This is a genomic window from Candidatus Rickettsiella isopodorum, assembly GCF_001881495.1.
Classification (GTDB): domain Bacteria; phylum Pseudomonadota; class Gammaproteobacteria; order Diplorickettsiales; family Diplorickettsiaceae; genus Aquirickettsiella; species Aquirickettsiella isopodorum.
On record NZ_LUKY01000032.1, the window covers coordinates 1 to 57,671 of the forward strand.

57 protein-coding genes (1 of these 57 running past the window's edge) are annotated in these 57,671 nt (G+C 38.4%); 47 read left to right on the forward strand and 10 right to left on the reverse strand.

From position 1 onward, the window contains the following. The first annotated feature begins 336 nt into the window (after positions 1 to 336). Positions 337 to 1,434 (forward strand): D-alanine--D-alanine ligase family protein, encoded by a 1,098-nt coding sequence (locus A1D18_RS02185; protein WP_071662191.1) that lies wholly within the window; start codon positions 337 to 339, stop codon positions 1,432 to 1,434. A gap of 28 nt (positions 1,435 to 1,462) precedes the next feature. Here the strand turns inward: A1D18_RS02185 and A1D18_RS02190 are convergent, their stop codons facing one another. Together A1D18_RS02190 and A1D18_RS02195 are read right to left on the reverse strand one after the other, a co-directional pair. Then, complete coding sequence (locus tag A1D18_RS02190; protein WP_071662192.1) at positions 1,463 to 2,203, reverse strand: hypothetical protein; 741 nt, start codon at positions 2,201 to 2,203, stop codon at positions 1,463 to 1,465. Positions 2,204 to 2,308: 105 nt separating this feature from the next. After that, positions 2,309 to 2,941: a hypothetical protein gene (locus A1D18_RS02195; RefSeq protein WP_071662193.1), complete on the reverse strand. Its 633-nt coding sequence runs from the start codon at positions 2,939 to 2,941 to the stop codon at positions 2,309 to 2,311. Between the two features lie 253 nt (positions 2,942 to 3,194). On the opposite strand from A1D18_RS02195, the gene A1D18_RS02200 reads away from it, so the two are divergent. From A1D18_RS02200 to lysS, 18 genes are all read left to right on the forward strand, one after another. After that, on the forward strand, positions 3,195 to 3,551 hold the full coding sequence (locus A1D18_RS02200; RefSeq protein ID WP_071662194.1) for an NADH-quinone oxidoreductase subunit A: 357 nt from the start codon (positions 3,195 to 3,197) through the stop codon (positions 3,549 to 3,551). Beyond that, complete coding sequence (locus A1D18_RS02205; RefSeq protein WP_071662195.1) at positions 3,542 to 4,024, forward strand: NuoB/complex I 20 kDa subunit family protein; 483 nt, start codon at positions 3,542 to 3,544, stop codon at positions 4,022 to 4,024. Before A1D18_RS02200 ends, A1D18_RS02205 begins: the two co-directional genes overlap by 10 nt. 2 nt (positions 4,025 to 4,026) lie before the next feature. Further along, a complete protein-coding gene (locus tag A1D18_RS02210) occupies positions 4,027 to 4,719 on the forward strand; it encodes an NADH-quinone oxidoreductase subunit C (RefSeq protein WP_071662196.1) in 693 nt (230 codons plus the stop codon). A gap of 7 nt (positions 4,720 to 4,726) precedes the next feature. Next, positions 4,727 to 5,980 (forward strand): NADH-quinone oxidoreductase subunit D, encoded by a 1,254-nt coding sequence (locus tag A1D18_RS02215; protein ID WP_071662197.1) that lies wholly within the window; start codon positions 4,727 to 4,729, stop codon positions 5,978 to 5,980. After that, positions 5,977 to 6,486 (forward strand): NADH-quinone oxidoreductase subunit NuoE family protein, encoded by a 510-nt coding sequence (locus A1D18_RS02220; RefSeq protein ID WP_071662198.1) that lies wholly within the window; start codon positions 5,977 to 5,979, stop codon positions 6,484 to 6,486. Before A1D18_RS02215 ends, A1D18_RS02220 begins: the two co-directional genes overlap by 4 nt. Further along, positions 6,476 to 7,759, forward strand: coding sequence for an NADH-quinone oxidoreductase subunit NuoF (gene nuoF / locus A1D18_RS02225; RefSeq protein WP_071662199.1), 1,284 nt, complete (start codon positions 6,476 to 6,478; stop codon positions 7,757 to 7,759). Before A1D18_RS02220 ends, nuoF begins: the two co-directional genes overlap by 11 nt. A 144-nt stretch (positions 7,760 to 7,903) precedes the next feature. Continuing rightward, positions 7,904 to 10,285, forward strand: a complete 2,382-nt coding sequence (nuoG, locus tag A1D18_RS02230) for an NADH-quinone oxidoreductase subunit NuoG (protein WP_071662200.1) — start codon at positions 7,904 to 7,906, stop codon at positions 10,283 to 10,285. Continuing rightward, positions 10,275 to 11,303 carry an NADH-quinone oxidoreductase subunit NuoH gene (gene nuoH / locus A1D18_RS02235; RefSeq protein WP_071662201.1) on the forward strand — a complete coding sequence of 343 codons (1,029 nt, stop codon included), beginning with the start codon at positions 10,275 to 10,277 and terminating at the stop codon, positions 11,301 to 11,303. Before nuoG ends, nuoH begins: the two co-directional genes overlap by 11 nt. Next, positions 11,300 to 11,797, forward strand: a complete 498-nt coding sequence (nuoI, locus tag A1D18_RS02240; RefSeq protein ID WP_071662202.1) for an NADH-quinone oxidoreductase subunit NuoI — start codon at positions 11,300 to 11,302, stop codon at positions 11,795 to 11,797. The genes nuoH and nuoI overlap by 4 nt, the downstream gene beginning before the upstream one ends. 66 nt (positions 11,798 to 11,863) lie before the next feature. Further along, a complete protein-coding gene (locus tag A1D18_RS02245; protein ID WP_143750425.1) occupies positions 11,864 to 12,460 on the forward strand; it encodes an NADH-quinone oxidoreductase subunit J in 597 nt (198 codons plus the stop codon). Next, complete coding sequence (nuoK, locus tag A1D18_RS02250) at positions 12,457 to 12,762, forward strand: NADH-quinone oxidoreductase subunit NuoK (RefSeq protein WP_071662204.1); 306 nt, start codon at positions 12,457 to 12,459, stop codon at positions 12,760 to 12,762. Before A1D18_RS02245 ends, nuoK begins: the two co-directional genes overlap by 4 nt. A 6-nt stretch (positions 12,763 to 12,768) precedes the next feature. Beyond that, positions 12,769 to 14,679, forward strand: a complete 1,911-nt coding sequence (gene nuoL / locus A1D18_RS02255) for an NADH-quinone oxidoreductase subunit L (RefSeq protein WP_071662205.1) — start codon at positions 12,769 to 12,771, stop codon at positions 14,677 to 14,679. An 18-nt stretch (positions 14,680 to 14,697) separates the two neighbouring features. Beyond that, positions 14,698 to 16,251: a complex I subunit 4 family protein gene (locus A1D18_RS02260; RefSeq protein ID WP_071662206.1), complete on the forward strand. Its 1,554-nt coding sequence runs from the start codon at positions 14,698 to 14,700 to the stop codon at positions 16,249 to 16,251. Further along, on the forward strand, positions 16,248 to 17,708 hold the full coding sequence (gene nuoN, locus A1D18_RS02265) for an NADH-quinone oxidoreductase subunit NuoN (RefSeq protein ID WP_084028701.1): 1,461 nt from the start codon (positions 16,248 to 16,250) through the stop codon (positions 17,706 to 17,708). Before A1D18_RS02260 ends, nuoN begins: the two co-directional genes overlap by 4 nt. 15 nt (positions 17,709 to 17,723) lie before the next feature. Further along, a complete protein-coding gene (locus A1D18_RS02270) occupies positions 17,724 to 18,296 on the forward strand; it encodes a BON domain-containing protein (RefSeq protein ID WP_071662207.1) in 573 nt (190 codons plus the stop codon). Positions 18,297 to 18,394: 98 nt separating this feature from the next. Then, positions 18,395 to 19,576 carry a DesA family fatty acid desaturase gene (locus A1D18_RS02275; RefSeq protein WP_071662508.1) on the forward strand — a complete coding sequence of 394 codons (1,182 nt, stop codon included), beginning with the start codon at positions 18,395 to 18,397 and terminating at the stop codon, positions 19,574 to 19,576. 53 nt (positions 19,577 to 19,629) lie between these two features. Continuing rightward, positions 19,630 to 20,728 (forward strand): peptide chain release factor 2 gene (prfB, locus tag A1D18_RS02280; RefSeq protein WP_216095016.1). Its coding sequence is split into 2 segments (ribosomal slippage): positions 19,630 to 19,704 and positions 19,706 to 20,728, totalling 1,098 coding nucleotides; the frame shifts between segments, so codons are not numbered across the junction. 108 nt (positions 20,729 to 20,836) lie between these two features. Then, entirely contained in the window at positions 20,837 to 22,351 is a 1,515-nt protein-coding gene (gene lysS / locus A1D18_RS02285) for a lysine--tRNA ligase (RefSeq protein ID WP_071662209.1), read from the forward strand. Positions 22,352 to 22,420: 69 nt separating this feature from the next. Here the strand turns inward: lysS and rpmG are convergent, their stop codons facing one another. The 5 genes from rpmG to A1D18_RS02310 form a co-directional block, all read right to left on the reverse strand. After that, entirely contained in the window at positions 22,421 to 22,573 is a 153-nt protein-coding gene (gene rpmG, locus A1D18_RS02290; RefSeq protein WP_071662210.1) for a 50S ribosomal protein L33, read from the reverse strand. 18 nt (positions 22,574 to 22,591) lie between these two features. Then, entirely contained in the window at positions 22,592 to 22,828 is a 237-nt protein-coding gene (rpmB, locus tag A1D18_RS02295; protein ID WP_071662211.1) for a 50S ribosomal protein L28, read from the reverse strand. A 77-nt stretch (positions 22,829 to 22,905) separates the two neighbouring features. Beyond that, positions 22,906 to 23,580: a RadC family protein gene (gene radC, locus A1D18_RS02300; protein WP_071662212.1), complete on the reverse strand. Its 675-nt coding sequence runs from the start codon at positions 23,578 to 23,580 to the stop codon at positions 22,906 to 22,908. A 224-nt stretch (positions 23,581 to 23,804) separates the two neighbouring features. After that, a complete protein-coding gene (locus A1D18_RS02305; protein WP_071662213.1) occupies positions 23,805 to 24,269 on the reverse strand; it encodes an EVE domain-containing protein in 465 nt (154 codons plus the stop codon). 38 nt (positions 24,270 to 24,307) lie between these two features. After that, positions 24,308 to 26,014, reverse strand: coding sequence for a proline--tRNA ligase (locus A1D18_RS02310; protein WP_071662214.1), 1,707 nt, complete (start codon positions 26,012 to 26,014; stop codon positions 24,308 to 24,310). A gap of 357 nt (positions 26,015 to 26,371) precedes the next feature. Between A1D18_RS02310 and A1D18_RS02315 the strand changes: the two genes are divergently transcribed. The 6 genes from A1D18_RS02315 to ruvA all read left to right on the forward strand — a co-directional run bounded on the left by A1D18_RS02315 (position 26,372) and on the right by ruvA (position 31,460). Beyond that, on the forward strand, positions 26,372 to 26,725 hold the full coding sequence (locus A1D18_RS02315) for an FmdB family zinc ribbon protein (RefSeq protein ID WP_071662215.1): 354 nt from the start codon (positions 26,372 to 26,374) through the stop codon (positions 26,723 to 26,725). A 15-nt stretch (positions 26,726 to 26,740) separates the two neighbouring features. Beyond that, positions 26,741 to 28,513, forward strand: a complete 1,773-nt coding sequence (gene aspS / locus A1D18_RS02320) for an aspartate--tRNA ligase (protein ID WP_071662216.1) — start codon at positions 26,741 to 26,743, stop codon at positions 28,511 to 28,513. A gap of 140 nt (positions 28,514 to 28,653) precedes the next feature. Then, positions 28,654 to 29,478, forward strand: coding sequence for a hypothetical protein (locus A1D18_RS02325; protein ID WP_071662217.1), 825 nt, complete (start codon positions 28,654 to 28,656; stop codon positions 29,476 to 29,478). A 121-nt stretch (positions 29,479 to 29,599) separates the two neighbouring features. Further along, entirely contained in the window at positions 29,600 to 30,316 is a 717-nt protein-coding gene (locus A1D18_RS02330; RefSeq protein ID WP_071662218.1) for a YebC/PmpR family DNA-binding transcriptional regulator, read from the forward strand. Then, the gene (gene ruvC / locus A1D18_RS02335; RefSeq protein ID WP_071662219.1) at positions 30,316 to 30,864 is read left to right on the forward strand and encodes a crossover junction endodeoxyribonuclease RuvC; all 549 of its coding nucleotides are present in this window, start codon (positions 30,316 to 30,318) and stop codon (positions 30,862 to 30,864) included. The genes A1D18_RS02330 and ruvC overlap by 1 nt, the downstream gene beginning before the upstream one ends. Next, positions 30,861 to 31,460 (forward strand): Holliday junction branch migration protein RuvA, encoded by a 600-nt coding sequence (gene ruvA, locus A1D18_RS02340; protein WP_071662220.1) that lies wholly within the window; start codon positions 30,861 to 30,863, stop codon positions 31,458 to 31,460. The genes ruvC and ruvA overlap by 4 nt, the downstream gene beginning before the upstream one ends. 106 nt (positions 31,461 to 31,566) lie before the next feature. On the opposite strand, the gene A1D18_RS02345 is transcribed toward ruvA, so the two are convergent. Then, entirely contained in the window at positions 31,567 to 32,277 is a 711-nt protein-coding gene (locus A1D18_RS02345) for a hypothetical protein (protein ID WP_071662221.1), read from the reverse strand. Between the two features lie 229 nt (positions 32,278 to 32,506). Between A1D18_RS02345 and ruvB the strand changes: the two genes are divergently transcribed. From ruvB to tolA, 4 genes are all read left to right on the forward strand, one after another. Then, positions 32,507 to 33,562 carry a Holliday junction branch migration DNA helicase RuvB gene (ruvB, locus tag A1D18_RS02350; protein ID WP_071662222.1) on the forward strand — a complete coding sequence of 352 codons (1,056 nt, stop codon included), beginning with the start codon at positions 32,507 to 32,509 and terminating at the stop codon, positions 33,560 to 33,562. Between the two features lie 104 nt (positions 33,563 to 33,666). Next, positions 33,667 to 34,368: a protein TolQ gene (gene tolQ, locus A1D18_RS02355; RefSeq protein WP_071662223.1), complete on the forward strand. Its 702-nt coding sequence runs from the start codon at positions 33,667 to 33,669 to the stop codon at positions 34,366 to 34,368. After that, positions 34,358 to 34,819, forward strand: a complete 462-nt coding sequence (gene tolR, locus A1D18_RS02360; protein WP_071662224.1) for a protein TolR — start codon at positions 34,358 to 34,360, stop codon at positions 34,817 to 34,819. The genes tolQ and tolR overlap by 11 nt, the downstream gene beginning before the upstream one ends. Positions 34,820 to 34,908: 89 nt before the next feature. Further along, a complete protein-coding gene (gene tolA, locus A1D18_RS02365; RefSeq protein WP_071662225.1) occupies positions 34,909 to 35,754 on the forward strand; it encodes a cell envelope integrity protein TolA in 846 nt (281 codons plus the stop codon). Positions 35,755 to 35,959: 205 nt separating this feature from the next. On the opposite strand, the gene A1D18_RS02370 is transcribed toward tolA, so the two are convergent. Beyond that, complete coding sequence (locus A1D18_RS02370; protein ID WP_071662226.1) at positions 35,960 to 36,901, reverse strand: hypothetical protein; 942 nt, start codon at positions 36,899 to 36,901, stop codon at positions 35,960 to 35,962. A 412-nt stretch (positions 36,902 to 37,313) separates the two neighbouring features. Between A1D18_RS02370 and A1D18_RS02375 the strand changes: the two genes are divergently transcribed. The 14 genes from A1D18_RS02375 (at position 37,314) to A1D18_RS02440 (ending at position 52,020) form a co-directional block, all read left to right on the forward strand. Then, positions 37,314 to 38,597, forward strand: a complete 1,284-nt coding sequence (locus A1D18_RS02375) for an MFS transporter (protein ID WP_071662227.1) — start codon at positions 37,314 to 37,316, stop codon at positions 38,595 to 38,597. Positions 38,598 to 38,718: 121 nt separating this feature from the next. Then, complete coding sequence (locus tag A1D18_RS02380) at positions 38,719 to 39,270, forward strand: cytochrome b (protein WP_084028703.1); 552 nt, start codon at positions 38,719 to 38,721, stop codon at positions 39,268 to 39,270. Further along, a complete protein-coding gene (gene tolB / locus A1D18_RS02385) occupies positions 39,267 to 40,616 on the forward strand; it encodes a Tol-Pal system beta propeller repeat protein TolB (protein WP_071662229.1) in 1,350 nt (449 codons plus the stop codon). The genes A1D18_RS02380 and tolB overlap by 4 nt, the downstream gene beginning before the upstream one ends. Positions 40,617 to 40,634: 18 nt before the next feature. Beyond that, complete coding sequence (gene pal / locus A1D18_RS02390) at positions 40,635 to 41,180, forward strand: peptidoglycan-associated lipoprotein Pal (RefSeq protein WP_245756769.1); 546 nt, start codon at positions 40,635 to 40,637, stop codon at positions 41,178 to 41,180. A gap of 105 nt (positions 41,181 to 41,285) precedes the next feature. Next, positions 41,286 to 42,278: a tol-pal system protein YbgF gene (gene ybgF / locus A1D18_RS02395; protein ID WP_071662230.1), complete on the forward strand. Its 993-nt coding sequence runs from the start codon at positions 41,286 to 41,288 to the stop codon at positions 42,276 to 42,278. A gap of 122 nt (positions 42,279 to 42,400) precedes the next feature. Next, positions 42,401 to 43,183 (forward strand): tRNA pseudouridine(38-40) synthase TruA, encoded by a 783-nt coding sequence (gene truA, locus A1D18_RS02400; RefSeq protein ID WP_071662231.1) that lies wholly within the window; start codon positions 42,401 to 42,403, stop codon positions 43,181 to 43,183. A gap of 123 nt (positions 43,184 to 43,306) precedes the next feature. Continuing rightward, positions 43,307 to 44,419 carry a glycosyltransferase gene (locus A1D18_RS02405; RefSeq protein WP_071662232.1) on the forward strand — a complete coding sequence of 371 codons (1,113 nt, stop codon included), beginning with the start codon at positions 43,307 to 43,309 and terminating at the stop codon, positions 44,417 to 44,419. A 173-nt stretch (positions 44,420 to 44,592) separates the two neighbouring features. Beyond that, positions 44,593 to 45,690 (forward strand): spermidine/putrescine ABC transporter ATP-binding protein PotA, encoded by a 1,098-nt coding sequence (gene potA / locus A1D18_RS02410; protein ID WP_071662233.1) that lies wholly within the window; start codon positions 44,593 to 44,595, stop codon positions 45,688 to 45,690. Next, entirely contained in the window at positions 45,680 to 46,546 is an 867-nt protein-coding gene (potB, locus tag A1D18_RS02415) for a spermidine/putrescine ABC transporter permease PotB (RefSeq protein ID WP_071662234.1), read from the forward strand. Before potA ends, potB begins: the two co-directional genes overlap by 11 nt. Beyond that, positions 46,524 to 47,297, forward strand: coding sequence for a spermidine/putrescine ABC transporter permease PotC (gene potC, locus A1D18_RS02420; RefSeq protein ID WP_071662235.1), 774 nt, complete (start codon positions 46,524 to 46,526; stop codon positions 47,295 to 47,297). Before potB ends, potC begins: the two co-directional genes overlap by 23 nt. Positions 47,298 to 47,299: 2 nt before the next feature. Continuing rightward, the gene (locus A1D18_RS02425) at positions 47,300 to 48,334 is read left to right on the forward strand and encodes an ABC transporter substrate-binding protein (RefSeq protein WP_071662236.1); all 1,035 of its coding nucleotides are present in this window, start codon (positions 47,300 to 47,302) and stop codon (positions 48,332 to 48,334) included. Between the two features lie 138 nt (positions 48,335 to 48,472). After that, positions 48,473 to 49,366, forward strand: coding sequence for an acetyl-CoA carboxylase, carboxyltransferase subunit beta (gene accD, locus A1D18_RS02430; RefSeq protein ID WP_071662237.1), 894 nt, complete (start codon positions 48,473 to 48,475; stop codon positions 49,364 to 49,366). Continuing rightward, positions 49,353 to 50,633: a bifunctional tetrahydrofolate synthase/dihydrofolate synthase gene (gene folC / locus A1D18_RS02435; RefSeq protein ID WP_071662238.1), complete on the forward strand. Its 1,281-nt coding sequence runs from the start codon at positions 49,353 to 49,355 to the stop codon at positions 50,631 to 50,633. The genes accD and folC overlap by 14 nt, the downstream gene beginning before the upstream one ends. 28 nt (positions 50,634 to 50,661) lie before the next feature. Then, the gene (locus tag A1D18_RS02440; protein WP_071662239.1) at positions 50,662 to 52,020 is read left to right on the forward strand and encodes an NCS2 family permease; all 1,359 of its coding nucleotides are present in this window, start codon (positions 50,662 to 50,664) and stop codon (positions 52,018 to 52,020) included. A gap of 142 nt (positions 52,021 to 52,162) precedes the next feature. On the opposite strand, the gene A1D18_RS02445 is transcribed toward A1D18_RS02440, so the two are convergent. Continuing rightward, positions 52,163 to 53,401 carry an HBL/NHE enterotoxin family protein gene (locus A1D18_RS02445; protein WP_071662240.1) on the reverse strand — a complete coding sequence of 413 codons (1,239 nt, stop codon included), beginning with the start codon at positions 53,399 to 53,401 and terminating at the stop codon, positions 52,163 to 52,165. 295 nt (positions 53,402 to 53,696) lie between these two features. Here A1D18_RS02445 and A1D18_RS02450 point away from each other — a divergent pair, with 295 nt between their 5' ends. From A1D18_RS02450 to A1D18_RS02465, 4 genes are all read left to right on the forward strand, one after another. Further along, on the forward strand, positions 53,697 to 54,464 hold the full coding sequence (locus tag A1D18_RS02450; protein WP_071662241.1) for a hypothetical protein: 768 nt from the start codon (positions 53,697 to 53,699) through the stop codon (positions 54,462 to 54,464). Positions 54,465 to 54,703: 239 nt separating this feature from the next. Further along, a complete protein-coding gene (locus A1D18_RS02455) occupies positions 54,704 to 57,064 on the forward strand; it encodes a multicopper oxidase domain-containing protein (RefSeq protein WP_071662242.1) in 2,361 nt (786 codons plus the stop codon). 43 nt (positions 57,065 to 57,107) lie between these two features. After that, positions 57,108 to 57,539, forward strand: coding sequence for a heavy metal-responsive transcriptional regulator (locus tag A1D18_RS02460; RefSeq protein WP_071662243.1), 432 nt, complete (start codon positions 57,108 to 57,110; stop codon positions 57,537 to 57,539). Positions 57,540 to 57,666: 127 nt separating this feature from the next. Then, positions 57,667 to 57,671 carry the 5' portion of an SPOR domain-containing protein gene (locus A1D18_RS02465; protein WP_071662244.1) on the forward strand. The gene runs 463 nt beyond the window's last position, so the window shows 5 of its 468 coding nt (coding positions 1–5); its start codon is at positions 57,667 to 57,669; its stop codon lies beyond the right edge, outside the window.

Below are 57,671 nucleotides of genomic sequence, written 5' to 3' on the forward strand. Positions count from 1 at the left end.
TCTGCGCCAATGATACTTTGGGGTTCCCCCATGGGAAAGTAGGGCATCGCCAGGCTACTGTACAACTAAAAACCCGCTAATCGCGGGTTTTTTCTTTATAAGCACCGGCTTTTGCTTTATTTCTTTGTTGAATGCTTGTTTCCGGTACTCATCTGTATAGGAATTAATTTTTTATTTGCTATCAATATTTTTACTCCTAAAGAATCAAAAATTGATTTCATTTTCTGATCTCTATGTGCTACTGCTTTTTTAGAATTTGTCTTATTACTTGTGGATAGCTTTAATTAAGATTTGTTAGGCTCTATAATGAACTTTTATTCTTGCGCTTGAGTTTTTATGTCCTTAAAAGAAAATTCAAAGATTAAAGTAGCAGTTCTGTATGGTGGTCGATCCGCTGAACATGAAGTTTCACTGTTATCTGCTGCATCAGTGATTAAACATTTAGATAAAAATAAATTTACCGTTATCCCTATCGGTATCGATAAACAAGGACGGGGTTATATCAATGAGTATCAGCATCTGTATCTTAATGATGGAATTGTGTTAAAGACTAAAAAGGCTGAGCACTTGCATAGTTTATCAGAACTAACCCAGCGCAAAAAAAATCTTCCTGATGTCGTTTTCCCAGTATTACACGGGACTTTTGGTGAAGATGGTACGATACAGGGTTTATTAGAAATATTAGGTTTGGCTTATGTCGGTGCAGATGTATTAGGCTCGGCTATTGGTATGGACAAAGATGTAGCTAAACGCTTAGCCCATGCCGCCGAAATTCCGGTTGTGCCCTTTTTAAGCTTTAATTCGGGTCTTTGGTCAGTTAAAAAAGAACAGCTAATTCAAAACATTGAGCAAAAAATACCGTATCCGCTGTTTGTTAAACCAGCGAATTCAGGTTCAAGTTTGGGTGTGAGTAAAGTAAAAAAACCAGATGATCTCGCAGCCGCCATCGAATTAGCTTTCACTTATAGTACTAAAGTATTGCTTGAGCAAGCATTTGAAATCCGTGAAATTGAAATGGCGGTATTAGAAAATCTGCAATGGGGGGCTGAACCATTAGTGAGCCGTGTCGGTGAGATTATACCGAGCCACGAATTTTATTCTTATGAAGCCAAATATTTGGACCCTAAAGGTGCAGAATTGATCATTCCGGCCACATTGCAAGAAGGTCAATGGCAACAATTAAAGCATTTAGCGATAAAAATTTTTAACTGCTTAGATTGCTCAGGGATGGCTCGAATTGATTTCTTTATTGAAAAACAATCGCAAAAAATCTATTTTAATGAGCTTAATACTATCCCGGGATTTACACAGATCAGCATGTATCCCAAATTATGGGAGGCATCGGGCCTTTCCTATCAACAACTATTGACACAGTTAATCGAATTAGCTTTGGCACGCCATCAACGTCTTTCGTTGCTGAAAAGATCGATTTAATGTTAATTTTAATACAAATAGTTTTAATTTAAGCAGCATAAGATTCTAATTTTATTTTTTGAAAAAACTCTGGTATTTGTTGTTGCAGCAGTGCATCGATCTTTAATGCACGTGGTTGATAAGTCCAAGGTCGGCGCGGATAGATTCTATCATTAACCCAATGTACTGACCAATCACTAGTGGTGTTAATGCATGCCGCAGCGAAATTTCTTAAGTGATATTTTTCTTCTATCTCTAAGCATCCTGCTAGAAAAATATCGATATAAGATTCGACTAGAGGATAGCGTGCGGATGGTGGAGCCAGTAATTCAGGTTTGAGTTCATAGATCCAAAATTGTCCTTGTGGTAATTTTTTTCCAGTTAACAAGTGAATATTGCTCGGCGCAACCAGGACGCGACAGTAGTATTTTTCTCGTGCATCGTAATGTTTGATTGATCTAGGAGAGCGTAAATTGAAGATTGTGCCATTAAAGTGTGCGGTTTTACTTTTAATGACGCCTAGATAAGTGGTACTAAAGCCATCCGATAAACCTTTAGAGAACCAACCCCGTTGATAGTGTGCTATCCAAACCGGTTTATTTTCGCCACTATGCCGATCGGTTGCATTTTTTGAGGCGGCTTCTATTAGTGAACCATAGGCAATAATGTATTGTGGGCGATGAGAATTGACTAAAGGATGGCAGGCACAATCATTCTCTGCAAACACCGCGCGATTGAATAAGAGGATTACAATAAAGATAAAAGCTTGCTTGACAATCCATTTATGCATATCAATTGCTCATAGGAAATTTTAAATAGAGAAGCTTAAGTTTATTTTAAGCACGGATAGATTGTAAAGTTTATAAGTGCATTATGATTAGCGAATTGAATTTTTTTATAGTGTATTGAAAAGTAAATGCCTAAAATTGTTACGAGGGAGATTGTTTTCAAAATTATTGAAAGAATTTTGAGGTGTATTATGTTTAAACTCATTGTTTTTTGGAGATTTTCGAGCAGGAAACAGACATAGAGCAGAGGTAGGGCTAGAAATTTTTTCTGTTGTGTTCGTTAGGGTTGGCTTAAAATTTTCTGAGTATAATTTTTCTGTATAATTTGAGCAGTGTTTTTTGAGTGTGTTCCAATCGATTTCTTGTTGGTGCCCATGCATTTGGTTTAACAAAGTAAAAACGTTAACCGAAAATAATACTAATGAAATTATGCAAATTAAAGTAATACTGAGTGTATTTACCGGTAGGATAGCCAGTGCAATAAATGAAACAATCACACTCACAAAGAGACTTAATAATAAAAAGAGGCGGATACGTTCACTGGCTAAAAAAGCATTATCACATTCTTTGAGATAATTATTAAGGTTATGAACTAATTGTATAGATTCGGGGGATGCCGAGTTTTCAGCATTGAGGTGGAGAAGGGTAGTTAAAGTTTCTTTGACTAAGTCAATATCGCACCCTAATAAGAAGGGTTGAGTAGAAAGTGGCAGCCAATAATATTCCATTTCAATGTACATTTTATTTTCCTTAAATTTCCCAACCTTAATATTTTTTCATCCTAGCATTTATTAAATTCTAGCTCAATCATAAAGAATATTCAGGAAATTTTTTTGAAATAAATCGATTTCTATGGCACTCATAGTGAACTGCTGGGTTAACCCAGCTTCTATTAGATGAATATAAATTAAGTACATGATGCATTAAGTATAGAATTTTGCCCAGCGAAGGTTGTATACTAGCAACAAAATTGCTCAGGGTAACGAAAAAACGATGTTACAGAATTATTTTCCCATACTGATTTTTATTGCTTTTGGCTTGTTTATTGGTGTGGCAGCTTTATCAATCGGGCATTTAACGGGTTTACAACGTCCTGATCAGGCGAAGTTGTCTTCGTATGAATGTGGGTTTCCAGGTATTAGCGATGCACGATTACCTTTTGACATCCGTTATTATCTCGTCGCTATTTTATTCATTATTTTTGACCTAGAGACTGCCTTTTTATTTCCTTGGGCCGTTTCTTTACGTCACATTGGTCTACCCGGTTTAATAGCAATGGGAATCTTTTTGAGTCTATTATTGATAGGTTTTATATATGAGTGGAAAAAAGGGGCCTTACAATGGGAATAGAACCATTATTACAACAACAAGGTTTTGTCACCACATCATTAGATAAGCTACTGGGCTGGGCGCGTAGTGGATCCTTATGGCCGATGTCATTTGGCTTGGCGTGTTGTGCAGTAGAAATGATGCATTCGGCTGCAGCGCGTTATGACCTAGATAGATTTGGTATCGTATTTCGTCCGAGTCCTCGGCAGTCCGATGTCATGATCGTTGCAGGAACCTTATGCAATAAAATGGCTCCCGCTTTACGCAAGGTTTACGATCAAATGGCCGAACCGCGATGGGTTATATCAATGGGATCCTGTGCAAACGGCGGAGGTTATTATCATTATTCCTACTCCGTAGTCCGTGGATGCGATAGAATTGTACCCGTGGACGTGTATGTTCCGGGTTGTCCACCGACAGCAGAAGCATTGGTGTATGGCGTTATACAATTACAAAATAAAATAAAAAAAACTCACTTTATTGAGCGTACTTAAGTATGTCAGACGCTGTGCTACCACTCCAAAAAATAAACCAACGTTTTGATTCTGTTATTCAGGAAATAACTGTCGCGTGTGGCGAAATCAGTTTAGAGATTTCTGCTGAAAAGTTACATGAGGTTTGTTTAGCACTACGTGATGAAGCGGATTTTAAATTTGAATTACTCGTGGATGTTTGTGTGGTGGACTATGCTGAGTATGGCATCAGTGAATGGACGACCGAACGATCAACTTTAACCGGTTTTGAACGGGGTGTAGATACCACCGGTGATCTACATCCGGTGGCTTGGACTAAGTCACGTTTTGCAGTGGTCTACCATTTCTTATCACTCACGCATAATCAGCGTTTACGTTTGCGTGTTTTTGCTAATGGTGAACCACCACAAGTGCCATCGATTATTAAATTATGGCCAGCAGCTAATTGGTATGAACGAGAAGCGTTTGATCTGTACGGGGTTTTTTTTAATGGCCATCCTGATTTGCGACGTTTGTTAACCGATTATGGTTTTGTCGGTCACCCTTTTCGTAAAGATTTTCCGTTATCGGGACATGTCGAGGTACGTTATGACGCAAGCGAGGGTCGAGTTATTTACCAGCCGGTCACGGTGGTGCCACGGACCTTAGTACCAAAAACCATTCGTAAAACAACAAATGAAGATACTTTAACCTGTTTTCATAAAAAACCAGAGTGAGTGTTACATGCCTGAAATACGTAATTACACTTTAAATTTTGGTCCGCAGCATCCTGCGGCGCACGGTGTGTTGCGTTTAATCTTAGAATTAGACGGTGAAGTCATCCAATCGGCCGATGCGCATATTGGTTTGTTACATCGCGCGACAGAAAAGCTAGCTGAATCTAAACCTTACAACCAAAGTATTGGTTACATGGATCGCTTGGACTATGTTTCCATGATGTGTAATGAACACGCGTATGTTTTGGCGATCGAAAAATTATTGGGTGTGACGCCTCCGAAACGCGCCCAATATATTCGCGTCATGTTTGACGAAATGACGCGACTCTTGAACCATTTATTATGGTTAGGTGCGCATGCCTTAGATCTAGGTGCAGTGACGGTCTTTTTATATTGCTTTCGGGAGCGCGAAGATTTAATCGACTGCTATGAAGCGGTGTCAGGTTCGCGTATGCACGCCACCTATTATAGACCGGGTGGTGTGTATCGTGACTTACCGGATAAAATGCCGCAATATAAACCTTCACAATGGCATAATGAGAAAGAAACGCGCGAGATGAATGCCAATCGACAGGGAAGCCTATTAGACTTTATTGAAAGTTTTATTACTCGATTTCCTAAACGGATAGACGATTATGAAACCTTACTCACCGACAATCGTATTTGGAAACAACGAACCGTCGGTATTGGCGTATTATCGGCAGAACGCGCTTTACAATTAGGATGCACCGGTCCTATTTTACGTGCCTCGGGCGTTGCTTGGGATCTGCGTAAGAAACAACCGTATGAAGTGTATGATGAATTAGATTTTGATATCCCAATAGGTAGATTTGGCGATTGTTATGATCGTTATTTGGTACGAATCGAAGAAATGCGCCAATCAAATGCTTTAATTAAGCAATGTGTGAGTTGGTTACGGGCTAATCCTGGTCCAGTTACATTGATCGAGCATAAAGTAGTGCCACCGACGCGTTTGCAGATGAAAGAAGATATGGAATCACTGATCCATCATTTTAAGCTTTTTAGTGAAGGTTACTGCGTGCCACCGGGTGAAGCTTATGCCGCGATAGAGCATCCTAAAGGAGAGTTTGGAATTTATATGGTATCGGATGGCGCTAATAAACCTTATCGGGTTAAAATACGCGCAGCGGGGTTTCCACATTTGGCGGCTTTAAATGAATTGGTTTCCGGACATATGATTGCTGATTTAGTCGCTATACTGTCCAGTCTTGATATCGTATTTGGTGAAATCGATCGATGAAGCAAGTGACGAATAACAAAAGCGAAATATTGCCCGATGATTTAAAAATCGCTATTGAAAAATGGGCCAAGAAATATCCGCCTGATCGTAGACAATCGGCGGTGTTACCGGCGTTGACTCTAGCGCAGGATTATAATGGAGGGTATTTATCTCAAGACTTAATTGATGCCGTGGCCGATTATTTAGAGATGTCACGCGTGACAGCCTATGAAGTGGCTACGTTTTATACGCTTTATGAACTTAAACCGATAGGTCGGCATAAAATTGGGGTATGTACTAACGTTTCTTGTATGCTGAGCGGTTGCGACAAGATTGTTAAACATTTGCAAAATCGTTTGCAAATTAATCTCGGCGAAACAACCGCTGACGAAAAATTTACTTTACGTGAAGTCGAATGCTTAGGTGCTTGTGCAAACGCCCCGGTAGTGCATATCGGACATCGTTATTATGAAGATTTAACACCTGAAAAAATAGATAAAATCTTGGATAACTTAGATGGCGAATGATATTTGTTTCCGTACCTTACATTTTGACGAGCCATGGAGTCTCGCTAATTATCGGCGCGTGGGTGGCTATCAAGTCTGGGAAAAGATCCTAAAAGAAAAAACGCCTGCGGAAAAAATTATTGCTGAATTGAAACTTTCTTATTTACGCGGTCGTGGGGGAGCAGGGTTTCCGACGGGCTTAAAATGGAGCTTTATTACGCGGGGCGCTCCGGGTCAAAAATACATATTATGTAATTCGGATGAAGGAGAACCTGGAACCTGCAAAGATCGCGATATTTTACGTTTTAATCCGCATCAAGTAATTGAAGGGATGGCTATTGCCGCTTATGTGATGGGCGCTAGTGTGGGTTATAACTACATACGTGGCGAATACTATGAGCCCTTTGAGCGCTGTGAAACAGCGATAGCAGAAGCGTATGAAGCCGGTTTATTAGGTACTAATATTTTAGATTCCGGATTTGATTTTCAACTGTATAACCATTTAGGCGCCGGTGCTTATATTTGCGGTGAAGAAACCGCTTTAATGGAGTCTCTAGAAGGAAAAAAAGGATTTCCGCGATTTAAGCCACCTTTCCCAGCGAATTATGGTTTATATGGGCGTCCGACTACCATTAATAATACGGAAACTTTAGCTTCCGTTCCGGTGATATTACAAAAAGGGGGGCAATGGTTTTTAGAATTAGGGAAACCTAACAACGGTGGTTGTAAATTATTCAGTGTGACGGGTCATGTCAATAAACCGGGTAATTACGAAGTGCCTTTAGGTATTCCATTTAAAGAACTATTAGCACTGGCAGGGGGTATGAAAGACGGGAGAAACTTAAAAGCAGTGATTCCAGGCGGATCGTCTATGCCGGTATTAACCGCAGAGGCGATATGGAATACAACGATGGATTATGATTCGATTGCTAAAGCCGGTTCGATGTTAGGTTCTGGCGGGGTGATCGTCATGGACGAAACGACTTGCATGGTGAAAATTTTAACGCGTATTGCACATTTTTATAAAGAAGAATCCTGTGGTCAATGTACTCCCTGTCGTGAAGGAACCGGTTGGGTGTGGCGTGTATTACGCCGAATAGAACACGGCCTAGGACGACTGAGTGATCTGGATTTATTAGAGAGTGTGGCAGGAAAGATTATGGGGCATACCATTTGTGCCTTAGGTGATGCGGCGGCGATGCCAGTACAAAGTTTTATTAAACACTTTCGTCATGATTTTATTGAACATATTGAAAATAAGCGGTGTCCAGTCGGTGATACTCATGAATGTTAGTTTTTTATTCGTTAGGAGTGCTCTGGGTCCTGTTACTGGGAAACACTTTTTTTGTTGGCTTATGCCACAAAAGAAAGTGGTTTCCCGTGCCACCCAGTGCGCTTGTTACGTGAAAGCTAACAGGCAAGCAAGTGGTGGGGTGATATGATAGATATTGAAATAGATGGTCGTACACTATACGTCGAACAAAATGCCACCATTATAGAAGCGGCTGATAAAGCAGGTATTTATATTCCGCGTTTTTGCTACCATAAAAAACTTTCCATCGTTGCTAATTGTCGTATGTGTTTGGTCGAGGTTGAAAAATCCGGAAAACCATTGCCGGCTTGCGCTACTCCAGTAACAGCCGGTATGAAAGTTTTTACTACATCAGCAAAAACTAAAGAAGCACAACGTTCGGTGATGGAATTTTTATTGATTAATCATCCCTTAGATTGCCCTATTTGTGATCAAGGCGGCGAATGTGAATTACAAGATCTTTCCTTAGGTTATGGTTCCTCACTGTCACGGTTTACTGAAGGTAAACGTTCAGTCAAAGATGATAATCTTGGGCCCTTGATTTCAACTGAAATGACACGCTGTATCCAATGTACCCGTTGTGTACGTTTTGGTCAGGAAATTGCTGGAATTAAAGAATTAGGGACACTGAATCGTGGCGAAGATTTGCAAATCAGCACGTATATCGAACATAGTTTGGAATCGGAATTATCGGGGAATATAATTGATCTTTGTCCTGTGGGGGCATTGACGTCAAAACCCTTTCGATTTACTGCACGTGCTTGGGAATTACAACAATCCGCTTCAATAGCACCGCATGATTGCTTAGGCTCTAATATTTATTTGCATACCCGTCGTGGACAGGTGATGCGGGCAGTGCCATGTGAAAATGAAGCCATCAATGAAACGTGGATATCGGATCGCGATCGATATAGTTATCTGGGTATTCATAGTAAAGAACGATGGACAAAACCGCATATTAAAGAAAATGGACAATGGTTTATTGTCGATTGGGAAACTGCATTAGCAAAAGTGGTGACTGAGTTTAAAAAAATTCTGAAAAAACAAGGCCCTCACGTTATCGGAGGTTTAATTTCACCTTCTAGTACGACAGAAGAATTTTATTTTTTCCAAAAATTATTGCGTAGCTTAGGGTCATCGCATATTGATCATCGTTTGCATCAAACCGATGTGTCTGATCAAATGCAGGCAACGCTTTGCCCGCCAGGGATCACGCTATCTGAATTCGAGAAGGCTAATTTTGTTTGGTTGGTGGGTTCTAATATTCGGCGTGAACAACCGATAGCTGCACATCGTTTACGCAAAGCAAATCTAGCTGGAACAAAAATTGCCAGTCTCCATTGTGTGGATATCAGTGTTCCTTTTACATTGCATGAAAATCTGTGCGTGAGTCCTGATGCATTGATACCGACTTTATTAGGTATTGCGAAAGACTTGGCAGATGAAAAATCGATCGCAGCGTTTCCAGCGATTACGTCCAGTCTCGTGCAAAGTGATTTAGCTGAACAATTAAAAGCGTCAAAAAATTCCGTGATCGTTTTAGGTGCTTTAGCGCATAATCATCCGCAAGCGAGTTTAATTAGAACATTAACGCAGTTTATTGCTGCCCAAACGGGTGCACGCTGTGTGACTTTTACCGAAGGTGCGAATAGTGCTGGGGCTTGGTTAACCGGTGCGGTACCACATCGTTTGCCAGGGGGTGTTTCCGTTGCTGAACCTGGTTTATCCGCCGCTGAGATGATCAATGCCGATTTACGCGCATTTATTTTATTGAATATCGAACCCACTTTAGATTGTGCTAATCCGCAACGTGTCAGTCAGGCATTAAAGCAAGCCGATTTTGTCTTGGCTTTATCACCTTTTAAAGCGAAATCGTTGTTAGATCATGCGCATGTCATTTTACCGATGGCAACATTTGCTGAGATTGAAGGCAGCTTTATCAATATGGCGGGTTGTTGGCAAACCTTTTCAGCAGCAATGCCACCGCTAGGTCTAGCACGTTCTGCATGGGAAATTCTGCAAACTTTAGGCAAGAGTTTGGAGTTAGCCCACTTTAGTCGATCCGATCATGCCTTTATTCGTGAAGAATTGGAACCCACATTACTGGAATATCTTGGATTAGCGTCTATGGCCGCTAAACTTGATAATAAACAAAAACTAATTATCGACTTAAGTCGCAACACAGAAAAAAATTCAAATGCGAAACGTATTTTGCGTATTAGTGAATGGCCTATTTATGGTATTGATAGTTTGGTACGTCGATCAATCGCATTACAGGCTTCAGCAACGAATGCTCCCGTTACTGTTGCGATGAACTCCGCATTAGCCAGTGAATTAAATTTTACTTCGGGTCAATTAATTCGTATCGAACAAGGATTAGGGCAGGCTTTATTACCTTTGTCGATACAAGCAGGACTACCTGATCATTGTGTTTATATTGCTGCGGGTTGTGAAGAAACCGCCGCTTTGGGCGAGTCATTTGGCGAGGTTAAACTCTATGCTGAATGATTTAGTGTTATTAATTTGGATCTTGATTAAGATCATTGTCATTACCATCCCTTTACTGTTTACCGTAGCGTATTTAACCTTTATTGAACGTAAGGGCATCGGTTATATGCAAACTCGGATAGGACCGAATCGGGTGGGACCTTTAGGTTTTCTACAACCGATTGCCGATGTCGTTAAACTCATTACCAAAGAAATTATTGTTCCTACAGCATCAAATCGTTATTTATTTATTTTAGCCCCAATTATTACGATCGCACCGGCGTTAGCCGCTTGGGCCGTTATCCCATTTAGCGAAGGGTTGGCATTAACGCAAATTAATGCGGGTGTACTTTATTTGTTTGCGATTACATCTTTGGGTGTGTATGGCATTTTAATAGCAGGTTGGGCGACGAATTCTAAATATGCTTTGCTAGGTTCGTTACGGGCAGCGGCGCAGACTATTTCGTATGAAATTGCTATGGGCTTTTCATTTGTCGGTGTTTTATTAGCGGCGGGTAGCATGAATCTACATGATATTGTGTTGCGTCAGCAGGGAGGTATTTGGCATTGGTATTGGTTACCGCTATTACCACTTTTCGTATGCTATTGGATTTCCGGAATTGCTGAAACCAATCGTGCCCCTTTTGATTTGGCAGAAGGAGAATCTGAAATCGTTGCTGGTTTTCATGTTGAATATTCAGGTGTGAGTTTTGCTTTATTCTTTCTCGCTGAATATATGAATATGATTTTGATTTCAGCGATTGCTAGCTTATTGTTCTTAGGCGGCTGGTTATCACCTTTTCAAGGCATCCCCTTTTTAGATAAGGCATTGATTTGGGTTCCTGGTATCATTTGGTTTTTTATCAAAATGGCTAGTTTTTTAGGTCTTTTTATTTGGTCGCGAGCGACTTTTCCACGTTATCGCTACGACCAATTAATGCGTTTAGGTTGGAAAGTGTTAATTCCAGTGACTTTACTTTGGATATCAATCGTGGCATTAGCGGTACAATTTAAATGGGGCCCTTGGTTTAACGCATGAACTTGTTAAGAAAAATAGTACAGCTTATTAAAACCTTTACGCTTTGGGAACTTTTTAAGGGACTGAGCTTGACCGGCCGACATTTTTTTAAGAAAAAAGTGACGATCCAATTTCCCGAAGAAGAAACGCCACGTTCAGTCCGCTTTCGCGGTTTACATGCTTTACGTCGTTATCCCAATGGTGAGGAGCGCTGTATTGCGTGTAAATTATGTGAAGCAGTCTGTCCAGCGTTAGCCATTACGATTGAAGCAGAGCCGCGTGATGATGGCTTGCGACGCACGACCTTATATGAAATTGATTTATTTAAATGTATTTATTGCGGATTTTGTGAAGAATCCTGTCCGGTAGATGCCATCGTCGAAACCAATATTCCACATTATCATTTTGAAAATCGTGGTGAGGAGATTATGACCAAAGAAAAATTGCTGGCCATCGGTGATCGGTATGAAAAACAGATAGCACAAGAAAGGGAAGAAGATGCCCCTTACCGTTAAAACCAAAATCGTTGCTTTTTGTTTAATTTCGTTGTTAGATTTTAAAATAGTTAAAGCGTTATTATGATCATTCCTATTCAATCCTGCGCATTTTATTTTTTTGCTATATTGTTAATTGCTGCGGCTTTAATGACGATCATTTCGCGTAATCCGGTTCGCTGCGCCTTGTTTTTAGTATTAGCTTTTTTTTCCGCCGCTGCTTTATGGATATTATTAGAGGCAGAATTTTTAGGTCTAATCTTGGTTTTAGTGTATGTGGGTGCGGTCATGACACTATTTTTATTCGTTATTATGACCTTAAATATTGATGACGCTAAAAAACAATACGGCTTCGTGCGTTACGTATTCTTTGCTGTAATCAGCGTACTGATTTTATTGGCATTACTTATCTATGCGGTATTTCCGCTTTCAGGCACAGCAGGGCTGCTGCCATTATCTGCACAAGCGAGTAATACACAAGCCTTAGGCGATGTACTGTATACACAGTATGTCTATCCATTTGAAATTACCGGTGTTTTATTGCTCGTAGGTATTATTGCGACCATTGCTTTAAGTTTTCGTGAAAAGCGTTTGAATAAAGCGATCGCACCTGAATTGCAACTTAAGGTTAAGCCTTCGGATCGATTACGAATTATAAAAATGCCAGCGGAGAGAAAAAAATGATTCCGTTAAATTATTACTTAATACTCGCCGCTATCGTATTTAGCTTGGGTTTACTAGGGTTGCTGATTAATCGGAAAAATATCATTATTTTACTGATGTGTGTCGAACTACTATTATTGGCCGTGAATATGAATTTTGTCGCATTCTCACATTTTTTTGCAGATTTATCCGGCCAAGTGTTTGTGTTTTTTGTGTTAGCCGTGGCAGCCGTTGAAGCCGCTATCGGTTTAGCGATACTAATTGTTTTATTCCGCACCCGACATAGCGTACAAGTCGATGCCTTAAATCGTTTAAAGGGGTAGTTGATAATGAGTCATTATCAGTTAATCAATCTGGCATTGGTATTATGCCCTTTAGCAGGAGCCTTGTTTGCAGGCTTAGGTGGTCGACGTGTCAGTGACAGGTTGGCACATTCAGTCACTATTTTAGGGGTTTCTATTTCATTTGTTTTATCGCTGTATTTTGCTTATCAGCTCTTTTTTTTACATGGTGGGACGTATGATGAAAATCTTTATTTATGGGATTTCACCGGTAAATTTCGCTTTAATATCGGGTTTTTAGTTGATCCATTAACGGTGGTGATGTTTCTTATCGTGACATTTATCTCGTTGATAGTACATATTTATAGTGTCACTTACATGGCCAGGGATCCAGGTTATAAGCGTTTTTTTAGTTATATGTCGGCATTTACATTTGCGATGTTGATGCTGGTGAGTGCAAATAATTTTCTCCAATTGTTTTTTGGCTGGGAAGCAGTGGGTTTAGTTTCGTATTTGTTGATTGGTTTTTGGTTTAAACGCGAAGCAGCAAATGCCGGAGGTTTAAAGGCTTTTCTGGTTAATCGAGTCGGTGATTTTGGTTTCTTTTTGGGCATTGCTTTATTATTTAATTATTTTGGTAGCTTAGATTATTCCCAAGTTTTTCATGCTGCGCCTGCACTGAAAGCTGCGAGCATCAGTATTTTTCCACACACTTCTTATTCAGTAATTGCTGTTATTTGTTTTCTATTATTTATTGGTGCAATGGGAAAATCTGCTCAAATACCGTTACATGTTTGGTTGCCTGAATCGATGGAAGGTCCTACACCTATTTCAGCGTTGATTCATGCCGCTACGATGGTTACAGCCGGTGTTTATTTAGTGGCACGTCTTTCGCCTTTATATGAATATGCGCCGAGTGTGTTAAATCTTATTTTAATTTTAGGTGCTACCACGGCTTTATTTATGGGTTTAGTGGCGATGGTACAGAATGACATAAAGCGCATCATTGCTTATTCCACCTTATCGCAACTGGGCTATATGATGGTTGGTTTAGGCGCTTCGGCGTATGCAGCAGGTATGTTTCATTTAGTGACGCACGCTTTTTTCAAAGCCTTATTATTTTTAGCGGCAGGCTCAGTCATTTTAACGATGCATCATGAACAAGATATTCGTAAAATGGGTGGCTTAGCGAAAGTGATGCCGATCACCTATGTTTGTTTTTTAATCGGTGCCTTAGCATTGGCGGCATTACCTCCTTTTTCAGGTTTTTATTCTAAGGATGCTATTATCGATGCGGTTCATGCATCAACTTTACCCGCAGCGCCTTATGCCTATTATTGTGTCTTAATCGGTGCATTGGTTACGGCATTTTATATTTTTCGTGCCTTTTTCTTAGTATTTCATACTCAAGCTCGCGTACCTATTAAGCATTATCAAAAAACCACTACGATAGTTAAATTTAGTTTAATTGTATTAGCCATTCCATCTGCCATTGCAGGGCTTTTATTAGCACAGTCTTTTTTAAATGTGCCAGGTTTACTCGCTGGAAGTCTTAGTGTGTTGCCCAATCATAACAGGATGGCAACTGAGCATCTGTTAAGTGCCGCAACTATTTTTTCTGCCATAGGTATCGTTTTGGCATGGTTTTTTTATCTGCAATTTCCTGCTATTCCTGCCTGGATGAAAAAACATTTTGCTTGGTTGTATCGTGTTTTAATCAATAAATATGGTTTTGATGCATTTAATCAGACCGTATTTACCAATGGTGGCCAACGTTTAGCAAAATTATTTTTTAATATTGATACGAATGTACTCGACGAGAAACTGATTGACGGATCAGGAAGATGTATTAGTTGGCTATCCAACGTATTGCGTCGTCTTCAGTCAGGTTATCTTTATCAATATGCATTCATTATGGTGTTTGGAATTATTATTTTTTTATTGGCTTATTCCTTGTAAATTAGTTGTAGTATAAGAATGTTATTAACTTTAGTTTATCAATTCGCTTTGTTCATACACAACCATTTATTAAGTTTACTTATCTGGTTGCCAGTGCTTGGCGGTGTGTTGGCAATTGCATTTAATGGCGATCGTTACCCCCAACGCGCCCGTGTTATCGCTTTAATCACTTCATTGATAACGTTGCTATTGTGTGTACCGTTGTATTTGGGTTTTAATCCTGCTTTAAGCAGTATGCAGTTTCAAGAAAATATCCCTTGGATTACTGTTTATAATATTAATTACGCTTTAGGTGTCGATGGTATTTCTTTACCACTCATTTTATTAACAGTATTTACTACTTTACTGGTTATTTTGGCGGCTTGGCGCAGTATCAATCTACGAGTTGCTCAATATATGGCGGCGTTTTTACTCATGCAAGGGATGATGGTAGGAACATTTGCTGCGACTGATTCAATCTTATTTTATGTGTTTTGGGAAGCAATACTCATTCCTATGTATTTGAGTATAGGGGTGTGGGGTAGTGATAACCGTTCGTATGCCTCGATAAAATTTTTCTTATATACCTTTTTCGGTTCGGCATTGATGTTGATTGCATTACTGTATCTCGGTGTACATAACCCAACGCATGATTTTTTGATTGCCCATTTTTATCCGATACCACTCAGTCTGCCTGTGCAGATATGGATCTTTATCGCTTTTTTAATTGCGTTTGCAGTCAAGATTCCGATGTGGCCTTTACATACCTGGTTACCTGATGCGCATACCGAAGCACCCGCGGGCGGATCAGTGGTATTAGCGGCATTAATGTTAAAGCTAGGAGGCTATGGTTTTCTGCGCTTTACGTTACCGATAGTTCCGGATGCCAGTCGTTTATTAGATGGTTTTATGATAGCGCTGGCCTTGATTGCTATCGTCTATATTGGCTTGGTCGCTTTAGCGCAAGTGGACATGAAACGTTTGATTGCTTATTCCTCGATCGCGCACATGGGCTTTGTGGTGTTGGGTTGTTTTATGCTATTTCCCATCATGACACATAGCCATAATACACTAATGGCGTATATGAGCTTAGAAGGCGCGATGGTACAGATGATTTCCCATGCTTTTAGTTCAGGGGCGATGTTTTTAGCGGTGGGGATGTTGGCGTACCGATTTCGGAGTCGTCTTATCAAAAATTATGGTGGTCTTGCTACCAGTATGCCTTTATTGGCGTCTTTTTTCATGTTGTTTGCCATGTCGAATGTCGGTTTGCCAGGTACGGCGGGCTTTGTTGGTGAATTTATGATCATCTTCAGTGCGATGCAAGCCAGCTTCTGGATTACCACGCTTGCTGCAAGCACGTTAATTATTAGTGCGGCTTATACACTCTATATGTACAAGCGCGTATTTTTTGGTGAAATAACGAATCCCTTGGTCGCTAAAACGAGTGATATCCATGGCTTTGAAAAATTAGTGTTTATTTTATTAAGTTTGGCAATTATTTTTATCGGTATTTATCCAGCTCCTTTATTGACGATCATGCATGCTTCGATAGACTCAATTTTACATTGGAGTTTGCAAACTAAATTATGATGACATTACAACAATTACTTCAATTTCCTGCACTTCCTGAAATCGCTTTATTGTTGATGACCTGTGTAGTTCTGTTACTTGATTTATTTGTGCAACAGAAATCCAATTTGATCACCTATAGTGCGACTCAAGTGAGTCTAGTGATTACATTGGCATTGCTTATCCATTTACATCACGTTCCGGCACAATTTTTGTTTCACCAACATTTTACTTGGGATCTGGTCGCTTATTTTGTTAAGTTGTGCATTTTGATCTTCAGCTTATTTGCTTTTGTCTATGCACGTGATGCGATTAAAACTCTTCACATTCATGCGGGGGAATATTATTTATTAGGTTTATTCTCAATACTAGGCATGTTGATATTGACGTCGGCGAATAGTTTATTAACCCTTTATCTGGGTTTAGAACTTTTATCCTTTCCGCTGTATGCGATGGTGGCTTTACAACGCCAATCGAGTCAAGGGGCCGAAGCCGCGATGAAATATTTTATTTTAGGCGCGCTGGCATCTGCTTTATTTTTATATGGTCTTTCTTTGCTGTATGGCGCTACTCATTCCCTGATCTTACCTGCTATCCATCAATCTTTACTCACAGGAGGACAATCCAGTGTATTACTTAGCACGGGACTTATTTTCATCCTGGCGGGTATCACATTTAAAATTGGTGCGGCACCTTTCCAGTTTTGGGTTCCAGATGTCTATCAAGGTGCGCCCACACCGGTTACTTTGTTTATCAGTGCGGCACCGAAAATAGCTGGTTTAGCACTGGCAATCCGGTTATTAGTTGATACCATGCCCAGCTTACTCAGCTATTGGCAGCCCTTATTAGCCGTTATTGCTATTTTATCCTTCAGTTTGGGCAATCTAGTGGCTATCGTGCAAAGTAATTTAAAGCGTATGTTGGCTTACTCGGCTATAGCCCATATGGGTTATGGCTTACTCGGCTTAGTTGCGGGCACGGCCATGGGATATGCCATGAGCCTCTTTTATATGCTGGCGTATGGGCTAATGGCTCTGGCCGCATTTGGTTTATTAGTCGTGATGAGTCAATCAGGTCAGGTTGAGCAAATCAGTGACTTAAGAGGGTTGAATGCGCGTAATCCTTGGCTAGCGTTAATGATGTTGTTAGCGATGTTTTCTATGGCGGGAATTCCACCGACTATCGGCTTTTTTGCTAAATTAGGTATATTAGAATCTCTAATTTCAGCCCATTTACTATGGGTAGCCACTTTGGCTATTATTTTTGCTATTATTGGTGCTTATTATTACATTTATATCATAAAAGTGATGTATTTTGAGGAGCCTGAACCCACTATACCCCGTTTAAGCGTAGCCTCTGATGCCTACCTTGCACTGAGTATTAATGCTATACTACTCCTCGTTCTCGGTTTATTTCCCAGTCAGTTAATCTGGCTGGCCAAAGCGGTTTTTTTTACTATTAACCACCCTGTTTATTAGAGGCGAGAAAACGAAATGAAAAAAATTTTTATTATTTTAATCCTATCATTGGGATTACAAGGTTGTCTGGCAGGTGCTTTTGTAGCCGGTAGTGCAACGACCGGCAGTTTGGTGACCGATCCGCGTCCTATTAATAGGATTAAAGCCGATGAGGAAATAAACTTTAGGGTTAATAGAAAACTGGCTAATGATCCGGTACTCAATGCCGAAACGCATATTTCCGCGGTGAGTTATAATCGAGTGGTTTTATTAACAGGTCAAGCCTATGATGAGGCCTTAAAAGCTAAGGCAGAACACTATGCCAAGAGTATTCCGAAAGTCCGACGTGTATTTAATGAAATTGTTCTAGGGATACCCACAACCGTTTACCGACGTGCTCAAGATGTGGGCATCACTTCAGAAGTTAAGGCTAAGATGTTTGCTAATAGAGCGCTTAAATCGAATAATTTTAAGATAGTCACTGAAGACGGCGTGGTGTATATATTGGGGATTGCGACGCCGAAACAAGCTGATTTAGCCGTAACGATAGCAAGAGAGTCTTCGGGTGTGAAAAAAGTGGTTAAGTTAATAGAATATAAAGAAGAATAAGAATTAAATTTTATAAATGAACTTTAAGTTCAGCAAACTGACTATACTAAAAGTGACTATTTAGGATAGGCTTAAAATATAAAGAGGTTACTGTGGGAATATTATACGGTGTATTAAATTTATCTTTTTGGGGATATGTCGTTGCCTTATTAATTTTAACGCATATCACTATTGTGGGTGTCACGGTGTATTTGCACCGATCTCAAGCGCATCGTGCTTTAGAGCTGCATCCCGCCATTAGTCATTTCTTCCGTTTTTGGATCTGGTTGACCACGGGTATGGAAACCAAAAAATGGGTTTCTATTCACCGTAAACATCATGCTAAGTGTGAAACGGACGAAGATCCACATAGTCCGCAAACTCGAGGCATTAAAAAAGTTTTTTTTGAGGGTGCTGAGTTGTATCGTGACGAAGCTAAAAATCAAGATACGATGGACCGTTATGGTCAAGGGACACCAGATGACTGGTTAGAACGACATGTCTATACTAAGCATAGCGCGGCAGGTATTGGATTGATGTTTGTTATTGATCTGATTTTATTTGGTATTCCTGGGATTACCATTTGGGCTTTACAGATGGCTTGGATACCTTTCTTTGCCGCGGGTGTGGTGAATGGTATCGGCCACTATTGGGGCTATCGAAACTTTGAATGTCCTGATGCGGCGCGAAATATTATTCCTTTAGGCGCCTTTATTGGTGGTGAGGAATTGCATAATAATCATCATACCTTTCCAACTTCAGCTAAGTTCTCGGTCAAATGGTGGGAATTTGATTTGGGTTGGGTTTATATTCGCTTATTACAATTTTTAGGTTTATCCAAGGTAAAACGAGTATCACCCAAACTTGAGAATATTCCAGGAAAATCACTGATTGATTCAGATACTTTAGCCGCATTGATTACGAATCGTTTTCAAGTGTTGGCGCGCTATAGTCGTGAGGTGTTATTACCGGTCTTGCATGAAGAAAAGCTAAAAGCGAATACTAGCAGTAAAGCGTTATTAAAGCGGGCTAAGATCGCATTAATTCGTACTGAGTCTTTATTAAACGAAGAAGGTAAACAGCAAATAGCTGAAGTGATAGATAATCATCATATGTTAGCGTTAGTTTATCAGTACCGTCTTAAACTACAGGCGATTTGGGGCCGTACCACAGCAACGCAGCGCGAGTTATTAGAAGCCTTACAGGATTGGTGTAAACAAGCCGAGGCAACGGGTGTGCATGCGTTACGGAAATTTGCGATAAGTTTAGCCGGATTTTCGACGCAAAAAAAATTAACTTAAAATAATAAATAGGACCTATAAAAAATAATTTTTCTGTTCATATTATTTTCTTTATGTTTGAAACGGCACCCATTATTCAAAAAATCAAAGAACTTGAAAACCGTAGTAGTGAATTACGGAGGTACCTTTGACTATCCCAGTAAACTTGAAAAACTCCAAGAGTTAAATCATGAGTTACAAGATCCGACTCTCTGGAATGATCCTGGAAAAGCTCAACACTTAGGCAAAGAGCGCGCGCAATTGCAGCAAATTGTCGAGATCTTTCAGCAATTGAAAAAGGGTCTTAGCGATATCAAAGATCTGCATGATTTAGCTGTTAATGAAGGGGCTGATGATTTATTAGCTACGCTGCCTCAAGAATTGAAACTATTAGAAACCCGTCTAGAACAACTCGAATTTAGACGAATGTTTCCACATGAATTAGATAAAAATTCTGCGTATTTAGAAATACAAGCCGGCTCAGGGGGTACTGAAGCGCAAGATTGGGCAGAAATGTTATTACGTATGTATCTACGTTGGGGAGAACAAAATTATTTTAAAGTTGATTTAATAGAAGTCTCTGCCGGCGAAGTTGCAGGAATAAAAAGTGCCACGATTAAATTTGAAGGTGAATATGCTTATGGTTGGTTGCGTACCGAAACCGGCGTGCATCGCTTAGTCCGTTTATCGCCTTTTGATGCGAACAAACGCCGTCATACGTCCTTTGCAGCAGTATTTGTATCACCCGAAGTTGATGAGTCCATCGATATAGAAATTAATGCAGCGGATTTACGTATTGATACCTATCGTGCTAGTGGTGCAGGTGGACAACATGTTAATCGTACCGATTCGGCAGTGCGCATCACACATATTCCTAGCGGTGTAGTGGTGCAATCACAAAGCGATCGATCGCAGCATAAAAACCGTGATCAAGCAATGAAGCAATTACGTGCAAAATTATACGAACTGGAATTACGAAAACGCGCTGAAGAAAAGCAAAATCAAGAGTTTTTGAAACGCGATATTGGTTGGGGTAGTCAGATACGTTCCTATATATTAGATGATGCGCGAATTAAGGATCTTCGCACGGGGGTTGAAACAGGTAATACGCAAGCGGTATTAAATGGTCATCTTAATCCTTTTTTGATAGCCAGTTTAAAGGCAGGATTATAATTATACGCTTCGCTATGAGTATATATTGCTGGGAATAATTACTTTTTTCTTGCTATCATCTGCTAAACTAGGACAGATTTAAAATCTGTAAGTTTGGAAAAATTTATCATGAGCCATGAAAAAATAACGATCTCCCATAATACTGAAGATTTATTTTCGCAACGTCTGGCGAAATTAAACGATTTACGACAAATTTCTGATGCTTATCCGAATACTTTTCGTCGCGATAGCTTGGCAGCTGATTTATATATCCAATTTGAACAAGCGAATGCTGAACTATTACATCAAAAGAATTTTTCTGTCCGACTTGCGGGTCGAGTTATGTTAAAACGTGATATGGGTAAAAGTTTATTTCTCGATATTCAAGATATGTCAGGGAAAATGCAAGTCTATGTTAAACAAGACAATATCGGACTAGAAGATTTTGAAGTGATTAAACGTTTAGATTTGGGTGATATTGTTGGCATTGTTGGTGTCCTATTTCGTACTAAAACCAATCAACTTTCTATAAAGGCAGAAAAGGTTTATTTATTAAGTAAATCCTTACGTCCATTACCAGATAAATTTCATGGTCTTTCTGAGTCGGATAAAGAACAACGTTATCGACAACGTTATTTAGATTTGATTAGCAACGAAAAAACTCGAAAAACATTTCAAATTCGTTCCCAACTGATCAATGGAATTCGTCAGTTTTTAAATCAGCGTGGTTTTGTTGAAGTTGAAACACCGATGATGCATGTTTTGCCTGGCGGTGCTTTAGCACGACCTTTTATCACCCATCATAATGCCTTAGATATGGAATTGTTTTTACGTGTGGCGCCAGAGTTACATTTAAAACGTTTAGTCGTGGGTGGTATGGAAAAAGTTTTTGAAATTAATCGTAATTTTCGTAACGAGGGACTTTCGACTCGACATAATCCCGAGTTCACGATGTTGGAATTTTATCAAGCTTATACCGATTATCATGATTTAATGGATTTAACTGAACAATTGATTCGTGAATTAGCGCAAACTATTTTGGACACTGAACAGTTGACTTATCAAGGAGAAACCTATGATTTGTCCAAGCCATTTAAACGTTTAAGTGTGATTAATGCCATACTTGAATATAATCCGCAGTGGCAGTTGAAAGATGTGACTGAATTGAGAACATTACAAAAAATTGCCGCTGATTTAAAGATTCCAGCGAGTGAGTCTGTCGGGCAATTACAGTTTGCCGTATTTGAAGAAACCGTTGAGCAAAAATTAAAACAACCCACGTTTATTACTGAATATCCGATTGATGTATCACCTTTAGCTAGACGTAATAATGACGACCCACAATTAGCGGATCGTTTTGAGCTTTACATCGGAGGACGAGAATTAGCAAATGGGTTTTCTGAGTTAAATGATCCAGAAGATCAAGCAGCACGCTTTAAACTACAAAGTCGATCGAAATTGGCGGGTGATTTAGAAGCAATGCCCTATGATGAAGATTATATTTTAGCACTGGAATATGGTTTGCCACCCACTGCTGGTGAGGGTATTGGTATTGATCGATTAGCGATGTTATTTACTGATTCAGCGTCGATTCGAGACGTTATTTTGTTTCCGTTAATGCGTCCAGAAACTAAAAGTGAATAGCGTCTAGCAAGAACACAAAAAAGCCTGCTCGCAAATGGAATCATTTGGGCAGGCTATTAATAGTTTTAACTATTTAATTTTATCTTCTTCAAACACTTCATGTTTGCGAGTGATAGGATCATATTTTTTAAATTTTAATTTATTCGGTGTAGCTTTCTTATTTTTACTAGTCGTGTAGTAGTAGGCACTCGCTGTAGATTTTAATTTAATTTTATCACGCATGATATAATGCTTCCCGGTTTAGACTTTTTCGCCACGCTGACGTAGCGTAGCGAGTACTTTATCAATGCCTTGCTTTTCAATAACCCGTAAACCATCAGCAGTTATTCTTAATTTAACAAAGCGTTTTTCGGCAGCTACCCAAAGGCGCCGAACGTGGAGATTAATCTGAAAACGACGTTTAGTTTTTCGGTTTGAGTGAGATACATTGTGCCCCACCATGGGCTTTTTACCCGTTACCTGACAGACCCTAGCCATAATAGTCCCCAATGCAGATTGATTATATAGAATAATGTCCGCTTTTATACCAAAAATGCAGCAGATTGTCAAAAAATTTACAATAAACCTTGACTAGCAAAAGAGGTCATACGGCCTTCTCCGATAATGATATGGTCTAATAGGCGCACATCAATGGCCGTTAAAATGGTTTTAATTTCTTGTGTAATCCTTTTATCTGCTTCACTGGGTTTAGCAATACCAGAAGGGTGATTGTGTGCCAAAATGACCGCTGCGGCATTATGTTGGTATACTTGCCGGATGAGCTCACGAGGGTAGACAGCTGCTTCGTTAATGCTTCCATGAAAGAGCTCTTTAAAATGAATAAAGCGATGGGCATTATCTAAAAATAAACAGCTAAAGACTTCATAAGGATAGGATTGCAACTTGTGCGTTAAATACTCATAAACATCCTGTGGGTTTTCGAAGGTGTTACGTTGTTCGAGATTTTCTTGTAAACAGCGTGTTGCTAGCTCTTTTGCGGCTTGGATCTGGACATATTTAGCGAGACCTAATCCCAGCGATTTTGTGAACTGTTCCAAACTGGCTGCAACGATGTAACGTAAGTCACCAAATTGCAAGAGAAGTTCACGACTAATATCCAGGGCAGTTTTTCCACGGACACCGGTACGAACGAATAGTGCTAACAATTCTGCATCAGATAAGACGGAGGCGCCATGAGAGAGTAATTTTTCACGGGGACGTTCTTTTGCAGGCCAATCAGTAATAGACATATTTACTTTTCCTTAAGTAGATTATTATTTTTTTATATATATTCTGCGCACTGGAATTTAAGCATTCCTTCCTTCACTATAGTATGTTGTTAAAATCCAATATTTGTGAGGTAGTTATAGACTCTTCAAGTAAGGATGCTAATCATATCTTATGCTTGATATGAGTAGAGATTATTATAGTAAATACCTATAATTTTAAATAGAGGTAGAATGCTTAAATGATGTTATTGACGGCATTCTTTTGCCATAATATGTTGCCACTCAAGTGTTGTGATCGGCATAACGGATAAGCGGTTACCTTTTTGTAATAAACGCATTTCTTTTAATTCAGGTTGAATTTTTAAATCTTCTAAAGAAAGGATCGATTTGAAAATTCTTATTAATTGTACATCAACACTATACCATCGCGGCTTACTGAGTGTGCTTTTAGGATCATAATGATGATCACTTACCTGCAAGGCTGTTTTATCTGGATAAGCAGTGTTAACTATTTTGATCATCCCAACGATTCCAGGCTTAGGACAGCTCGAATGATAAAAAAAAGCCAGATCACCTTTTTTCATTGCTTGTAGAAAATTTCGTGCTTGATAATTTCGTACACCATCCCAAGGTTCAGTTTGATGAGGTCGTTTGTCTAGATCTTGAATGCTAAAACAAGTGGGTTCAGATTTCATTAGCCAATAATTCACTTATTTTCCTCTTGTTTTGGATAACTATTAAATAATTTTTATGGAATTAATTTTTTTTGTAAAAAATTAATGATGTCATGATCGGGTAACAAATGCTCATTTTTTTCGGTTCGCGCTTTGTAGGCGATGACTTTCTCTTGTAAGGTTTTTTCACTAATGACTAAACGATGGGGAATACCAATGAGATCACTATCCGCAAACAGTAAACCGGGACGCTCTGCTCGATCATCGAGTAAGACGTCTATGCCTGCATCGCTCAATTGCTGATAGAGTGTATCGGCCGCATGGTTAACTTGTTTCGATCGATGATAGGCAATGGGCACTATCACCACTTGAAACGGGGCCATCGCTTGTGGCCAAATAATACCTTGTTCATCATGATTTTGTTCGATGGCTGCGCCAACAATACGGGATACACCAATTCCATAACACCCCATTTCCATGGGCAATAAACTTCCATCTTCGGTCGTGATGCTGGCATCCATAGCGAGAGAATATTTATTACCTAATTGGAAAATATGACCCACTTCGATACCACGTTCCATTTTTAAATGTCCTTTCCCATCCGGACTGGGATCACCGATTTGCACTTGGCGTAAATCGGCGACCTGCGGAAGTGGGCAATCGCGCTTCCAATTAACATGTGTATAGTGAAAACTTTCTTCATTAGCGCCACAGACAAAGTCTGCAAGCACGGCAGCAGAACGATCAACAATTAAAGGGATAGATAAACCAATGGGACCTAAATAACCGATACCAACGCCGGTTATGGCTAAGATATCGGTTTCCTCAGCAAATGTTAAAGGATGAGCGATTTCGTCTAATTTTTTAACCTTAGTAGGATTTAATTCATGATCACCACGTAATATAAGACCCACTAAAGGTTGTTGTCTTCCTTTAACGACTAATAATTTTATACATTGTTGTGGCGATATTTTTAAATAGTTACTCACCGCTGTAATAGTTTTTGTACCGGGTGTTTTTTCTTTTTTGAGTGGTGCCATGGGAGCAGGGCGTTGATTAATGACTAGGCTTTCTGCCAGCTCAGCATTTGCGGCATAATCACTGCTATCACTATAAAAAATTTGATCTTCGCCGGTTTGTGCTAATACTTGAAATTCTTGGGATTGACTCCCACCGATATTTCCTGTATCAGCTAAGACTGCACGAAATTTTAATCCTAAGCGCGTGAAAATTCGGCAATAGCTTTCATACATGTTCTGATAGGTGGCTGCCAACGATGCTTTATCTCGATGAAAAGAATAAGCATCTTTCATTATAAATTCGCGTGCGCGCATCACACCAAAACGTGGACGAATTTCATCACGAAATTTAGTTTGTATTTGGTAAAAAATAAGGGGTAATTGTTTGTAACTACGTACTTCGTTACGCACTAAAGAGGTAATGACTTCTTCATGTGTCGGACCAAGGCAAAACCAACGTTGATGTCTATCAGTAATACGGAGTAATTCGGGTCCATAGGCATTCCAGCGTTCGGATTCTTGCCAAAGCTCGGCCGGTTGTAGATTGGGCATCAGTACCTCTTGGCCGTGGATGCGATTCATCTCTTCGCGCACGATAGCTTCGACTTTGCGTAATACGCGCAAACCTAATGGCAGCCACGTGTAAACTCCAGAAGCAAGTTTACGAATCATGCCAGCCCGCAACATCAGTTGATGGCTTTTTATCTCGGCATCGGTGGGTGCTTCTTTGAGTGTGGGTAAATAGAGATGGCTGCTACGCATAATGGATCATGTCAATTGGTTATTTAATAGCTAGAGCTTACTATAGAATAGACCTTATGCAAAACCAGCGGGATAATTTCTTTTAAATTTTTATCGGCTGTTTTTTTATGAAGGCTAAACCTATTATTTTAGTGAGAACATAACTAATTAAGGATATTTCCCTTTTATTTTTTACTTAAACCTCGCTTTGCTGAGACCACTCACGAAAAAGATAGTAAGCGCACGCTGGCCAAAGTGTAAACACTGGATTAAAATGCCGGTTAATATTGTGAGTCGCGCAGGCTACCTTTAGCCCATCCGTCGGCGCACAATTTAAACGCCAATATCTGAATGAATGCAAAAAAACTGAGGAGTACTATGCCTATCTATGAATATGCATGTAAGGTCTGTGGCCATAAGTTTGATACTATACAAAGCTTTAGTGAAGAGCCTTTGATCGATTGTCCAGTATGTAAAGAACCGGCCTTGAAGAAACTTGTTTCGGCTTCGGCTTTTCATTTAAAGGGCAGTGGTTGGTATGTGACCGATTTTAAAAATCCACCAGTTAAAGCGAATAGTACAGAAAAAAATAAAGCTGAAAACGCAAGCAAGCCGGTAGAACCGAATAAAGAAGTCAATAAAGCTACAGAAGCAAATGCCAAAGACACCGTCGCCGCAAAACCCGTGGATAAAGCCAGTAAAACCGATAAATCGGGCGAAAAGTCCTCTTAAATTCAAACTATTATTATGCAAAGAACACATTATTGTCATCAATTAAATCAAAACTTAGTTAATGAAACTGTACAAGTTTGTGGTTGGATTCATCATCGCCGTGATCATGGCGGCATAATTTTTATCGATTTACGTGACCGCAGCGGTCTTTTGCAAGTGGTATTTAATCCAGAACAGGCTGATCTGTTTAAGCAAGCGGAAACATTACGTAATGAATATGTAGTGCAAATTAGCGGAAAAATACGTTTACGTCCTAAAGGGACTGAAAATGCACATTTAAAATCTGGAACGATAGAATTACAGGCTACGCAATTAAATATTTTAAATACTTCAGCACCGTTACCGATTTCTATCGATGCCTATACCCCGGTAAGTGAAGAGGTCGCATTGCGTTATCGTTATTTGGATTTGCGGCGGCCTGAAGTTCAGGAGCGTTTTCGCTTACGCACAGAAGTAGTGAAATTGATTCGACGTTTTTATGAAGAAAAAGGATTTTTAGATATCGAAACACCGGTGCTGACGAAAGCGACGCCAGAAGGTGCTCGTGATTATTTAGTACCGAGTCGTGTCCATCCTGGTGAATTTTATGCCTTACCGCAATCACCTCAATTATTTAAGCAATTATTAATGATGTCAGGATTTGATCGTTATTATCAAATCGTGCGTTGCTTTCGTGATGAAGATTTACGTGCTGATCGTCAACCTGAATTTACGCAGCTGGATATGGAGATGTCTTTTTGTAATGAAGAAGAGATACAAACACTCAATGAATCCTTGATTCGTTATTTATTTAAAGAATTATTAGAGGTTAGTTTACCTGATCCTTTTCCGCGCATGACTTATGCAACAGCCATGCAACGTTACGGTAGTGATAAACCGGATTTGCGTATTCCACTTGAATTAGTTGACATTGCGGATTTGGTTAAGGACATTGAATTTAAAGTTTTTTCTGGACCGGCGAATGATACACAGGGACGGGTGACTGCCTTACGCGTTCCTAAAGGCGCTGATTTGAGTCGTAAAGCAATTGAAGATTACACGCAATATGTGACTATCTTTGGTGCTAAAGGCTTGGCTTATATTAAAGTCTCGGATTCTGCATTGGGACTGGAAGGTTTACAGTCGCCAATCTTAAAATTTATTCCGGAAGCAACGGTTCATGCAATATTACAACGCGTGGAGGCAAAAAAGGGCGATATTATTTTTTTTGGTGCCGGTACAGCAAAAATGGTCAGTGAATCCTTGGGTGCTTTACGTGTCAAATTGGGTCATGATTTTAACTGTGTTAAGAATGAATGGTCACCTTTGTGGGTAGTGGACTTTCCGTTATTTGAATTCGACGCACAAGAAAAACGTTGGCAAGCCTTACATCACCCTTTTACTGCACCTAAAGTTAATGATATTTCTGAGTTACAGGCTAATCCAGAATCGTGTCTATCCAGAGCTTTTGATATGGTATTAAACGGTTGTGAAGTTGGTGGCGGATCAATCCGTATTCATGATACGACGATGCAATCGGTGGTGTTTGATTTATTAAATATTAACGAAGCAGAACAGAAAGAAAAATTTGGTTTTTTACTCGAAGCACTTAAATTTGGTTGCCCACCACATGGTGGGTTGGCCTTTGGATTGGATCGTTTGGTGATGTTGATGACGGGAGCAAAATCGATACGTGATGTCATTGCTTTTCCAAAAACACAGACTGCTCGCTGTCCGTTGACGAGTGCTCCGAGCCCCGTTTCCGAGCAACAATTAAAAGAGTTATCATTAGCGATTCGTAAAAAATAACCGATATTTGCTCTATTTAAGGTGAATGACTATCAAATTACTTTTGTAAGGAGTAGGTTTAATTTGCTTGTTGTCAGAGATAGCGTTATTGATAGCCATTCATCAGTATCAGCATATTTTTTTGGATAATTATTTAGCTTATGTCTAACTCTATACCACCGAATTTTTTCAAAGCTGCCAGTGGTGACTATCGTATTCCGATTAAAGCGATCTTTTTGGAGGCTTGGTATCGAGTAAAAGGTATGAAAGTCTCTTATTGGGGGGGCTTTCTTTACTTTATATTGGTGATGGCGTTGGCCTGCCTGGTATTAGGATTAGTATTGGCGTTATATGATGTGTTTGTATTGCCATTGGCTACCGCCCATAACGCCATCGCTTTATATGACTTAAAACTAGGTCTTAAATTTATTGTCGTTGGGATCGTCGAAATTTTACGTTTTTTATTAACTGCCTCGTTAGCGTTTATGGCCTTACAGCATCTACGCAATGAACCTATCCATGCGAGTATGGTTTTTTCTTTTCGTCATGCTTGGCGTCCTTTATTGATTATTGCATTGTTACTCTATCTATTTAATAGCTTTATTATCTCTAGCACCAATATACTATTGCATAGCGTATTATTTAAACAACAAATGGTTTATTTAGGATCGATTGTTGGTAGTATTTTTTTATTTGTTGTTTTTATAATTGGTTTCTTTTTATATTTCTATTTTTCAATCTTAGTGTTTATGACCGTGCTGCTTATTTTAGATCAAAAAATGACCGGTAAACAAAGTTTACGTTTGGCGTTTCAATCAATAAACCAACATTTTTTTAAAAATATCACTTTGATTATCGTCACTAGTATCGTATTTGGTCTTTTAGCCTTGATGAGTTTAGGTATAGGTTTAATTTGGTTATTACCAATGACATCATTAGTCACGGCTATCCAATATAATCAAATTTTTTGTGAAGGTAGTTTATAGTTTAAGTAGTTTAGTATACTCACAGCAACGGGATTTTTGGCAAGTGCCGTGAAGAAAGATTGCGCATTGAGCGACAACACAGGCAAAAATTCAAGTGCGAAGCGCATAAAAAGAGAGTGTTATGGCCGGACATAGTAAATGGGCAAATATACAGCATCGAAAAAATAAACAAGATGCGAAGCGGGGTAAATTATTTACTAAATTGATTCGTGAGATTACCGTGGCTGCTAGGATGGGTGGCGGTGATTTAAATAGTAATCCACGTTTGCGCTTGGCGCTTGATAAAGCATTATCTGCTAACATGACTCGAGATACTATCGATCGTGCTACTAAGCGCGGTGCCGGTGGTTTAGATGGTGCACAAATGGAAGAAATCCGCTATGAAGGATATGGACCTAAAGGAGTCGCTGTTTTAGTGGATACCTTAACTGATAATCGCAATCGTACCGTTGCTGAAATAAGGCATGCGTTTAGTAAATTCGGTGGAAATTTAGGCACGACGGGATCGGTCGGTTATTTATTTAGTAAAAAAGGAGTCATTACTTTTCCACCCGGATCTGAAGAAGAGCGTATTTTTGAGATTGCTTTAGAGGCAGGTGCGGAAGATGCTATTACTTATCCGGATAATAGTATTGATATCTGGATTGAAGAAAGCCAATTAGCGAGCTTAACTCAACGCTATCAAGAAAAAAATTTAAATCTGGCGAATAGTGAAGTGACTTGGTTGGCTAGTACTAAAGTTGAACTCAATGATGAGGATCAAGAAAAATTGGAGCATTTAATTGAACTGCTAGAAGATTTAGATGATGTGCAAAATGTCTATACTAACCAAGCCTAATGCTGAATCAGGAAACCACTAACTTAAGTAAAAATGCAATTATTTTAGGTATTGATCCAGGTTCTTGCATCACGGGTTATGGCATTATTCAAATTGAAGGTTCACAATTAAGCTATCTGGATAGTGGTTGTATTAAAGTCTCAAGTGCAGTTTTTTCTGAACGCTTAGAAAAAATATTTACTGGTTTACAAACGGTAGTGCAACAGTTTGCACCGAACGAAGCGGCAGTCGAACAAGTATTTATGCATATTAATCCGAATGCGGCGCTGAAATTAGGTCAAGCTCGGGGTGCTGCATTAGTGGCTGCCGCTTTAGCTAAATTAATTATTAGTGAATATTCCGCTAGGCAAGTTAAACAATCGGTAGTCGGTTATGGAGCCGCTAATAAGCAACAAGTACAACATATGGTACGATTGTTGTTAAATTTAGATCGAACACCACAAGCCGATGCGGCCGATGCATTAGCCATTGCGATTTGCCATGCACAAGCGCGACAATTGGAAGGACGAGGACTTAAACAAGGGTTTCGCCGAGGTAGAAGACGATGATCAATCGACTGCGAGGCATATTAATTGAAAAACAGCCGCCCTATTTATTGGTGGAAGTGGCCGATGCATTTACTTACGAAGTACAAGCCTCTATGCATACTTTTTATCAATTGCCAGAGTGTGGAAAAAAGGTTTTTTTATACACACAGTTTATTGTACGAGAAGATGGACATTTTTTGTATGGTTTTAGCACGTCCGATGAGCGAGCATTATTTACGCAATTATTAAAAGTAAATGGTGTGGGTCCTAAAGTGGCTTTAGGTATCTTATCAAAAATAGAAGTAGCCGAATTTATTGGCTGTGTTGAACAACAAAATGTCAGTGCATTACAAACGGTTCCAGGTATTGGTAAAAAAACCGCGGAACGTTTAATCATCGAAATGCGTGATCGTTTAAAAAGTTTATCCCATAACCAGTATAAGACATCTGATAAAAATAACGTCCGATCTTTACCGCATTTCCAACAAGATGCTATTGCGGCATTAGTAGCCTTGGGTTATAAAAATCAAGAGGCGAGTCGCGCTGTTCTTCAGATTAAAGACAGTACACTGTCTTTAGAATCGTTAATCCGACAAGCCTTAAATAAAGTTAGCTAATTTTATTAAAGATCTTATGATTATATTTAGGAAAATCCAATGATACTTTTTGTTTTCTTAAACAAGAATTAACGTTATTATTTTAGTGCTATGCATAGCTAAAAAATTATTTAGTTGCAGTGAAACTAGATGTAGAGTTTATACTATTTGTATCATTTTGATTTCCTGCAGGACGGTAGAAATTAGCAGAATAAACGGTTCGGCTTGTACCTGGTATCGATGGCATGGAGGATACTTGTGTTTGAGTAGCGCTTTGAGAAGGATGCACTTTACTCTTAAAAATAGTATCGGCTTCTTCAATCGTTCTTAATTCCGCTTGAACAGTGAATAATATTTCTGTCAGTTTTTTAGCAGCTTTTCTATTATTAAAAAATAAATCCATCAACACCCAAGCAAAAATAACTAGGGGGATAACAGCTAAAGCGGGAGAGGCGGTTGCCATAAGTGCGCTTATAAGTAGGATAAAACCTAGCATACTGCTGGTGTTATCTGGAATGATATTTAAAAAATCCTTGATTCGCGGATAGCGTTCACAACTTGTTGTATATTTTTTAAGATGTTCTATAAGCGATTTAATAGTTTCGTCGACGTAGTTTTTTTCTTTATTATTATTAAAAAAGTTACTTTCAGCTAATTCATCTAATTTTTGAATAAATTTTAGACAATCTTGCACTAATTTAGTGCGACAGCCTTTTATCTGCTTAATACTCGCTAAATCTAATTTATTTTCATTTTCATCTGACCAGCTTAGCTGTTCGATATAGCCTAGCTGTGCTTTGAGTAATGTGGCTGTTCCGTTAGAAAATTCTATTAACATTTTTAAATGTCCTTTTTGATTTATTATTAGAATAATAAGACTATTCTATTTTTTTTATAAGCTCAATGATTATTAATATTAGATAATGAAAAATAAATTGCTTAAATCGAGTAAGCTTTCCAATACTTTCGATGCTTGCTAAAAATTGAGTAATTAGCTAATAATAGAACTACTCGCCATTGGGAGTGCATTTAACTTATTTTTATCGGTTTATCTCCGATCCTTATTTATGCAAATCTCTGATCGCTTAACGTCAGCTAAAAAAAATGCTGAAGATGAAAAAATCTATCCACGCATTCGCCCACTCGCTTTAGCGGATTACTTAGGACAAGCATCGGTTTGTGAACAAATGGCTTTGTTTATTCATGCGGCACGTGCTCGAACTGAAGCTTTAGATCATGTGTTAATTGTAGGGCCTCCGGGTTTAGGTAAAACGACATTGGCCCATATTATTGCTCATGAAATGAGTGTCGGTCTCAAACAAACTTCAGGACCGATTTTAGAAAGAGCCGGCGATTTAGCCGCATTATTAACCCATCTTGAAGCAAAAGAAGTGTTGTTTATTGATGAAATCCATCGTTTAAGTCCAGTGATTGAAGAAATACTTTACCCGGCCTTAGAAGATTATCAACTGGATATCATGATAGGCGAGGGGCCGGCTGCACGTTCGATTAAATTAGATTTACCGCCATTTACACTAATTGGTGCTACCACGCGCGCGGGGTTGTTAACGTCACCCTTGCGGGATCGGTTTGGTATTGTACAACGCTTAGAGTTTTATAGTGTCGCTGATCTTTGTCGTATCGTGACCCGCTCAGCTGGAATTTTAGGTGTGGCAATCGATCGAATGGGTGCAAACGAAATTGCTAAACGTGCGCGCGGCACACCACGGATAGCTAATCGTTTGCTACGCCGAGTCAGAGATTTTGCTGAAGTAAAAGCCGATGGGAAAATTGACCAATGTTTAGCGGCACAAGCTCTCGATCTATTAGAAGTAGATAAAGAAGGTTTCGATCAACAAGATCGAAAATTATTATTAACACTCATTGAAAAATTTGATGGGGGACCCGTCGGTTTAGATAGTTTGGCGGCAGCTATCGGTGAAGAACGCGATACGATCGAAGAAGTGATAGAACCGTATTTAATTCAGCAAACATTTATAATGCGTACACCACGGGGTCGGGTTGCTACGAAAAAAACTTATCTACATTTTGGATTGACGATGCCAATTCATCTCAATGGACAAAAACAACTCAGTTGTGATTTTTCTGATAAAATAAACTAAAGTTAAATGTATAATTACAGCGCTGGGATTTTTTGTAAGTCACGAAGCAAGTTGAACGGTAACACAGACAAAAATTCAATCCGAAGCGTAAGATGAGGTAGGTAATGCCAACGGTCGATCCATCACTGTGGAGTTATTTTTCCGCTGCCAGCGGAATAGTCAAATTTGTCATGTTAATCTTGCTTGCCGCATCTATCGTATCCTGGTCGATGATTTTGCAGCGCGGATTTATGTTAAGACGCTCAAGAAAATTACTGGCTCAATTTGAAGACAAATTTTGGTCAGGTATTGATCTCAGTAAACTGTATGGGGATTTAAATCGTGAACAGGATCAACACAGTGGTCTAGCCAGCATTTTTCATGCTGGCTTTCGTGAGTTTATGCGTTTACATCAACAAGTGGGGGATATGCCGGTTATTATTATGGAAGGTGTGCAACGTTCGATGCGTATTGCTTATTCCGAACAACACCAACAATTGGAAAAACATCTCGATTTTTTAGCCACGTTAGGTTCGACAAGTCCGTATATTGGATTGTTTGGTACCGTCTGGGGTATCATGACCTCTTTTCAAGCATTGTCGGCTTCGCAACAGACTGCCACTATAGCGATGGTCGCACCAGGTATTTCTGAAGCTTTAGTTGCCACGGCGATGGGTTTGTTTGTCGCTATTCCTGCAGTAATTTTTTACAATCGATATTCGCATCAAATTCAACATTTACTACATAATTATCACCGCTTTCAAGAAGAGTTTTCGAATATTTTGTATCGTCAAGTTCACGGTAATACAGGTAGTCATGTTGTATAATCCTTATCAATTTCCCCCGCAACGACGTAAAGGACCTTTATCTGAGATCAATGTTGTTCCCTACATTGATGTCATGTTAGTGTTATTAGTGATTTTTATGGTTACAACGCCTTTATTATCACAAGGCATTAAAGTGAATTTGCCGCGAGCACAAGCGCAAACCATAGTGCCGGCACAGGAACCGATTATTGTATCCATTGATGACAAAGGACTTTTTTATTTAAATACCACTACTCATCCTGAAACCGCTTTAGATGCTCATCAATTAAGCCTAGAGGTCAGTGAACAAATACGCAATGCCGAACAAAAAAAAGCACCACGCCAAGTGTTTGTTAAAGGTGATAAAAAAGTTGATTACGGCAAAGTGGTATCAGCGATGGTTTTATTACAACAAGCGGGTGCCATCAATATTGGTTTGTTAACTGAGTCACCGCCTCCACAAGCGGTTTAAATCGTGATATCTATTCACAGCAATGGAGTTTTTGAAGCGTACTGCGAGTTGAGCGGCAATGCAGACAAAAATTTTAATGCGAAGCGACTATGTTGAGTCGAGTTAATACAGAAGATTATCGCTACTCGCTAGTCGTTGCGATTTTCTTGCATATTGTCTTATTTTTAGCTTTATTCTTAACACTACGGCATAGTACAAAATTGTTATTTTTAGCGCCGCCGCCTTTACAAGTGATCCATGCAACAGCGATCTCGATGGATGCATTGGCTCAGAAATCGACGCCTGCTATAGAAAGAATAAAACCATTACCCACCGCCGTTGCAAAAACGCTGTCGAAACCGTTATTACTGAAAAAAAGTCCCGTGCTATTATCGATTAAGGAAAAAAAAGTGGCTAAAACCAAGCCGGATAAAATGACTCCGGTGAAGGCACCAAATAAACAGCCATCATTAGTAAAAAAAAATATGCCGGCTAAAGCTAAACCAACCAAAATTGTGGTGAATAAATCAAAAAAAGTTACGCATACCCATCTAAAACCGTCCAAGGAATCATTAAAATTAGTTGAAAAAAATATCCAACAATTACTTGATCAAGAAATGAAATCGCTGGCAAAACAACAGATTATTGCCGCGCGTAATGCGGCAACAACAGATAAATATCGACATCTCATTTTACAAGTGATTGCACAACAATGGATTATTCCACCGGAAATGAATAAGCATTTAGAAACTAAATTAGCTGTGCATTTGGCGCCGGGAGGTATGGTATTAGAAGTAAGTATTGTCAAAAGCAGTGGTAATTTGGTCTTGGATCGTTCGGCACAAACGGCAGTCTATAAAGCATCACCTTTGCCAGTGCCAAAAAATAGAGGTTTGTTTCATACCTTTCGTCGAATCAATCTGACCGTACGGCCCGAAGGAGTTATCACACAATAATCTTTAGTGGTTAAGTAAATAACATCGTAAGGGTTTGAGTGAAACGTAGATTAGTTTCAATAGTTTATCCCATAACCAATTTTTGAAATAACACTTTTAAATTATCATTTATTTGCATGATTAAAAAAGCATACTATTAAGCATGCTTTTTTATGTATTATGTACAAGGTAATTAAATCGTTTTTAAAAAATAGTAAAAAACGATTTATATCGTGCCAGATTTAGTTAACGAATTCAATTCGTTTAAGTCAAGAAGTTGCTCCTGACTACCTCTGCCTTTAGGAAGAGTAGAAATATTAGAAAGATTAGAAGGAAAATTTTTTCTCCAGGTATCGGGTTGAGAATTTAATTGATTCATATAGTGCTCAATTTCAGTTTTTGGATTTTCTTGTTTTGCTAATTGAATGATCTGATCGAATATTGATTGGTTGGTTTCATCGATCAATAATCTATTTAAATAATCCTTGAATTGGCTCCATAATATATGATTAGCATCATCGCTAAATAAAAATCTGTTATCTGGGTCATCAAGCTGGCTAAGATTGGCAGATGTTAACAGATTGGTTTTATTTAAAGCGACTAAAACAATAGCTATATTGGCAGCGTAGTTAGGTTTTTCAATAATATAATCGAAATTTTCTTGATTTAAGCAATCACCGTCGCTGAGAGTATTCACTGCACTCACAATGTAATTAAACACTATTAAAATATTTTCTTCAGTTGTTTCGAAAAAATTACCGATAGCATCAAAATTAGCAGGGTTTAGAAGTTGATTTTTGTTGAATTGTGTTAGTAGATTGTTAAGTAGTTGAAAATGATTTGTTTTTAGTTTATTTAATTTTTCTAGGTTTTTTGGTGTAATAAGTTTAGCTATATAGAGTTGATCCATAGCTTGATGAACAGCATTCAAATCTAGATTATCTAAAAAAATCAATACGGCTTGATAAACCTGATAGGAAGCTTGTGTGGGTTTTGGTAAATTTTCAATAAAGCACTGATAAATTTTTAAAAAATTAGCTTGTTCAGCATCCCTTAGTGTGCGTAATGTTCGTATTGCGGCTTGATCACGACGGAAGAGGCGTCGCCAGAAACCTTTGTTATTATCATAGACTTGCAAGGCACTTTGTATTTCTGTAGGTATTGGCATGATAACTCCTTGTTATTGCTTGTTTGGTAGGAAAAAAAGTTTTCAAACTAAAAGTAGATTATCTATTATAGTGTATCTACACTTAAATAGTCATGTTTTTTTGACAAAAAAATGGTTTTTAATTTCTAAATTTTATTTTTTAAATGCTCTATTGATCCTGCTCCGGAACTTGTTTTTTTCTATGAAGGGATGAGTTGAAGTATGGGGAAATAATAAAACGAATTAGCAATCGCATAGACAAAATTTTTTTCACTGTTTACTATATATCGTTCGACCCTGTTGCCAGGGAAGTACGAAGAAAATCCTAAAGTAAGGGAATACTGGGCTTAATAATAGCCTACACAGGGATAGGTGTGGGAAAAGAGACTTACTTATCCTGTTTCAGTTTTAACTTAGTTTGAGATTGCTAAAAATGTCGAATAATCGTTTTATCAATAGATGTCTACAACACCCTTATTATCCTTGGCTAGTTTGGGGTTTGGCGGCGAGTGCGTTTTTTATCGAATACTTTGTCAGAGTAGCGCCGGGTGTGATGGTTGATTCGTTAATGCACGATTTTAAGGTGCAGGCCTTAGCTTTGGGAAGTTTATCGGCTTTTTTCTATTATACCTATGTCGGTATGCAAATCCCGGTCGGTATTTTAGTTGACCGGTTTAGTTTGCGTTGGTTATTGACCAGCATGATTTTTCTTTGTGGTTTATCCAGTCTTATTTTTGCAATGACAACGCATCTTGAAATTGCTGCGTTTGCCCGCTTAATGATGGGCTTTGGTGCCGCCTTTGCTTTTGTCAGCGCATTAAAAGTAGCAGCAGTGTGGTTTCCAGCAAAAAAATTTGGTTTGTTAGCGGGCTTAACGCAAGCCTTGGGTATGTTGGGTGCTGCCGTAGGTCAAATGCCGCTGGCTTATTTAGTAGAAAATTTCGGTTGGCGAAACGCTTTAATTTTTATTGCAGGCTTAATGATTTTCTTGTCACTATTGGTGGCGTTATGGGTCCGTGATCCGATCTTACCCGTTGCACAAGCTAAAAATAAAAAAACTTTAACCCATTCGCCTTGGTCAGGTTTAATGCGTGTATTGCGAAATCCGCAAAGTTGGTGGAATGCTTTATTGGCGGGCTTACTTTTTGCACCCACGGCAGCTTTGGCAGAATTATGGGGTGTTAAATTTTTTCGCCAAACCTACGATTTAAGTAATGAAGTTGCCGCGATGGGTATTGGTTTAATCTTTATCGGTTGGACGATCGGCGGCCCTTTAATGGGTTGGATTTCAGATAAAATTCAACGGCGCAAGCTGATACTCATTTTATCGGCAAGTTTTAGTTTATTATTTGCTAGTCTAGTTATTTTAATGCCTGGCTTACCTTTAGGTATTTTATTTAGTTTGTTATTTTTATATGGATTTTCAAATACGGGTGTTGCTACCGCTTATGCCGTGGCATCAGAAATTAATCCACAATCGGTGGCTGGAACTTCAGTTGCATTCGCGAATATGGCATCGGTTATTATCGGTGCAGGCTTTCAGCCGCTAATAGGTTGGTTATTGCAAAAAAATTGGGATGGTGTGATGGTGCAAGGTGTACCGTATTATTCTAATAGTAACTTTCGTTCGGCTTTATTGATCTTGCTCGCCAGTTTATTGTTGGCCATATTCGTAGCTTGTGGTATTAAAGAAACCTATTGTCGACGTGTCAATTAAAAACCATTTAAATAAACCCATTAGCATAACATTCATTATCTCACTATTTTTTTGATTAAAATAAATTAAAAGTCATTCATTGACTCTATATACTTTAAATTTTATTAACTTGAGTTGTTTTATGATGTTAAAAAATACGGTAGCAGTTTATGGTGTTATCGCTAAATTTTTTCATTGGTTTATGGCAGCGTTGATTATCGGCATGTTTATGCTGGCTTATACCATGATTAATATTCCTGCATCGCATTTTAGTGATCGTTTATATAGTCTTCATAAAGCGACCGGTTTGTTTTTATTCGGTTTAGTGATCTTAAGACTCCTTTGGCGTTTTATAAATATTGAGCCGAAATTACCGCGATCGGTTCCTCTTTGGCAGCGTCAATTAGCTAAATTGAATATTATCGCGTTGTATCTATTAATGCTGGCGATGCCATTAACAGGATTTTTAATGTCAACCTTCGGTAATCACATAATTAGTTTTTATGGTATTTTTACGGTATCACCCTTAGCTGATAATCCGCTGGTTTCTAATTTTTTTGCTAAAGCACATCAAATCTTGTCTTATTTATTGATTGCAGCATTTACATTACATGTGATCGGTGCATTTTATCATCCTGTATTACAAAGAATGTGGGTGTTTCCTAAAAAAAGAGTAATGGAGAATAACAAATGAATGGTTTGCGCTTAGAAAAGTCGTGTCATACGAGAAAAAAATTTCTTTTCATACTGATTAGTAGTTTGTTTTCTATATTATTAAGCGCTAGCGCCCAAGCAGCGCTGAATCTTGAATTAACTCAAGGTGTCGCTAATCAACTACCGATTGCAGTTGTTCCTTTTACGAGTACGGTAGCGTTTGCAGCGGAAAACAATATGAGTGAGGTGATTCAGTCTGATTTAAGCCATAGTGGTCAATTTAAAGTCATGATGATGAAAACTCATGCGCTACCACAACCTTATACTAGCGATAAAATTTCTCTGGCTTATTGGCGAGCTCATCATATTGATGATGTTATATTGGGGAAAATAAGTGCTCTAGGACAGGGAGAATATCAAGTGCATGTGAATTTAGTGAATGTTGCCCAAGGTCGTAAACAAATTTTAGCACAACGAGAATATACAGTGAAATATCCGCAATTACGTGCTTTAGCTCATCATATCAGTGATCTGATTTATGAAAAATTAACGGGTGTTAAAGGTGTTTTTTCGACACATATCGCTTATGTGTTAGTGACTCGTCAGGATAATCATCGTGTTTATAGTCTGCAAGTGGCTGATATGGATGGCCATAATGCCAAACCTTTATTAACCTCGACACAACCTATTATGTCTCCGGCTTGGTCGCATGATGGTAAACGTATTGCCTATGTTTCTTTCGAAAAAATCATGCCGCGAATTTATATTCAAACGATTGCTAACGGGAAGCGCCAATTAATCAGTGATTATCCGGGTATTAATGGTGCTCCCGCGTGGTCACCCGATGATAAACTCTTAGCTTTAGCCTTATCTAAAAATTCGGCTGCGCCAAAAATTTATTTAATGGATTTAGCCAATAAAGATTTACGTCAAGTGACCTTTGGATTTTCTATTGATACAGAACCGACTTGGTCAAAAGATGGTCGATCATTGCTGTTTACTTCAGATAGAGGAGGTGGACCACAAATTTATCAAATGGAACTAAGCAATAAGCGGTTACAACGTATTACATTTGATGGTAGTTATAATGCACGCGCATCTTTTTCTCCAGATGGAAAAATGATAGTGGTACTCAATCGCGAACAAGGAATGTATAATATAGCGGTGCAAGATTTAGACGACGATACTTTATTGAGCGTTACGCATTCAGGTTTTGATGCTTCACCCAGTTTTGCACCCAATGGACAAATGGTTTTATTTGAATCAAAACCCGGTGAACATGGCTTGTTAGGTATGGCTTCAGTCGATGGAAGAATTAATTGTCGTTTGCCAACACCTGAAGGTGATGTACAAGATCCAGTTTGGTCACCTTTTTTATCGAGTTAACTATTTTTGAGGTAGTTTATGTTAATAAAAAGATTGTTAAGAGTGAGTGTTATGGCTGCTATGTTTTTCAGTTTAGGCGCTTGTTCCACTGCGGATAATAATGAATTAGGGGAAGCGAGTGCTATTCCGACACATGTCGATAACGCATTGACACACGGAGCCGGTGATATCGGTAGTTTTTACGGCGATGAAAGCACGCATCCACTGCAAGTGGGTGATCAAACCTATTACTTTGGTTTTGATAAAAGTCTCGTCCGTGAAGAAGATAAACCTTCTCTGCAAGTCCAAGCACATTACCTAATTAGCCATCCACAAGCTAAAATATTGATAGCGGGTAATACTGACGAAAGAGGCAGCCGTGAATATAATATCGGTTTGGGTCAACGCCGTGCCTTAAGTGTACAACAATTTTTAATTGCGAATGGCGTCAGTGGAAAGCAGATCCTAACCGTCAGTTATGGCGCAGAAAAGCCAGTGGCGTTTGGTCATAGTGAAGCAGATTATGCGAAAAATCGTCGTGTTGACTTACAGTATCAAACTCCGGTTATCACCGATAAGATGTAATACTAGGAATTAACTATGCGATCGAATTTACCTTTGAATAGAGCGTTTACCTTTGCTAAGAGAGACATCTTATTCGACCAAAGGATAAATTCGAGGCTAGTTAAGTTGGTTAAGATTAGCTTATGTTGTGCGAGCTTATTAGTAAGTTCACTCGCTTATGCATTAGCACCGGTTGTTGATGCCTATGACGATGATGAGGATGCTCCGGCAACGACAACTTCTTCAAACCCAGCAAGTCCAGCGCATGAGTCAAGCAATTCAACTTCTAGCCCCGTGACTAGCCCAGCACCATCGAGTGTCCCATCCATTCCGAGTAATTCAGCCTCTTTTTCTTTAGAACAGCGGGTTACGATTTTAGAACGTCAAATCGCTAATCTCAATCCTCTGTTGGTACAAGTCGACGATTTACAACAACAATTACAAAATTTACAAGGTAAACTTGAATCACAACAACATGCTGTCAAAGTATTAGAGGAGCAAGTACGTAATCAATATTTAGCAATCGATAAGCGTTTTGGCCAGCGGACTAACAATAACACCGCTAATTCTGCCAAACCGGCCAATGTTCCTATGAACGCTAATAGTGCGATGAGTCCGCGTCCATTGGTAGATCTCAGTAGTAGCACGAAAAAAGAGGATTCAAATAATCGCAAGTCGATGCTACCAAACTCGGCACCAACGGCGGCGGCAGAGCGTGCTTATCAAGCGGCTTTTCAATTACTGAAAACTAAACAATATAATGAAGCGATAGCCGCTTTTGAAGCCTTCAATAAAAAATTTCCGAATGATCTGAATGTTGCGAATGCAGATTATTTTTTAGGACAGTTGTATTTATTACAGGGGCAAGCTGATCTAGCAATTAACTTTTTTAAACGTTTTATTACCCGTTATAGCCAAGATGCACGAGTACCCGATGCCATGTTGCAATGTGGTTTAGCGTATTTTGCCAAAGGTGATAAAAAAATGGCGATGGAATTGTTTGAAAAAATAATCCAACAATATCCTGATTCTAAAGCGGCACAAGCGGCTCAAGCCCGTTTACAACAATTTAAAGCCATGATTTCTGCAGCGGCAAATCCCGCTAAAAATAAGGTTTAAACTTCAGCAATGAGCGTGTATATAATAACCGTATGGATTTCGAATGGAGCGGTAACACCGAATGAAATTCAAGTGCAAAGAGTTTATTTAAGCAATAATAATTAATCACAGAAAATTATCGTATGAGAATAGCATTGAGCATTTCTTATCAAGGTAGTGCTTACCATGGTTGGCAATCGCAAGCAGGATTGGCCTGCATACAAACTTGCTTAGAGCGGGCGATTAGCCAAGTTGCGGATCATCCGATAATCTTAACTTGTGCAGGTCGCACCGATAAGGGTGTACATGCCTTAGATCAAGTGGTGCATTTTGATACCGGCGTACAGCGGTCCCAACGGGCTTGGTTGTTAGGGTCTAATAGCTATTTACCGGCGGATATTCGCGTCAACTGGGTGCAAGCAGTGGAGAGTACTTTTCATGCTCGATTTTCCGCTGTAGCACGTCGTTATCGCTATATTATTTATAATCGACGTTTAAGTAATGCCTTATGGAACGCTTATACCAGCCATTTTTATTATCCTTTAAATGAAAGCGATATGCAGTCTGCTGCGCAGTATCTCCTGGGTGAGCATGATTTTAGTTCATTTCGTGCGGCAAGTTGCCAAGCGAACAATGCACGACGCGAGGTACAACATATTCAAGTCAAGCGCGAAGGATGCTATGTGACTATTGATATTCAGGCGAATGCTTTTTTACATCATATGGTGCGCAATATCAGCGCGGTCTTAATGACGATAGGTGCGGGTAAAAAACCCATCGCATGGGCTAAAGAAGTTTTATTGGCGCAAGATCGTAAAGTAGCTGATGTGACCGCTTCACCGAATGGTCTATATTTATACCAAGTAGTTTATCCAGAAAACTTTATGTTACCTCAATCAGAAAATGATTTTTTATTTTTTATTTAATAAATAGGTTGAGATATTAACGAGATCCTTCACAGATTAGAAAAAGATGCATGTTAATTTTAATTGAGAATATGTTAATATTATTTAATAAGAAGGTTTAAAAAATTGTAGGATGCTTTCAACATGCCAAACAAAAATATTCCTAAAGTTTTGCATTTCATCTGGATTGGGAAGGGTGCGACAGACTATCTGTATACATTAAAAAAATGGCGGGAATTACATCCACATCCTGAGTACATTATAAACTTTTGGATAGCGCCAAAAGATCTCACTCAAGCAGAAAAAAGAAGCTTAATAAAAATTAATTTAGAAAAAAAATTTAATCTAAAATTTAGGAATATTGAAAAAGAAACCGATTTAAAAAATTATCCACTTATTATGAGTGAGATAGATAAGGGCAATCCATGGAGCGCCAGTGATATATTACGTTTAGCCATTTTGGTTAAAGAACCTGGTTTTTACTTCGATCTGGATATCACGCCAAAAAAGACTCTACCAGATCGTGTAAGCTGTAAAAAAGGGGTTTTATTTAATATCTTTATAGAAAATAGAAGAATCCTATTTCACTTTGATATTATAGCGGCAGCGACTGAAAATCAGCCTGTTTTGGAATATATCAGTCGTTTATTGCTAAAAACTTTGAATTTTATAAAAGAAGAGGAAACTCAAATAAAAATAGATCTGGCTTATCATTTCCAAGAAAAATCAGCGGTTGATTATCTATTTGCGAGTAATTGTACAGGCCAGAGCGCTGCGATGGCACTCTTTCATTATTATAGTTTACCTAAAAATATTACTGTTGTAGACGATCTGACATTTCCCTATATACATTTATTCGAAGAGCTCCCTATACAGAAATTGGTGAAATATTTTCGATGGAGTGAAAAATATAAAGGCCTTAAAGAGAAAGTAGCTAATTTTAATAAAAAGTATTTTGAAATCTATGATCAAGTATCTCAAGGGAAAGAAATTGAACCGACTAGCCTAATTACTCGATTAAATAAATTTTGTGCTGCTTCAGGTTTATTTTTTTCATCTGTTTTGAGCAACAATGATGTTTATGCATCAGCTAAACTTGAAAATGATAACCAAAAACAGCAAGCAGCCGCATTAAAGCAAGGTATGAATGATGGTTTTTCTATCCAATTTGGGGGAAATAATTTTTTTATCCTGCCTAAATTAAACTCAGAAGAAGTAAGCATTAAGTTGAAAAATTTTTTAACTCAGTCTAACTAGCTCGGTGAGTTTGACAGATTTTAAACAAAAGTTTTTTTATATTCTTTATGAATAAGCCGCGATCTATTTATTTTTTATGTCAAGCATAGAATAAAATACTTGGTTTTACCGAAGCTCTATTGCATAATCCCTTTCAATTTTACTTCCATCATGAAAGTGAGGTTATCTGTGTAATGAATGGGAATGTCCTTGAACTCAAAGGAGTCACTAAACGTTTCGATGGCGAAGACGTATTAGAAGATATTAACTTCGAGGTAAGGCATGGTGAATTTTTGACCTTACTTGGACCTAGTGGTTGTGGCAAGACGACGTTATTGCGTTTAATTTCAGGTTTTGAGCAACCCGATAGTGGCGTCATTTGCATTAACGGTGTTGATGTCAAAGGCTTGTCACCACAAGCACGCCATGTGAATACCGTTTTTCAAAGCTATGCTTTATTCCCGCATCTGAATGTCTTTGACAATATTGCTTTTGGTTTACGTTGTAAAGGGGGCTTGTCGAAAGCAGAGATTACACAGCAGGTTAATGATGCATTAAATATGGTGAAGTTGGTGCATTTAAGTGAGCGTAAACCTTATCAATTAAGCGGTGGCCAGCAACAACGGGTGGCGATTGCCAGAGCCGTGGTGAATAAACCCAGCATCCTGTTATTGGATGAACCATTAAGTTCTTTAGATTATCGCTTACGTAAAACCATGCAGCTTGAATTAAAGCAGTTGCAAACCAAATTGGGTATTACGTTTATTTTTGTGACACATGATCAGGAAGAAGCTTTATCGATGTCAGATCGGGTTGTGGTGATGCATGAAGGACGTATTGAGCAAATCGGTACTCCGCGCGAAGTGTACGAAGAACCGCATAGCTTACGGGTTGCGCGTTTCATAGGCGAAGTAAATATTTTCGAAACACAAATTATTTCTTCTGATGAACATGTGTTTCACGCGATGATTGAGGGTAAAGAGTTTACATTAAAAAATCGGCGGCATTTTTCTAAGAATCAAAAGGTCTATACCTTAGTCAGGCCCGAAGATCTTGAAGTTTGGTCTCCAGTCGAGGTGACAGATACTTCGCAGATGTTTCCTGGAGTGGTTGAGCAAGTTATTTACAAAGGTTCTACTGTCGATCTGATGGTGCGTTTGGAAAGTCAAAATTTGTTGGCTGCTACGCAATTTTTCAATGAGGATGATGAAAAATTAGATTTCCATAGCGGGGAGTCTGTTTGGGTACATTGGATTCCAGGATGGGAGGTTATTTTGCCCGATGAAAGTTGATCGCCTCTTTAAAGGAAGCACCATCAGTATCGTTTGGCTGTGGCTATCTGTATTTGCTTTATTACCGACGCTATTGGTACTGATAATAAGTTTGCTGCAAAATGATCCGGCCAATCTTATCCGTTGGAAATTTTCACTAGAAAATTACCGAGCCTTATTAAATCCTATTTATTTTAAAGTATTTTGGCATTCTTTTTGTGTGGCCGGACTGTGTAGTTTAATTTGTTTAGTACTGAGTTATCCTTTTGCTTATTTATTGGCGCGACTCGATTCTAAATATAAGAGTTTATTATTATTTTTAGTGATTATCCCTTTCTGGACCAGTTCATTGATCCGTACTTATGCGATCATCTCTATACTGAAAGCGAAAGGCTTGTTAAATACACTATTATTATCACTCGGTATTATTCACCACCCGTTAACCATTTTGTATACCAGTACCGCAGTCATTATTGGTTTAGTCTATAGTTTACTTCCTTTCATGATTTTACCTTTATACGCCAATATTGAGAAATTAGAGACGCAATTTATTGATGCAGCGCGCGATTTAGGTGCGAATAGCTTAACTATTTTAATACGCGTTATTTTACCGTTAACACTGCCGGGTATTATGGGCGGAATCATTTTGGTCTTCTTGCCAGCGATGAGTATGTTTTATATTCCGGATATTTTGGGTGGTGCCAAATCCCTGTTGGTTGGGAATCTCATTCAAAATGAATTTTTAGCGGCACATAACTGGCCTTTGGGTTCAGCGGTGAGTATGGTACTGACTCTAGCAATGGGAATATTGTTGTTACTGTATCGACGTGTCAATAAAATAGGACAATATCACGATGAACCGATTGGCGAGATTTAGCTATTTGGCAGTGATCTACTGCTTTTTTTACTTTCCAATTATTTTATTAATTATTTATTCGTTTAATAATTCAACGTACTCATTGCTTTGGCATGGCTTTACTTTAGATTGGTATAAACAATTAGGTGATGATAGCAATTTGGCCATTGTCGCCTTGCATTCACTCGAAGTGGGTGTATTAGCGGCCAGTTTTGCGACGTTAATAGGGACTATTGCAGCGACTTGTCTGTATCGTTATCGGTTTTTTGGTAAACATTTACTCCATGGTTTATTGTTTGTATTGATAGTCTCGCCTGATATTGTCATGGGAATTTCATTACTTATCTTATTTTTTTTACTGAATATGCGTTTAGGTTTTTGGTCATTATTATTATCACATATTACTTTTTGTATTCCTTTTGTGGCGGTCACGGTTTATAGTCGATTGACTGGTTTGGATAAAAATATTTTTGAAGCAGCGCGTGATTTAGGCGCAAATGACTTTATGAGTTTTCGTCGCATTATTATTCCTATGTTATGGCCCGCTATTTTAGCGGGCTGGCTATTAAGTTTTACTTTGTCACTCGATGATGTAATCATTAGCTTTTTTGTTACCGGCCCTGATTTTCAAATTTTGCCGTTGTATATTTACTCATTGGTTCGCATCGGATTAAAGCCGGAATTGAATGCGCTCTGTTCGGTGATGTTTGCTATTACGCTATTTATCGTCGTTGCCTTCCAATGGGTATTACCTAAAAAGGTTAAAAAATAATCATGCGTTTAGTTTGTTTTTTTATCCTATTATGGGTTATTTTCACTCGATCAGCGTATGCAGAACAAAATATTGTTAATATTTACAATTGGTCGAGCTATATTTCCAATGATGCATTAAAAGAGTTCACACAAGAAACTGGGATTAAAGTTAATTATGCGACTTATGATAGTAATGAGACCTTATATGCGAAACTGAAAGCCAATCCGCATACGGGCTATGATGTGATTGTACCATCCACTTATTTTATCGATCGTATGCGCCAACAAGGCATGTTGCAAGCACTGGATAAATCTCGTTTACCGAATTTCAAAAATCTTAATCCTGCGTTACTTAACAAATCTTATGATCCAGGTAATCATTATAGTATTCCGTATTTTTGGTCCACAACCGGTATTGTTGTTAATAGTAAGAGCCATCCCGCTCAGCAATTACAAGCTTGGATAGATTTTTGGAACCCACGCTATCGTAACCAATTACTCTTATTAGATGACGTCCATGAAGTCTTCTCCATGGCATTGATGGTATTAGGTTATTCACCGAATGACACCAATCCTGAACATATCCGCTTGGCCTACCTTAAATTAAAGGAGTTAATGCCAAATGTACGTTTGTTTAATAATGATGGGGTAAAATCACTTTTCATTGATGAAGATTTAAGTGTCGGTATGGCTTGGAATGGTGATATCTATCAAGCCGCACAAGAAAATCCCGCATTACGGTTTATTTATCCTAAAGAAGGTTTTGTGATCTCTATCGATAGCATGGCCATACCGATAGGGGCATCACATGTGAATAATGCCTACACTTTTATCAATTTTATACTCAGACCGGATATTGCCAAAAAAATAAGTTTAGCGACGGGCTTTGCGACACCTAATCTTACTGCCTATAAACTGATGCCAAAAGCCATTTTGAATAATTCCATGATCTATCCCGATAAAAAAACGTTACAACGCAGTGTCGTTCAAGTTGATGTAGGAGCTGCTGAAAGTATTTACCAACATTATTGGGAATTATTGAAAATTGGTGGTTAATTTAGGCACGATGTGAAGGAGCGCTATCGCTTGCGCTGAAGGTACGAATGATCACGTTGAAGTAGAATGGGTATATACTAATCAGAGTTGAGCAAAAAAAGTTTTAATTGAGTGGGTGAGAGGTTAAACAGGAAAATTATGAGTTGGTTAAAAAAAGTCATTAAAGGAATTCGGACCGTGGTTAGAAATACCACGGGAGTTCCTGAAAATAGTTGGACTAAATGTGAGTCCTGTGGAGCAGTACTCTATCGCGCGGAATTTGAACGTAATCTAATGGTTTGTCCAACTTGTAACCACCATCATCGGATTAAAGCGCGTAAACGTTTAGCACAGCTTTTGGATCCTGAAACCGGTCAAGAAATAGGCAGTCAAATAGAAGCGGTGGATAGGCTTAAATTTAAAGATCAATTTAAATATAAAGATCGGCTACATTCAGCCATAAAAAAAACCGGTGAAAAAGAAGCGTTGATAGTTATGCAAGGAAAATTAGAGGGTAGGGCAGTAGTGTGCGCAGCGTTTGAGTTCAATTTTATGGGTGGGTCGATGGGCGCTGCGGTAGGAGAGCGTTTTGTACAAGGTGTGTTAAAGGCCATTGAGGAAGATATTCCTTTTATTTGTGTTTCAGCAAGTGGCGGAGCCCGGATGCAAGAAGGTTTATTCTCATTAATGCAAATGGCAAAAACAAGTGCTGTCTTGGGTGAACTTAAACAAAAAGGACTCCCTTTTATTTCTGTATTAACCGATCCGACTATGGGTGGTGTATCAGCAAGTTTTGCTAATCTTGGCGATATTATTATTGCAGAGCCTAAAGCTTTAATTGGTTTTGCCGGTCCACGTGTCATTGAACAAACTGTACGCCAAGTTTTACCCGAAGGATTTCAACGCAGTGAATTTTTATTAGCACATGGTGCTATCGATATGATCGTCGATAGGAGGGAATTAAAGGGAAAAATGGTTTCGCTTTTAAATAAACTGATGGCAGCGAATCAAGGACGTTATTCACTAACAGCCATTGTCAATGACGATATCTAATGAATTAAACTTAAATTCACGATCATTATCCGATTGGTTAGCTTATATTGAGACCTTGTACCCTAACCGCATTGAATTAGGTCTTAAGCGTATTACACAAGTCGCACAGCGATTGCAAGTAGTCAACTTTAATTGTCCAGTGGTGATGGTTGCTGGAACAAATGGAAAAGGCTCTACTGTTGCCTTGACGGCCGCTATTTTAAGTGCCGCGGGTTATCGGGTGGGCACGTATACTTCACCCCATCTTATTCGTTATCAAGAACGTATTCAAATATCAGGCCACTGCATTAGTGAGCAAGATTTGTGTCGTGCCTTTATGCAGATTGAAAAAAATCGCGCAGATATTTCATTGACTTATTTTGAATTTGGGACTTTAGCTGCTTTATGGTATTTCAAACAAGCGGCATTAGATACGATTATTTTAGAAATAGGTTTAGGGGGTCGTTTGGATGCTGTCAATTGTGTGGATGCTGATTTATCCATTATCAGTATGATAGATATCGATCATACTGATTGGTTGGGAGATACGCGTGAAAAAATTGGCTTAGAAAAAGCCGCTATTATGCGTCCCAATCGATCGTGCGTTTGTGGAGATTTTTCACCGCCGGAATCGATACTTCATACTGCAAAAACTTTAGCTTGTCCCTTGTATCGGCAAGGGATAGAGTTTGATTATAAAATGCAGGGGCAATCCTGGTCATGGAATAGTGAACAACTTTCACTGCAAGATTTACCTTTACCCAATATTGATTTACAGAATGCAGCGACCGTGTTACAGGCTGTCGAATTACTTGGTGATCATTTCATCATTACTCCGCTTGCCATACAAGAAGGCTTAAAGCAGGTTTTTGTACCCGGTCGATTTCACCTCATCGAAAAAAATGCACGGCAGATTATTATCGATGTCGCACATAATCCCGCTGGCGGAGAATGTTTATCAAAACGCTTAGCGAATACTCCCTGTTTAGGGAGTACTTATGCGTTAGCAGGTATGTTGACTGATAAAGATATTCTTAATACTTTACGTCCTTTGAAACATCATGTTGATCATTGGTATCTCTGTGATTTAGCGGAACAACGAAGTGCTAAAGCAGCACAATTAAAACAATCGCTCCTGGACCTTGAAGTGAGTCAAACCATTTTAGAGTTTTCTTCGCCGGAACTCGCTTTTCAACGCGCTTTCAGTCAGTTGAAAAAAAATGACCGGCTGTTGGTTTTTGGTTCTTTTCACACCGCTGCGGCTATATATCGATATTTAGAGGGTTAAATGATTAAACTTCTTTCTGAGAGGTAAAATGATAAACCCAAAGAATCCAAAGAATCCAAAGAAAAGCGTATTAAATAATTACTTTAAAATCAGTGAACGTGCGAGCAGTTTCCGACAAGAAGTGCTAGCTGGCCTTACCACCTTTTTAGCGATGTTATATTCGGTTATTGTGATCCCTAATATGCTGAAACTAGCGGGATTTCCATCTATACCAACCTTTGTTACCACGTGCTTAGTCGCCAGTTTTGGCTCTCTATTAATGGGATTATGGGCTAATTTACCCATGGCGATAGGCTGTGCCGTTTCACTCACCGCTTTTACCACATTTGGTATTGTATTAACCCAGCATATCAGTATTTCAGTTGCTCTAGGGGCAGTATTTTGGGTCGGTGTATTATTTACGATTATATCGGTTACTGGAATTCGTTCTTGGGTTTTGCGTAATTTACCATTGGGTGTAGCTTGTGGTATCGGTATTGGTATCGGTTTATTTCTATTATTGATTGCTGCATCCAGCGTAGGCTTAGTGATTAAAAATCCTATGCAAGGCTTACCGATGCGCTTAGGTGTTTTTAATTCTTTTCCAGTACTAATGACATTATTAGGTTTAGCGATGATCTTTGGTTTGGAAAGAAGAGGTGTTCCTGGTGGTGTGTTATGGGTCATTGTGTTTATTTCACTCCTCGGTTTACTGTTTGATCCAAAGGTTAAATATCAGGGATTATTCGCCTTCCCACATCTATTCAATCCACAGACTCACTCGCTATTTTTGCATTTGGATATTATCGGAGCGTTGCAGCCGATGGTCTTACCGAGTGTCTTGGCGTTGGTGTTAACGGCAATATTCGATGCCACTGGAACGATTCATGCCGTGGCCACTCAAGCCAATTTATTGAAAAAAAATCAACCGATGAAGAATGAATCGAAAGCCTTAATTGCTGATTCTGTCAGCAGTATTTTTGCGGGTTTAATCGGTGCATCACCTGCTGCAGTGTATATTGAATCAGCCGCGGGTGCTGCAGTAGGAGGAAAAACCGGTTTAACCGCAACGGTAGTAGGATTATTATTTCTGCTAATATTATTTATTTCACCACTTTCTTATTTAGTTCCTGCGTATGCGACTGCACCTGCGTTGATGTATGTTGGCTTGTTGATGTTAAGTAATGTGGCCAAATTAAATTTTGCTGACTTTATCGATGCGTTATCAGGGTTATTATGTGCGGTCTTTATTGTATTAACCTGCAATATTGTTACGGGTATTATGTTAGGATTTAGTTCTTTAGTGATAGGACGGATCTGTGCTGGAGAATGGCGACAATTAACTCCAGGAACTGTGGCGATAGCACTCATTCTTGTTTTATTTTATGCCAGTGGGTGGGCTATTTAATTTATTATATTTATATATAATAATCTTTTAAGATTAAAATGTTCTTTAGTATTTCATCTTAAGTCTTGGAGCATAAACCTGTAAAATCTACTATTGTAAAAAAGCACGCATTATTAATGCGTGCTTAGCTTAAATAGTTGGTTTAGTTTTTTCTTCTGATTCTTAAATAATCAAAAAAAGTATCTGGGTCAATCGCTTTGTCCGTCCACACAGAAGGTAAATGTAGATCAATAACTAAACTTTTATCTACTTTGACTGGCAATAATTGGTTTAGTTCGCATTGCTTGGCGATAGGTTCTAAGCTTAATGCCGTTCTGTAAGCAGCTTTTAAACGTGTTTTCATTATTATTGCTTTATTGGAATTTAAACCCGCGTCAGTACTTTCTTTGATTTTTGCATAATTGTTTCCTATTGTCTGCCATGTTCGAGCTAAATATCCAATTTGTGGAGTTATTTTTCCGTTATAATTTGCCATTGAAGTCAAATTATTTTTAATAGCTGTGACTAAAGCACATTGCGTGTTCAAATGAGCCAGTTCAGAGTTTGTTGAACGATATTTGGCCTGATATTCATCACGTTGTTTGATAAGTTCGGGTAATGATCCTACCGCAGCCGTACTTATCGCTACTGCACCACCAATGATCGTTGCAGTGGTGCCTGCTGAAATAACACTTAATATAGCTGCCAATATTGAAGTTAAAACACTTAACACGATAGCCGCCGAAGCAATACCAATACCCACATTACAGCGTTGTATAATGCTCAGATATTCATCTAATAATCTACGCAATTGAGCCCGTTTACCATCCGTATCATTGAATATCGCTTCGATGATTTCATAGGAAGTTAAAAAATTACTCAAATCCTTATTTAAAAGAGTGTTATAGTCAGCTAATACGTTGGATACTTTAATCGAACTTTCATTATTTTTTTCTGCATCTATCGAAAATTCTTGAATAAGCGCGTTTAAATTATCTTTTCCATTGTCCGAAGTTAATGCTTCATCAACAATCGTTTCAATTTCATTCTCATTTAAGATACCCACAAAATTAAGAAAAGACTTTAAATCGGTGTAAGAAATAGCAATTTCCGGATTAATTTCGGTTCGCCATCGTCTAGCATTTTCGCGTGCGGTCTTTTGATCCGCTGAAATATCTGGAACGCCTTCACCCGCTAAACTGATATTTTGTTGTGCTTCTAAAGAATTCGTATAGTTTTGCATGTCACTATTCAAACCTAGAACATTAGAGATTTGTTCTTTGGTTTCTTCTTCATTAATAATAGGATCATTTTCGGCTAATAAATATAAATTCTCCTTGGAAAGATGATCAATTTGTTTATACATATCTTTTTTTTCTGCTGAACTTAATTTTTTATTCATAATATTTCCTTGTTTAAAAATTACGTTTTTATTAGAAACGAACTCCTTAAGGTAGTCAATAATTTAGCTATATTATGTATTTTTCATAAAATTAATTTTTTTAATTTATTTTAAAAAATACATAATATGTATTTTTATGTTTTTTTTAATGCTTAAAATTAAAAAGTGGTGAATACTGTGTAAAGGCGCTGAGCTTCTATTGATAACAACAATTTATTTCAAGAATTTATAAAATTAATTTAATTAATTAGGTGCTTAGAAGCGAATTTAACACTGTTTTAAACAAGGAAGTAAAATGAATAACACGATTAATTGTTTATGTAATAAAAAAAATTTCAACTATGAATTAACCGATAAAATTATGGTTAGTACTCATGCTAAAACGAATGTAACCGATTTGTTGAATAGTTTGATTGAACGAGTAAAAAACATATCGATTGTTTTAGAAAATGATTTAAATACGCTATTAAATCTGTCAGAAACGCTACCGGAGTCAAAAGACTCTTTTTTACAGACTTTAAATAATACAAAATTCGTGATGCAGCATTTCCTCAGTATGAGTTCTGATGACCAAAAGCTCATTGAAAACGAACGTAAACGCTTAGAGGAATTATTAGCGCATGTTAATAGCACGAATCTCGCAGAAATGAAACAGTCTATCCACAACGCGATGAATTCGGATCAATGGCAAAACTACAGACAGTATTTATTTTGTAATCCCCCATATGGTATTTGGGCTTATGTTTTAAAAATAGTTGTGACTGAAAATAGTTATAAATTTTGTGATTATTTATTAACTGCTAATCAAACCATAGAAAATAATATTTTAAAAATTTATGATCTACTTAATGATTTAAGTAATAATAAATTTATAATCAAATTAAGAATTGAACAAATTAAGAAAAATTGGTTGGTTATAATAGAAAATGTTGATTTAGCTAAGCAACAACCCAATTTTTTTGAAGATTGTTATGGTTTGAAATTAGAAAATAATAAATTAAAATCTTTGTTAAATATTAAAAAAAATACTTTATTTTCATTGATTAATGATGAATTATTTTAAATCTAACTCTAGCTCACTCGTTGACTCGAGTGAAACAGGCCTAATCATCGATGATGATTAGGCCGATACGAAGTTAATTCAACTGCTATAAACAGGTTAAGAGGGTAGGTTTAAAATCTTAAGGTTGAGTTCATATGGAGCTTTGTTGAATTCTTTTTATCTGTGTATTAAGCGCTATTGACTTTAACCTTAAGGTTAAGTTTAATATTTTTTACCTTTTCTTACCCATAAAGCACTGCATGAACCGTATTATTCAACTGATTTATAGTTTTACTCTCATCCTAGCACTACTATTTGTGAATCAAGCGGAGGCTAAAACCCAGCGTATTAATTTGACCGTAGCGTATAAACAGGTCAATTTTACCGGAACGCCTGCTCAGGCTATTGCAGTGAATAATCAAATTCCTGGCCCTATTTTACACTTAAAAGAAGGGCAGCCAGTGATCATTACTGTTTATAACCAACTCAATAGAGGCACTAGTGTTCATTGGCATGGTTTGATTGTTCCTTGGCAAATGGATGGTGTAAGTGGTGTGAGTCAAAAACCGATACCGCCCGGAGGTGTTTTTCATTATCGTTTTACACCGCATCAATCGGGTACCTATTGGTATCATGCACACGACGGTTTCCAAGAACAACAAGGTTTGTATGGTGGCATTATTATCGATCCTAACACTCCTTTAGCTTATCACTATAACAAAGACTTTGTCGTGGTTTTGTCGGATTGGAGTAACACATCTCCAGGACAAATTTATAACAATTTTAAAAAAGTGGATGGCTATTATGATTCTCGATTTCCCTTACAACCTTCTTTATTAAAATTTCTTCATGATTATAGAAATGCGACACCTTTAAACCGTCAACGATTACTGCACAGCTATAAAATGATGCAAACGAGTCGGATGAATATTTATGATTTTAGCGATGTGGCCTATGATGCTTATTTATTGAATGGACAAGTAGGGCAACGACCTTGGACACGATGTGTCAAGGTAGGTGATAAAGTTCGGTTACGTTTTATTGGTGCAGGGGCAAGTACTAATTTTAATGTCAAACTCGATCACGGCAAGATGGAAATTGTTCAAGTCGATGGTAATAATATTAAACCTTATTATGTCAACCGTTTTAAGATTGAGCCCGGTGAAACCTATGATGTTTTAGTCTCCATTAAACATCCGGGCGCCACGATTATTTATGCTGAGTCGCTAGATACCTTAGGGCGAGCGATAGGTGTACTGACTACGACACCAGGTACATCGGTCAATATTCAAAATATTAAACCTTTTCCTGAACCTCCTCCTATCATGATGATGAAGCGTAACGGTATGCAATCATCCATGCCAATGCCTGCAATGAATTTAGCTAAAAATAGCTCAGATATGGGCATGGACAATAGACAGACTATGTCTCGCATGAAAAGTTTAACTGTGGGTACTAAATATCAAAAAATGATTGCAGCGGTTAAGACCAATAATCCGAACAAACCGATAGAAAAAACCATACACATGGATTTATCGGGTTATATGAACCGTTATATTTGGTTTATTAACGGTGTGACAATGAATAATGCAAAACCGATTTTACTAAAACCCGGAAAACGCTATCGAATTATATTTACCAATCATTCGATGATGGATCACCCTATGCACATTCATGGTCATTGGTTTATTTTACGTAATGGGCATGGCGCTTACGATCCTTTATTACACACTATCGTTGTTCCACCTATGTCGACTGTAGTGGCGGATCTTGATGCGGATGCGAGCGGGCAGTGGTTTTTCCATTGCCATCAGCTTTATCACATGGCAGCCGGTATGGCGCGTGTCTTTCAATATACCACGTTAATCGACGTGACACCCGCCCATCGGTATCCGCAAAATACAATCAAACTTTTACCTTATACTAACCGGGCGATAGTTCGTGTTCAGCAGTTACCTGTCGATCAGAGCCTAGTGGATTATCCTTCGGATCATGCGCCGCAATTTTTTACTGCGAACTCACTGGATGTTAATCAAAATCTCATTAATAACGATCAAGAAATTACCTATGAAGGTATGTTTGGTGGTGATAAGAACAAACTGCAACTCTATTTGGAAAAAGCAGAAATTAGGCAGGGCATTATCGAAAATGCTAATCTGGATATGTTTTATTGGCATGCTATCAGCCAATTCTGGGCGGTTAAAGGGGGTGTGAATTATGTGTACCGCCCGACGATGACACCTTATTTTCAACCCGGTATCGGTATCGAAGGCTTAACCCCATATTTTATCCAAACCGATATCCGTGCTTATTATCATAATGGAAGTAGCAAACTGGATATAGATTTAACGCGTGATACGCAAATTGCGCATAATTTTTTTATCCGAACGGAAGTAGAAGGCTTATTTGCGAATAAAACCGTTGCGCATGATTTAGTGGGTAGTGGACTCAATGAGTTGCAATTAACATTAAGGCCGTATTACCAAATCAATCCCATGCTTGCTGTGTATGCACAATATCAACATACCGGGAATTACGGTAACACTAAGTCGTTGTTTCAAGAAAATAATTTTTCTACGAATGATAATACCTATAGTTTAGGGGTGTCGTTATTGTTTTAACGAGGTAATTATCCTGCATAATTTTTAAAACAGAGAATGTAAAATGCACTATTATACGATCGGAAAATTGGCTAAATTAGTCCAGCAAACACCCGTCACTATTCGCTATTATGAAAAAATTGGTTTAATTCCTGCGTCAAAACGTAGTGAAGGAGGTTTTCGTCTCTATCCGGAAACGATTATTCGACGGTTTTATTTTATTCAGAATGCTAAGCTCATTGGTTTTGATTTAAGCGAAATTAAAAGCTTACTTAATTTAGAAACGAATCAATCACCCAGTCAGCAGATAAAATTATGCATGCAAAAAAAAATTTCTCACATCGAAACTAAAATAAAGAGTTTGCAGTGTATAAAACAGGTTCTGGTGCGTTGGGAAGAAGCCTGTGATGGTAACATTGCAATCGCTGAATGTCCCATACTCGAAGCACTGTATCATTGTCCTGATGATATTCGCGAATATTTAAAAAACGATTAATGAATTTTGTTCGTGCTATAAATAATGCGGGTAACATTTTAAAAACTTCTTCTGAAAAAATAGTTGTTTCAATTCGAAAATTCCTGTGTAATAGGTAGGTTCATCAATAAAATGCTTGAGATAACTTGTGGA

Coding starts and splice junctions, on each gene's coding strand:
- A1D18_RS02405 (WP_071662232.1), top strand. CDS start 43,307: ATGCCAAACAAAAATATTCCTAAAGTTTTGCATTTCATCTGGATTGGG.
- ruvA (WP_071662220.1), top strand. CDS start 30,861: ATGATCAATCGACTGCGAGGCATATTAATTGAAAAACAGCCGCCCTAT.
- truA (WP_071662231.1), top strand. CDS start 42,401: ATGAGAATAGCATTGAGCATTTCTTATCAAGGTAGTGCTTACCATGGT.
- nuoH (WP_071662201.1), top strand. CDS start 10,275: ATGCTGAATGATTTAGTGTTATTAATTTGGATCTTGATTAAGATCATT.
- folC (WP_071662238.1), top strand. CDS start 49,353: ATGACGATATCTAATGAATTAAACTTAAATTCACGATCATTATCCGAT.
- tolQ (WP_071662223.1), top strand. CDS start 33,667: ATGCCAACGGTCGATCCATCACTGTGGAGTTATTTTTCCGCTGCCAGC.
- A1D18_RS02425 (WP_071662236.1), top strand. CDS start 47,300: ATGCGTTTAGTTTGTTTTTTTATCCTATTATGGGTTATTTTCACTCGA.
- potA (WP_071662233.1), top strand. CDS start 44,593: ATGAATGGGAATGTCCTTGAACTCAAAGGAGTCACTAAACGTTTCGAT.
- radC (WP_071662212.1), bottom strand. CDS start 23,580: ATGTCTATTACTGATTGGCCTGCAAAAGAACGTCCCCGTGAAAAATTA.
- A1D18_RS02445 (WP_071662240.1), bottom strand. CDS start 53,401: ATGAATAAAAAATTAAGTTCAGCAGAAAAAAAAGATATGTATAAACAA.
- potC (WP_071662235.1), top strand. CDS start 46,524: ATGAACCGATTGGCGAGATTTAGCTATTTGGCAGTGATCTACTGCTTT.
- A1D18_RS02460 (WP_071662243.1), top strand. CDS start 57,108: ATGCACTATTATACGATCGGAAAATTGGCTAAATTAGTCCAGCAAACA.
- nuoF (WP_071662199.1), top strand. CDS start 6,476: ATGGCGAATGATATTTGTTTCCGTACCTTACATTTTGACGAGCCATGG.
- A1D18_RS02205 (WP_071662195.1), top strand. CDS start 3,542: ATGGGAATAGAACCATTATTACAACAACAAGGTTTTGTCACCACATCA.
- A1D18_RS02185 (WP_071662191.1), top strand. CDS start 337: ATGTCCTTAAAAGAAAATTCAAAGATTAAAGTAGCAGTTCTGTATGGT.
- A1D18_RS02315 (WP_071662215.1), top strand. CDS start 26,372: ATGCCTATCTATGAATATGCATGTAAGGTCTGTGGCCATAAGTTTGAT.
- potB (WP_071662234.1), top strand. CDS start 45,680: ATGAAAGTTGATCGCCTCTTTAAAGGAAGCACCATCAGTATCGTTTGG.
- aspS (WP_071662216.1), top strand. CDS start 26,741: ATGCAAAGAACACATTATTGTCATCAATTAAATCAAAACTTAGTTAAT.
- A1D18_RS02220 (WP_071662198.1), top strand. CDS start 5,977: ATGAAGCAAGTGACGAATAACAAAAGCGAAATATTGCCCGATGATTTA.
- A1D18_RS02370 (WP_071662226.1), bottom strand. CDS start 36,901: ATGCCAATACCTACAGAAATACAAAGTGCCTTGCAAGTCTATGATAAT.
- lysS (WP_071662209.1), top strand. CDS start 20,837: ATGAGCCATGAAAAAATAACGATCTCCCATAATACTGAAGATTTATTT.
- A1D18_RS02190 (WP_071662192.1), bottom strand. CDS start 2,203: ATGCATAAATGGATTGTCAAGCAAGCTTTTATCTTTATTGTAATCCTC.
- A1D18_RS02330 (WP_071662218.1), top strand. CDS start 29,600: ATGGCCGGACATAGTAAATGGGCAAATATACAGCATCGAAAAAATAAA.
- tolB (WP_071662229.1), top strand. CDS start 39,267: ATGAATGGTTTGCGCTTAGAAAAGTCGTGTCATACGAGAAAAAAATTT.
- accD (WP_071662237.1), top strand. CDS start 48,473: ATGAGTTGGTTAAAAAAAGTCATTAAAGGAATTCGGACCGTGGTTAGA.
- nuoN (WP_084028701.1), top strand. CDS start 16,248: ATGATGACATTACAACAATTACTTCAATTTCCTGCACTTCCTGAAATC.
- nuoI (WP_071662202.1), top strand. CDS start 11,300: ATGAACTTGTTAAGAAAAATAGTACAGCTTATTAAAACCTTTACGCTT.
- pal (WP_245756769.1), top strand. CDS start 40,635: ATGTTAATAAAAAGATTGTTAAGAGTGAGTGTTATGGCTGCTATGTTT.
- A1D18_RS02440 (WP_071662239.1), top strand. CDS start 50,662: ATGATAAACCCAAAGAATCCAAAGAATCCAAAGAAAAGCGTATTAAAT.
- nuoG (WP_071662200.1), top strand. CDS start 7,904: ATGATAGATATTGAAATAGATGGTCGTACACTATACGTCGAACAAAAT.
- A1D18_RS02215 (WP_071662197.1), top strand. CDS start 4,727: ATGCCTGAAATACGTAATTACACTTTAAATTTTGGTCCGCAGCATCCT.
- A1D18_RS02380 (WP_084028703.1), top strand. CDS start 38,719: ATGATGTTAAAAAATACGGTAGCAGTTTATGGTGTTATCGCTAAATTT.
- A1D18_RS02345 (WP_071662221.1), bottom strand. CDS start 32,277: ATGTTAATAGAATTTTCTAACGGAACAGCCACATTACTCAAAGCACAG.
- A1D18_RS02450 (WP_071662241.1), top strand. CDS start 53,697: ATGAATAACACGATTAATTGTTTATGTAATAAAAAAAATTTCAACTAT.
- tolR (WP_071662224.1), top strand. CDS start 34,358: ATGTTGTATAATCCTTATCAATTTCCCCCGCAACGACGTAAAGGACCT.
- tolA (WP_071662225.1), top strand. CDS start 34,909: ATGTTGAGTCGAGTTAATACAGAAGATTATCGCTACTCGCTAGTCGTT.
- ruvB (WP_071662222.1), top strand. CDS start 32,507: ATGCAAATCTCTGATCGCTTAACGTCAGCTAAAAAAAATGCTGAAGAT.
- ruvC (WP_071662219.1), top strand. CDS start 30,316: ATGCTGAATCAGGAAACCACTAACTTAAGTAAAAATGCAATTATTTTA.
- A1D18_RS02200 (WP_071662194.1), top strand. CDS start 3,195: ATGTTACAGAATTATTTTCCCATACTGATTTTTATTGCTTTTGGCTTG.
- A1D18_RS02270 (WP_071662207.1), top strand. CDS start 17,724: ATGAAAAAAATTTTTATTATTTTAATCCTATCATTGGGATTACAAGGT.
- A1D18_RS02455 (WP_071662242.1), top strand. CDS start 54,704: ATGAACCGTATTATTCAACTGATTTATAGTTTTACTCTCATCCTAGCA.
- rpmB (WP_071662211.1), bottom strand. CDS start 22,828: ATGGCTAGGGTCTGTCAGGTAACGGGTAAAAAGCCCATGGTGGGGCAC.
- A1D18_RS02210 (WP_071662196.1), top strand. CDS start 4,027: ATGTCAGACGCTGTGCTACCACTCCAAAAAATAAACCAACGTTTTGAT.
- rpmG (WP_071662210.1), bottom strand. CDS start 22,573: ATGCGTGATAAAATTAAATTAAAATCTACAGCGAGTGCCTACTACTAC.
- A1D18_RS02195 (WP_071662193.1), bottom strand. CDS start 2,941: ATGTACATTGAAATGGAATATTATTGGCTGCCACTTTCTACTCAACCC.
- A1D18_RS02310 (WP_071662214.1), bottom strand. CDS start 26,014: ATGCGTAGCAGCCATCTCTATTTACCCACACTCAAAGAAGCACCCACC.
- A1D18_RS02375 (WP_071662227.1), top strand. CDS start 37,314: ATGTCGAATAATCGTTTTATCAATAGATGTCTACAACACCCTTATTAT.
- nuoK (WP_071662204.1), top strand. CDS start 12,457: ATGATTCCGTTAAATTATTACTTAATACTCGCCGCTATCGTATTTAGC.
- A1D18_RS02325 (WP_071662217.1), top strand. CDS start 28,654: ATGTCTAACTCTATACCACCGAATTTTTTCAAAGCTGCCAGTGGTGAC.
- nuoL (WP_071662205.1), top strand. CDS start 12,769: ATGAGTCATTATCAGTTAATCAATCTGGCATTGGTATTATGCCCTTTA.
- A1D18_RS02260 (WP_071662206.1), top strand. CDS start 14,698: ATGTTATTAACTTTAGTTTATCAATTCGCTTTGTTCATACACAACCAT.